This window comes from Pseudomonas sp. B21-035, from assembly GCF_024748945.1.
Lineage (GTDB): Bacteria > Pseudomonadota > Gammaproteobacteria > Pseudomonadales > Pseudomonadaceae > Aquipseudomonas.
Genome location: NZ_CP087179.1, coordinates 240,344 through 295,344 on the forward strand (window position 1 = coordinate 240,344; position 55,001 = coordinate 295,344).

52 protein-coding genes and 1 pseudogene (2 of these 53 running past the window's edge) are annotated in these 55,001 nt (G+C 63.8%); 26 read left to right on the top strand and 27 right to left on the bottom strand.

The features are described 5' to 3' along the window. The 7 genes from LOY22_RS01060 to LOY22_RS01090 all read left to right on the top strand — a co-directional run. Positions 1 to 1,283, top strand: the 3' portion of a protein-coding gene (locus tag LOY22_RS01060; protein WP_258595841.1) for a heavy metal translocating P-type ATPase. It extends 979 nt beyond the left edge of the window; only the last 1,283 of its 2,262 coding nucleotides appear in the window; its start codon lies beyond the left edge, outside the window; it ends in the stop codon at positions 1,281 to 1,283. A 7-nt stretch (positions 1,284 to 1,290) separates the two neighbouring features. Beyond that, entirely contained in the window at positions 1,291 to 2,160 is an 870-nt protein-coding gene (locus LOY22_RS01065) for a LysR family transcriptional regulator (protein WP_093377326.1), read from the top strand. A 122-nt stretch (positions 2,161 to 2,282) separates the two neighbouring features. After that, positions 2,283 to 3,347, top strand: coding sequence for a putative 2-aminoethylphosphonate ABC transporter ATP-binding protein (locus LOY22_RS01070; RefSeq protein ID WP_045201841.1), 1,065 nt, complete (start codon positions 2,283 to 2,285; stop codon positions 3,345 to 3,347). Position 3,348: 1 nt separating this feature from the next. Next, positions 3,349 to 5,073: a putative 2-aminoethylphosphonate ABC transporter permease subunit gene (locus LOY22_RS01075; protein ID WP_258595844.1), complete on the top strand. Its 1,725-nt coding sequence runs from the start codon at positions 3,349 to 3,351 to the stop codon at positions 5,071 to 5,073. 39 nt (positions 5,074 to 5,112) lie between these two features. Then, the gene (locus tag LOY22_RS01080; protein ID WP_045201846.1) at positions 5,113 to 6,138 is read left to right on the top strand and encodes a putative 2-aminoethylphosphonate ABC transporter substrate-binding protein; all 1,026 of its coding nucleotides are present in this window, start codon (positions 5,113 to 5,115) and stop codon (positions 6,136 to 6,138) included. A gap of 75 nt (positions 6,139 to 6,213) precedes the next feature. Further along, positions 6,214 to 7,341 (top strand): TIGR03364 family FAD-dependent oxidoreductase, encoded by a 1,128-nt coding sequence (locus LOY22_RS01085; RefSeq protein ID WP_093377313.1) that lies wholly within the window; start codon positions 6,214 to 6,216, stop codon positions 7,339 to 7,341. Between the two features lie 2 nt (positions 7,342 to 7,343). After that, positions 7,344 to 7,898: a phosphonate degradation HD-domain oxygenase gene (locus tag LOY22_RS01090; protein WP_258595847.1), complete on the top strand. Its 555-nt coding sequence runs from the start codon at positions 7,344 to 7,346 to the stop codon at positions 7,896 to 7,898. Here the strand turns inward: LOY22_RS01090 and LOY22_RS01095 are convergent. Together LOY22_RS01095 and LOY22_RS01100 are read right to left on the bottom strand one after the other, a co-directional pair. Next, positions 7,881 to 9,245, bottom strand: coding sequence for a DUF3482 domain-containing protein (locus tag LOY22_RS01095; protein WP_093377304.1), 1,365 nt, complete (start codon positions 9,243 to 9,245; stop codon positions 7,881 to 7,883). The two genes, LOY22_RS01090 and LOY22_RS01095, sit on opposite strands and share 18 nt — an antisense overlap. Further along, positions 9,238 to 10,629, bottom strand: a complete 1,392-nt coding sequence (locus tag LOY22_RS01100) for a DUF2868 domain-containing protein (protein WP_093377299.1) — start codon at positions 10,627 to 10,629, stop codon at positions 9,238 to 9,240. Before LOY22_RS01100 ends, LOY22_RS01095 begins: the two co-directional genes overlap by 8 nt. A gap of 63 nt (positions 10,630 to 10,692) precedes the next feature. On the opposite strand from LOY22_RS01100, the gene LOY22_RS01105 reads away from it, so the two are divergent. Further along, a complete protein-coding gene (locus tag LOY22_RS01105) occupies positions 10,693 to 11,211 on the top strand; it encodes a dihydrofolate reductase (RefSeq protein ID WP_258595851.1) in 519 nt (172 codons plus the stop codon). 40 nt (positions 11,212 to 11,251) lie between these two features. Here LOY22_RS01105 and LOY22_RS01110 read toward each other — a convergent pair whose 3' ends face one another. Then, positions 11,252 to 12,643: an L-cystine transporter gene (locus LOY22_RS01110; RefSeq protein ID WP_045201857.1), complete on the bottom strand. Its 1,392-nt coding sequence runs from the start codon at positions 12,641 to 12,643 to the stop codon at positions 11,252 to 11,254. Between the two features lie 240 nt (positions 12,644 to 12,883). Between LOY22_RS01110 and LOY22_RS01115 the strand changes: the two genes are divergently transcribed. From LOY22_RS01115 to LOY22_RS01130, 4 genes are all read left to right on the top strand, one after another. Next, positions 12,884 to 13,939, top strand: coding sequence for a haloacid dehalogenase-like hydrolase (locus tag LOY22_RS01115; RefSeq protein WP_258595853.1), 1,056 nt, complete (start codon positions 12,884 to 12,886; stop codon positions 13,937 to 13,939). Positions 13,940 to 14,019: 80 nt separating this feature from the next. Next, positions 14,020 to 14,553: an RNA polymerase sigma factor gene (locus LOY22_RS01120; RefSeq protein WP_258595855.1), complete on the top strand. Its 534-nt coding sequence runs from the start codon at positions 14,020 to 14,022 to the stop codon at positions 14,551 to 14,553. 29 nt (positions 14,554 to 14,582) lie between these two features. Then, entirely contained in the window at positions 14,583 to 15,527 is a 945-nt protein-coding gene (locus tag LOY22_RS01125) for a FecR family protein (RefSeq protein WP_258595857.1), read from the top strand. Positions 15,528 to 15,657: 130 nt separating this feature from the next. Next, complete coding sequence (locus LOY22_RS01130) at positions 15,658 to 18,063, top strand: TonB-dependent receptor (protein WP_258595859.1); 2,406 nt, start codon at positions 15,658 to 15,660, stop codon at positions 18,061 to 18,063. Positions 18,064 to 18,134: 71 nt separating this feature from the next. On the opposite strand, the gene ilvD is transcribed toward LOY22_RS01130, so the two are convergent. Further along, positions 18,135 to 19,976 carry a dihydroxy-acid dehydratase gene (ilvD, locus tag LOY22_RS01135; protein WP_045201867.1) on the bottom strand — a complete coding sequence of 614 codons (1,842 nt, stop codon included), beginning with the start codon at positions 19,974 to 19,976 and terminating at the stop codon, positions 18,135 to 18,137. A 315-nt stretch (positions 19,977 to 20,291) separates the two neighbouring features. On the opposite strand from ilvD, the gene LOY22_RS01140 reads away from it, so the two are divergent. Continuing rightward, complete coding sequence (locus tag LOY22_RS01140; protein WP_258595862.1) at positions 20,292 to 21,965, top strand: DUF4153 domain-containing protein; 1,674 nt, start codon at positions 20,292 to 20,294, stop codon at positions 21,963 to 21,965. A gap of 58 nt (positions 21,966 to 22,023) precedes the next feature. On the opposite strand, the gene LOY22_RS01145 is transcribed toward LOY22_RS01140, so the two are convergent. Then, positions 22,024 to 23,220 (bottom strand): class I SAM-dependent rRNA methyltransferase, encoded by a 1,197-nt coding sequence (locus LOY22_RS01145; protein ID WP_010222172.1) that lies wholly within the window; start codon positions 23,218 to 23,220, stop codon positions 22,024 to 22,026. Positions 23,221 to 23,374: 154 nt separating this feature from the next. On the opposite strand from LOY22_RS01145, the gene LOY22_RS01150 reads away from it, so the two are divergent. After that, entirely contained in the window at positions 23,375 to 24,241 is an 867-nt protein-coding gene (locus LOY22_RS01150; RefSeq protein ID WP_045201871.1) for an HDOD domain-containing protein, read from the top strand. 3 nt (positions 24,242 to 24,244) lie between these two features. Further along, positions 24,245 to 25,057, top strand: coding sequence for a bifunctional DNA-formamidopyrimidine glycosylase/DNA-(apurinic or apyrimidinic site) lyase (gene mutM / locus LOY22_RS01155; protein ID WP_045201873.1), 813 nt, complete (start codon positions 24,245 to 24,247; stop codon positions 25,055 to 25,057). Between the two features lie 6 nt (positions 25,058 to 25,063). On the opposite strand, the gene ggt is transcribed toward mutM, so the two are convergent. From ggt to LOY22_RS01185, 6 genes are all read right to left on the bottom strand, one after another. Beyond that, the gene (ggt, locus tag LOY22_RS01160) at positions 25,064 to 26,752 is read right to left on the bottom strand and encodes a gamma-glutamyltransferase (protein ID WP_213602741.1); all 1,689 of its coding nucleotides are present in this window, start codon (positions 26,750 to 26,752) and stop codon (positions 25,064 to 25,066) included. Continuing rightward, on the bottom strand, positions 26,752 to 27,003 hold the full coding sequence (locus LOY22_RS01165) for a YfhL family 4Fe-4S dicluster ferredoxin (protein ID WP_093377271.1): 252 nt from the start codon (positions 27,001 to 27,003) through the stop codon (positions 26,752 to 26,754). Before LOY22_RS01165 ends, ggt begins: the two co-directional genes overlap by 1 nt. Before the next feature lie 108 nt (positions 27,004 to 27,111). Further along, positions 27,112 to 27,591, bottom strand: a complete 480-nt coding sequence (coaD, locus tag LOY22_RS01170; protein ID WP_038997673.1) for a pantetheine-phosphate adenylyltransferase — start codon at positions 27,589 to 27,591, stop codon at positions 27,112 to 27,114. Positions 27,592 to 27,703: 112 nt separating this feature from the next. Next, positions 27,704 to 29,302: a GMC family oxidoreductase gene (locus tag LOY22_RS01175; protein WP_258595867.1), complete on the bottom strand. Its 1,599-nt coding sequence runs from the start codon at positions 29,300 to 29,302 to the stop codon at positions 27,704 to 27,706. A 27-nt stretch (positions 29,303 to 29,329) separates the two neighbouring features. Next, positions 29,330 to 29,863, bottom strand: coding sequence for a twin-arginine translocation pathway signal protein (locus tag LOY22_RS01180; protein ID WP_258595870.1), 534 nt, complete (start codon positions 29,861 to 29,863; stop codon positions 29,330 to 29,332). Positions 29,864 to 29,888: 25 nt separating this feature from the next. After that, positions 29,889 to 31,322 (bottom strand): coniferyl aldehyde dehydrogenase, encoded by a 1,434-nt coding sequence (locus tag LOY22_RS01185; RefSeq protein ID WP_213602737.1) that lies wholly within the window; start codon positions 31,320 to 31,322, stop codon positions 29,889 to 29,891. A 150-nt stretch (positions 31,323 to 31,472) separates the two neighbouring features. Between LOY22_RS01185 and LOY22_RS01190 the strand changes: the two genes are divergently transcribed. Both LOY22_RS01190 and LOY22_RS01195 read left to right on the top strand, forming a co-directional pair. Next, positions 31,473 to 32,138 (top strand): TetR/AcrR family transcriptional regulator, encoded by a 666-nt coding sequence (locus tag LOY22_RS01190; RefSeq protein ID WP_258595872.1) that lies wholly within the window; start codon positions 31,473 to 31,475, stop codon positions 32,136 to 32,138. A gap of 39 nt (positions 32,139 to 32,177) precedes the next feature. Continuing rightward, positions 32,178 to 33,032 carry a sulfurtransferase gene (locus LOY22_RS01195; protein ID WP_258595881.1) on the top strand — a complete coding sequence of 285 codons (855 nt, stop codon included), beginning with the start codon at positions 32,178 to 32,180 and terminating at the stop codon, positions 33,030 to 33,032. A gap of 13 nt (positions 33,033 to 33,045) precedes the next feature. On the opposite strand, the gene LOY22_RS01200 is transcribed toward LOY22_RS01195, so the two are convergent. The 6 genes from LOY22_RS01200 to LOY22_RS01225 form a co-directional block, all read right to left on the bottom strand. Beyond that, entirely contained in the window at positions 33,046 to 34,038 is a 993-nt protein-coding gene (locus LOY22_RS01200) for a hydrolase (RefSeq protein ID WP_093377251.1), read from the bottom strand. A gap of 66 nt (positions 34,039 to 34,104) precedes the next feature. Further along, positions 34,105 to 35,379 carry a pitrilysin family protein gene (locus tag LOY22_RS01205; RefSeq protein WP_258595883.1) on the bottom strand — a complete coding sequence of 425 codons (1,275 nt, stop codon included), beginning with the start codon at positions 35,377 to 35,379 and terminating at the stop codon, positions 34,105 to 34,107. A gap of 121 nt (positions 35,380 to 35,500) precedes the next feature. Further along, positions 35,501 to 36,850, bottom strand: a complete 1,350-nt coding sequence (locus LOY22_RS01210; protein ID WP_213602729.1) for a pitrilysin family protein — start codon at positions 36,848 to 36,850, stop codon at positions 35,501 to 35,503. Between the two features lie 112 nt (positions 36,851 to 36,962). Next, a complete protein-coding gene (gene rsmD / locus LOY22_RS01215; protein WP_045193976.1) occupies positions 36,963 to 37,556 on the bottom strand; it encodes a 16S rRNA (guanine(966)-N(2))-methyltransferase RsmD in 594 nt (197 codons plus the stop codon). Continuing rightward, positions 37,556 to 39,055, bottom strand: a complete 1,500-nt coding sequence (locus tag LOY22_RS01220) for a pitrilysin family protein (RefSeq protein WP_258595886.1) — start codon at positions 39,053 to 39,055, stop codon at positions 37,556 to 37,558. The genes rsmD and LOY22_RS01220 overlap by 1 nt, the downstream gene beginning before the upstream one ends. Continuing rightward, on the bottom strand, positions 39,048 to 40,403 hold the full coding sequence (locus tag LOY22_RS01225) for a pitrilysin family protein (protein ID WP_045193974.1): 1,356 nt from the start codon (positions 40,401 to 40,403) through the stop codon (positions 39,048 to 39,050). The genes LOY22_RS01220 and LOY22_RS01225 overlap by 8 nt, the downstream gene beginning before the upstream one ends. Positions 40,404 to 40,633: 230 nt before the next feature. Here LOY22_RS01225 and ftsY point away from each other — a divergent pair, with 230 nt between their 5' ends. The 5 genes from ftsY (at position 40,634) to LOY22_RS01250 (ending at position 45,401) form a co-directional block, all read left to right on the top strand. After that, a complete protein-coding gene (gene ftsY, locus LOY22_RS01230; RefSeq protein ID WP_093377233.1) occupies positions 40,634 to 42,148 on the top strand; it encodes a signal recognition particle-docking protein FtsY in 1,515 nt (504 codons plus the stop codon). Then, complete coding sequence (gene ftsE / locus LOY22_RS01235) at positions 42,145 to 42,816, top strand: cell division ATP-binding protein FtsE (protein ID WP_010222191.1); 672 nt, start codon at positions 42,145 to 42,147, stop codon at positions 42,814 to 42,816. The genes ftsY and ftsE overlap by 4 nt, the downstream gene beginning before the upstream one ends. Next, positions 42,813 to 43,844, top strand: coding sequence for a permease-like cell division protein FtsX (gene ftsX, locus LOY22_RS01240; RefSeq protein ID WP_093377228.1), 1,032 nt, complete (start codon positions 42,813 to 42,815; stop codon positions 43,842 to 43,844). The genes ftsE and ftsX overlap by 4 nt, the downstream gene beginning before the upstream one ends. 112 nt (positions 43,845 to 43,956) lie before the next feature. After that, positions 43,957 to 44,811 carry an RNA polymerase sigma factor RpoH gene (gene rpoH, locus LOY22_RS01245; protein WP_010222193.1) on the top strand — a complete coding sequence of 285 codons (855 nt, stop codon included), beginning with the start codon at positions 43,957 to 43,959 and terminating at the stop codon, positions 44,809 to 44,811. 80 nt (positions 44,812 to 44,891) lie between these two features. After that, positions 44,892 to 45,401 (top strand): DUF1993 family protein, encoded by a 510-nt coding sequence (locus LOY22_RS01250; RefSeq protein ID WP_045193971.1) that lies wholly within the window; start codon positions 44,892 to 44,894, stop codon positions 45,399 to 45,401. 63 nt (positions 45,402 to 45,464) lie between these two features. On the opposite strand, the gene mtgA is transcribed toward LOY22_RS01250, so the two are convergent. After that, entirely contained in the window at positions 45,465 to 46,223 is a 759-nt protein-coding gene (gene mtgA, locus LOY22_RS01255; RefSeq protein WP_176794197.1) for a monofunctional biosynthetic peptidoglycan transglycosylase, read from the bottom strand. A gap of 34 nt (positions 46,224 to 46,257) precedes the next feature. On the opposite strand from mtgA, the gene LOY22_RS01260 reads away from it, so the two are divergent. The 4 genes and pseudogenes from LOY22_RS01260 to trmB all read left to right on the top strand — a co-directional run bounded on the left by LOY22_RS01260 (position 46,258) and on the right by trmB (position 48,505). After that, positions 46,258 to 46,629: a DUF423 domain-containing protein gene (locus tag LOY22_RS01260; RefSeq protein ID WP_045193969.1), complete on the top strand. Its 372-nt coding sequence runs from the start codon at positions 46,258 to 46,260 to the stop codon at positions 46,627 to 46,629. Positions 46,630 to 46,730: 101 nt separating this feature from the next. After that, positions 46,731 to 46,931, top strand: a complete 201-nt coding sequence (thiS, locus tag LOY22_RS01265; protein ID WP_258595894.1) for a sulfur carrier protein ThiS — start codon at positions 46,731 to 46,733, stop codon at positions 46,929 to 46,931. 48 nt (positions 46,932 to 46,979) lie between these two features. Next, positions 46,980 to 47,774 (top strand): thiazole synthase, encoded by a 795-nt coding sequence (locus LOY22_RS01270; protein ID WP_045193968.1) that lies wholly within the window; start codon positions 46,980 to 46,982, stop codon positions 47,772 to 47,774. Between the two features lie 9 nt (positions 47,775 to 47,783). Next, positions 47,784 to 48,505: pseudogene (gene trmB / locus LOY22_RS01275) on the top strand (tRNA (guanosine(46)-N7)-methyltransferase TrmB). 44 nt (positions 48,506 to 48,549) lie between these two features. On the opposite strand, the gene LOY22_RS01280 reads toward trmB, so the two are convergent. The 9 genes from LOY22_RS01280 to LOY22_RS01320 form a co-directional block, all read right to left on the bottom strand. Further along, positions 48,550 to 48,873, bottom strand: a complete 324-nt coding sequence (locus LOY22_RS01280; protein WP_010222202.1) for a DUF3392 domain-containing protein — start codon at positions 48,871 to 48,873, stop codon at positions 48,550 to 48,552. A gap of 9 nt (positions 48,874 to 48,882) precedes the next feature. Beyond that, positions 48,883 to 50,097, bottom strand: a complete 1,215-nt coding sequence (hemW, locus tag LOY22_RS01285) for a radical SAM family heme chaperone HemW (RefSeq protein WP_258595896.1) — start codon at positions 50,095 to 50,097, stop codon at positions 48,883 to 48,885. Continuing rightward, positions 50,094 to 50,690 (bottom strand): RdgB/HAM1 family non-canonical purine NTP pyrophosphatase, encoded by a 597-nt coding sequence (gene rdgB / locus LOY22_RS01290; protein ID WP_045193965.1) that lies wholly within the window; start codon positions 50,688 to 50,690, stop codon positions 50,094 to 50,096. The genes hemW and rdgB overlap by 4 nt, the downstream gene beginning before the upstream one ends. Beyond that, a complete protein-coding gene (locus LOY22_RS01295) occupies positions 50,687 to 51,121 on the bottom strand; it encodes a DUF4426 domain-containing protein (RefSeq protein WP_045193964.1) in 435 nt (144 codons plus the stop codon). The genes rdgB and LOY22_RS01295 overlap by 4 nt, the downstream gene beginning before the upstream one ends. Before the next feature lie 24 nt (positions 51,122 to 51,145). After that, the gene (metW, locus tag LOY22_RS01300) at positions 51,146 to 51,766 is read right to left on the bottom strand and encodes a methionine biosynthesis protein MetW (RefSeq protein ID WP_038997652.1); all 621 of its coding nucleotides are present in this window, start codon (positions 51,764 to 51,766) and stop codon (positions 51,146 to 51,148) included. 7 nt (positions 51,767 to 51,773) lie between these two features. Continuing rightward, entirely contained in the window at positions 51,774 to 52,913 is a 1,140-nt protein-coding gene (locus tag LOY22_RS01305; protein WP_045193963.1) for a homoserine O-acetyltransferase, read from the bottom strand. 125 nt (positions 52,914 to 53,038) lie between these two features. Next, positions 53,039 to 53,629, bottom strand: coding sequence for a YggT family protein (locus LOY22_RS01310; RefSeq protein ID WP_258595899.1), 591 nt, complete (start codon positions 53,627 to 53,629; stop codon positions 53,039 to 53,041). Positions 53,630 to 53,639: 10 nt separating this feature from the next. Then, the gene (gene proC / locus LOY22_RS01315) at positions 53,640 to 54,458 is read right to left on the bottom strand and encodes a pyrroline-5-carboxylate reductase (protein ID WP_045193961.1); all 819 of its coding nucleotides are present in this window, start codon (positions 54,456 to 54,458) and stop codon (positions 53,640 to 53,642) included. A 38-nt stretch (positions 54,459 to 54,496) separates the two neighbouring features. Then, positions 54,497 to 55,001 carry the 3' portion of a YggS family pyridoxal phosphate-dependent enzyme gene (locus LOY22_RS01320; protein WP_258595901.1) on the bottom strand. The gene runs 182 nt beyond the window's last position, so 505 of the gene's 687 nt are visible here — the last part of the coding sequence; the start codon falls outside the window, past its right edge; its stop codon occupies positions 54,497 to 54,499.

The following is a 55,001-nucleotide window of genomic DNA, read 5'->3' on the forward strand; positions in this document are numbered from 1 at the left end:
TGGAGTACCGGGTGACGGCAGCGGCCGGGCAATCGACCCTGGCGCGGATCATCAAGGCCGTGGAAGAAGCCCAGGGCGCGCGGGCGCCGACCCAGCGCTTCGTCGACCAGTTCTCGCGCATCTACACCCCGGCGGTGTTTGCCTTCGCCCTGGCGGTGGCGGTGATTCCGCCGCTGTTCATGGCTGGCGCCTGGTTCGACTGGATCTATCGCGCGCTGGTGTTGCTGGTGGTGGCCTGCCCCTGTGCCTTGGTGATTTCCACCCCGGTGACCATCGTCAGCGGCCTGGCCGCGGCGGCGCGCAAAGGCATCCTGGTCAAGGGCGGGGTGTACCTGGAAGGCGGGCGCAAACTCGACTTCCTGGCCCTGGACAAGACCGGCACCATCACCCACGGCAAGCCGGTGCAAACCGACCATGAAGTGCTCGAACCGCTGTTCGAAGGTCGCGCCCAGGCGCTGGCGGCAAGCCTTGCCGATCGTTCCGACCACCCGGTATCCCGTGCCATTGCGGTGTTTGCCAATGAGCAGCGGTTGCCCCTGAGTGAAGTAACGGCCTTCGAAGCCCTGGCCGGTCGCGGTGTGCGTGGCGAGATCGACGGTGAGCTGTATCACCTCGGTAACCATCGCCTGGTCGAGGAGCTGGGCCTGTGCTCGGCACAGCTCGAAGCCCGGCTCGATACCCTGGAGCGGCAGGGCAAGACCGTTGTACTGCTGCTCGACAAGTCCGGCCCGCTGGCGCTGTTCGCCGTCGCCGACACGGTCAAGGACAGCAGCCGCGAGGCAATTGCCGAGCTGCATGAGCTGGGTATCAAGACTGTCATGCTGACCGGCGACAATCCGCACACGGCCCAGGCGATTGCCGCCCAGGTCGGGATCGACCAGGCCCATGGCAACCTGCTGCCGGCCGACAAGCTCAAGACCATCGAGGACCTGTACGCCCAGGGCCATCGGGTCGGCATGGTCGGCGACGGTATCAACGATGCGCCGGCACTGGCCCGCGCCGAGATCGGCTTTGCCATGGCCGCGGCCGGTACCGACACCGCCATCGAGACCGCCGACGTGGCATTGATGGATGATGACTTGCGCAAAATCCCGGCCTTCGTCAGGCTCTCGCGCCAGAGTGCGGCGATCCTGACTCAGAACATTGTTCTGGCGCTGGGGATCAAGGCGATCTTCCTGGCAGTCACCTTCGCCGGCATGGCAACCATGTGGATGGCGGTGTTTGCCGACATGGGCGTGAGTTTGCTGGTGGTCTTCAACGGCCTGCGCCTGCTGCGTAAATAGAGGATCTATGTTGAGTTCCGAGTTGAAAGCCTTCTACATGGTTGCCCGCCTGGGCAGCATTACCCTGGCGGCGAAGAAACTCGGGCTCAGCCAACCGACGGTAACCACGCAGATCCGCAACCTCGAAAGCCAGTACGCGGTGGAGCTGTTCTACCGTGGCGGTCGCCGCCTGACCCTCAGTGACGACGGCACGCGGCTGCTGCCGATGGTCAAGGCCCTGCTGCAGCAGGAGGCCGATATCGAGTTCTTCCTGCGCAACAGTGGCCAGGGCCAGGGCAGTTTGCGTATCGCTGCCACGGCGCCGTACTACATCCTCGACCTGGTGAAGATCTTCCGCGAGCGCTTGCCGCAGGTGGAGGTGTCGGTGGAGATCGGCAACTCCCAGCAGGTGCTGGAATTGCTCGAGGACTACCGGGTCGATCTGGCCGCCTCATCGCAACTGGTCGAGGATGCACGGCTGGTGCGGCGGGTGCTGGGTACCGATCCGCTGGTGGTGGCGGTGCATCGCAACCATGTGCTGGCCAGCCGCGAATCGCTGCCGCTGTCGGCGCTGGCTGGGCATTGCCTGCTGGTACGTGAGCAGGGCTCGACCACGCGCAAGCTGACCGAGCAGATGCTTGAAGCGGCGGGGGTGAAGGTCGGCTCGCTGCTGGAGATCGGCAGCCGCGAATCGATTCGCGAGGCGGTGCTGCGCAATATCGGCATCAGCATCATTGCCCGCCATGAAGTGCCGCATAACCCCGAGCTGCGGGTGCTGAGCCTGGAGGGCGCGCCGCTGATGCATGAGTATCTGTATTGCTTGAAGGAGCGGCGCCAGGCGCGGTTGCCGGCGGCGTTTCTGGGGTTGGCTCAGGAAGTGGCGGCGGTCGAGGTGTAGGAGCGGGATTTGCATCACACCAAAATCTGCCTATACCACTATCGGCAACTTTTGCCTCTGCGCCACAGAACCTTCGCATTGCCCGCCTAGCATGGCCCTCATTCGTTCGATGAGGTCCTGCCATGAACACTCCGGTCGCAAACCCTGGCGCACAGATGAAAGTGCGCGGTATCCACAAGCGCTTCGGCGCCTTTACCGCCCTGCACGATGTTTCCCTCGACGTCGCCGCTGGTGAGCTGGTGTGCCTGCTGGGCCCCTCCGGCTGTGGCAAGACTACCCTGCTGCGCTGCATCGCCGGCCTCGAGCGCCAGGATCGCGGCACCCTGTACATCGGCGACCGTGATATCTCCGAGCTACCGCCCCAGGCCCGCGACTACGGCATACTGTTCCAGTCCTATGCGCTGTTCCCCAACCTGACCGTCGAAGCCAATATCGCTTACGGCCTGGCCGGCAGCGGTCGTGACGAAGTGCGCCAGCGGGTGGCGCAGATGCTTGAGCTGGTGGGCCTGAGCGGTAGCGAGAAGAAGTACCCCGGCCAGCTTTCCGGCGGCCAGCAACAGCGCGTGGCCCTGGCTCGAGCCCTGGCCCCGGCACCGTCGTTGCTGCTGCTCGACGAGCCGATGTCGGCCCTCGACGCCCGGGTGCGCGAACACCTGTGCAGCGAATTGCGCCAACTGCAACGCCAGCTCGGCATCACCACCCTGATGGTCACCCACAACCAGGACGAAGCCATGTTGATGGCCGACCGTATCGCGGTGATGAACAACGGCCAGGTCGAGCAGTACGCCACCCCGCAGGAAATCTACGACAAGCCGGCCACGCCGTTCGTTGCCGAGTTCGTTGGCCAGGGTAACTGGCTGCCGTTCCAGCGCCACAGCGACAGCCATGCCCAGGTCGGTGCGCTGAACATGCGCCTGGCCGATGGCGCCAGCCAGGCCCGCAGCGGTCGGCTGTTCTGCCGCCCGGAAGCGATCAGCGTCAATCCGCCGGTGCATGAAGAGAACCTGTTCCCGGCGCGGGTGCGCGAGATCACCTTCCTCGGCAATCGCTGCCGCATGAGTTTCGAATTCAACGAACTGCCAGGCCATGCCCTGCTTGCCGAAGTCGCCCCCGAGTCGATGCCGCGCCTGGGCTCGCAGGACATCTGGGTCGCCTTGCCGCCGCGCAGCCTGCAGGTGTTTGCCTGAGATGGCCGCGCCAATCGCCATGCCGATCGCGCACGCGAAGGCAACCCGGCGCGCCGGTGTTTCGCTGGGTGATCGACTGTTCGTGGTCGGCGGCAAATGGTTGCTGCTGCTTTTGCTCACCGTCGCGGTATTGATGCCGCTGCTGGCGATCTTCTGGCGCGGTTTCAGCAGCGATGCCGGCCAGGGCGGTGGCCTGGTCGCTGCTCGCGAACTGTTTGCCAGCGCCAACTTTCACTGGCTGCTGGGCAATAGCCTGAAGGTCTCGCTCAGCGTTGCGGCCATTGTGGTGCCGCTGGCCTACCTGTTCGCCTACGCTCTGCAGCGTACACTGATTCCGGCCAAGGGCCTGTGGCGCGGCATTTCGCTGCTGCCATTGCTGGCGCCGTCGATGCTCCCGGCCATTGCCCTGGTCTATCTGTTCGGCAACCAGGGGCTGCTGCGCGAGCTGCTCAGCGACAATATCTACGGCTTCTGGGGCATTGTCCTCGGCGAGGCGATCTACACCTTCCCGCATGCGCTGATGATCCTGCTGTCGGCGCTGTCGCTGGCCGATGCGCGCTTGTTCGACGCCGCCTCGAGCATGGGCGCCGGGCCTTGGCGGGCGTTTCACAGCATCACCTGGCCAGCCACCCGGCAGGCGGTGTTCGCCGCCTTCTGCCTGGTGTTCACCCTGACCATCACCGACTTCGGTGTGCCGGTGGTAGTCGGTGGCGACTACCAGGTGCTGGCGCTGGAAGCCTACAAGGCCGTGGTCGGCCAGCAGCAGTTCGGCCGTGGCGCCTTGATCGGCATGGTCCTGCTGGTGCCGGCGCTGCTCAGCTTTGCCGTCGATGCCTGGCTGCGCCGCCGTCAGGGCGATTCGATGAGTGGCCGGGCGCAGGTGTTCCAGCCACAGCCGTCGCGGCGTCGCGATGCCTGCTTCATGGCCGTGGTCATCCTGATTTGCGCGGTGCTGTTGCTGGTGGTGGGCATGGCGGTGTACTCATCGCTGGTCAAGTTCTGGCCTTACAACCTGTCGCTGTCGCTCAAGCACTACCAGTTCGACGAAACCGCCGGTGGCGGCTGGCTGGCCTACCGCAACAGCCTGACCATGGCCCTGGGCACGGCGCTGATCGGTAGCGCGGTGATTTTCACCGGCGCCTACCTGATGGAAAAAACCAAGGGCCAGCGCAGCTTGAACCTGCTGCTGCGCCTGCTCAGCTTCGTGCCGATGGCGGTGCCGGGCCTGGTGCTGGGCCTTGGCTACGTGTTCTTCTTCAACCTCAGCAGCAACCCGCTGCATGTGTTCTACGGCAGCATGGCGCTGCTGATGGTGTGCACCATTGCTCACTACCTGACCACCGCCAACATGACCGCGACCACTGCCCTGCGCCAGCTCGATGGCGAGTTCGAGGCTGCCGCGCTGTCGCTCAAGGCACCGCTGTACCGGCACTTCATGCGGGTCACCGTGCCGATCTGCCTGCCGGCATTGCTCGACATCGTTCGCTACCTGTTCGTCTCGGCGATGACCACGGTGTCGGCGGCGATCTTCCTCTACAGCCCCGACACCATCCTTGCCGCGGTCGCCGTGCTGAACATGGATGATGCCGGCAACGTCGGCGGCGCCGCAGCGATGTCGACCCTGATCCTGATTACCAGCGCCACCGTTTCGCTGCTCCTGGCCTGGGCCTCGCGCGGCCTGTTGCAACGCTCCCAAGCCTGGCGCCAGCGCGCGCCGGGTCACTGATTGCCTCTCCCAACCTGTACTGTTCAAAGGAACCGCATCATGTTCAAGCCACTTGCTCTTGCCGCTGCCGTCCTCACTGCATTCAGCGTGCAGGCCTTTGCCGCCGATACCCAACTGACGGTGTACACCGCGCTCGAAGCCGAACAGCTCAAGAGTTACAAGCAGGCCTTCGAAAAGGCCAACCCGGACATCGAAATCAAGTGGGTGCGTGATTCCACCGGCATCATCACTGCCAAGCTGCTGGCCGAAAAAGACCGCCCGCAAGCCGATGCCGTGTGGGGCCTGGCGGCATCGAGCCTGGCAATCCTCGACCAGCAGGGCATGCTGCAAAGCTATGCACCGAAAGACCTCGGCAAGATCGGCGCCAACTACCGCGATGCCGCCAATCCGCCGGCCTGGGTGGGCATGGACGTCTGGGCCGCGACCATCTGCTTCAACACCGTCGAGGCCGAGAAGCAGGGCCTGAGCAAGCCGCTGAGCTGGCAGGACCTGACCAAGCCTGAGTACAAGGGCAAGATCGTCATGCCTAACCCGGCGTCTTCCGGCACCGGTTTCCTCGATGTCAGCGCCTGGTTGCAGACCTTCGGCGAGAAGCAGGGCTGGGCGTACATGGACGGGCTGCACCAGAACATCGGCCAGTATGTTCACTCTGGCTCCAAGCCGTGCAAGCTGGCTGCTGCTGGCGAATTCCCGATCGGCATCTCGTTCGAATACCCGGCCGTGCAGCTCAAGCGCCAGGGTGCGCCGCTGGACATCGTCCTGCCGAAGGAGGGCCTGGGCTGGGAGATCGAAGCCACCGCGGTGATCAAGGGCAGCCAGCATGAAGACGCGGCCAAGCGCCTGGCCGACTTCTCGGCGAGCCCGGCGGCCATGGAGCTGTACAAGGAAAACTTCGCCGTCCTGGCCCAGCCGGGCATCGCCAAGCCGCAGACCGAACTGCCGGCCGACTACGAACAGCGCCTGATCAAGAACGACTTCGCCTGGGCTTCGAAGAACCGCGACAACATCCTCGCCGAATGGCGCAAGCGCTATGACGGCAAGTCGGAGAAGGTCGCGCAGCAGTAACCGCATCGCGGGGCAAGCCCGCTCCTACTGTAGGAGCGGGCTTGCCCCGCGATAGCATTTTTGAAGGAACCTCAGATGACCGATCTACTCATCGTCGGCGCCGGCATCCTCGGCCTGTCCCATGCCTACGCCGCTGCCCGGCGCGGGCTCAAAGTGCGGGTCTTCGAGCGCAGCGCGACGCCCCTGGGCGCTTCGGTGCGCAACTTCGGCCAGGCCCTGGTAACCGGCCAGCCACCCGGCCAGATGCTCGAACTGGCCAAGGCCAGCAGTGGTATATGGAAGCACTGGGCGCAGCAGGCCGGCTTCGAGCTCAAGGCCAATGGCTCGCTGCTGTTTGCTCGCACTGCGCTGGAGCTGGAACTGCTCGAAGCCTTCTGTGCCGAGCGCGCGCCACAACATGATTACCAGGTGGAACTGCTCAGCGGCGCCGCCTTGAACGACCTGTACGGCGGCCAGTTTCGCCACCACCGCGCCGCCTTGCGTGGCTTGCAAGACCAGCAGTTGTATTCCCGCGAAGCGCTGCCGAGCCTGATCCGCTTCCTGCAGCAGGAACTGGATGTAGCGTTTCACTTTTCAACCTTGGTACGTGCTATCGAACCTGGTCGCGTATCGACCACGGCGGGGGACTTCAGCGCCAGACAGATCGTGGTCTGCTCCGGCCACGACTACCAGACCCTGCTCGCCGAACCCATCTCCGCCCTGCAACCGCAGGTTTGCCGTCTGCAGATGCTGCGCGCCCGGCCGCGCTTCAAGCTCGACCTGCAGCACGCCTTGCTGACTGGCCTGAGCTGTGTGCACTACGGCGCCTTCGCCGACCTGCCGCAGGCCCAGGCGCTGAAAGCGCAACTGCAGGCCAACAGCCCGCACCTGCTGGAGCATGGCATCCACCTGCTGATCAGCCCGACGCCCCATGGCGAGCTGATCATCGGCGACTCCCATGCCTATGGCAGCGATGCTTCACCGTTCAACGCCGAGCAGGTCGACAACTGGATGATCGAGCTGGCCGAGCAGACCCTGGGCGGGCGCATCGAGGTGGTCGAACGCTGGCAGGGCGTCTATGGTTCAGGCGGGCCGGGGCCGTTTTCCTTGCTGCAGGTGGCGCCGGGTATCAGCGCTGCGCTGATGCACAGCGGCGTCGGCATGAGCGTCGGCCCGGCCCTGGCCGAGCAACATATCGCCCGTTTGCTGGAGGAGAGTGACTGATCATGGTTAGTGCCGAACAGATTGTCAGCGAGGTCTTCGCCTTGTATCAGCAGCATGGCAATGAGGACTACATCGGCGAGCCGGTTTCGCAGCTCGAGCATATGTCCCAGGCGGCGCAACTGGCGTTGGCCGAGGGCTATGACGACGAGGTGGTACTGGCGGCGTTCTTCCATGACATCGGCCATATCTGTGGCAGCGCCGAAGGCGACATGGGCGGCTATGGCGTGGTCAGCCATGAGCGTGTTGGCGCCAACTACCTGCGCCGCTGCGGCTTCAGCGAGCGTTTGGCCAGGCTGGTGGAGTACCACGTCGAGGCCAAGCGCTACCTGACCTTGCGCCAGCCGGGTTATTACCAGCGCCTGAGTGAGGCCAGCCGGCGCACCCTGGAGTACCAGGGCGGGGTGATGAGCGAGGCCGAGGCCGATGCCTTCGAGCAAGACCCGCTGTGCACGTTGAGCCTGCGCATGCGCCAGTGGGATGAGCTGGCCAAGGAGATGAATGTGCCGGTGATTGACCTGCAACTGCTCAAGGGCAAGGCGCTAAAGCTCCTGCACTAGCGCATCTATCTGCTCCTGGCGCTCGGCCTGATTCACTTTCGCCCCGGGATTGAGCGACGACCACTGCGGATGCGCCCGGGCCTTGCCCAGCGCTTGCGGCAGCTTGCCTTCGCGCCAGGTCTGTTCTTGTGGCGCCGTCAGCTTGATCCGCTCCAGCGCCGCATGGCCACGGGCATCCAGGGCGTGAATCAGCTGATGCTGACGCAACGCCAGCAGGCGCAACACACTGTCGTCCACCGTCAACTCGCGCTGGCCCTTGAGTTTGCCGAGCAGGCGCGAGCCGTAGCTGCGGGCAGTCTGTAGCGCGCCGCCGGCTATCGCCCCGGCCAGCGCCGCGGCACCGAGGGTCAGGCCGCCGACCAGCAAATCGACCCCGGCCCCGGCCGCCGCACCGGCTGCCACGCCACTGCCCAGGCGTACACCGAGCAGCTTGAGGGTTTCCGGGTTGAACAGGTCATCGCCCCAGCGCCCGTCGAGCAAAGGCAGGTCGCTGCTGGCGGCGTCTTCCTTGCGAAACGCATAGAGCTTGAGCAGCGCTTCGACGCAGCGTTGCTCGCGCTGGCGCACATCGCGGCGCAGGGCTTCGATGGCCACGGCTTCGGCGCCAGGCTCGGCGACCACACTGCGCCGGCAAGCGGCGCAGTCGAGCAGCAGGTCGGCGACCAGGCGCTTGGCGCTTTCACGCCGGGCCTGGCGCTGGGCCTGCTGATCGTCGATCAGGCGTTGCAGCGCTGGTCGTGAGTGCTCCAGCATCAACGCCAGGCTTTCGTACAGGCGGCGCTCGCCGTCTTCTGGCGGGGCGACGCTGTCGAAGCGCACCAGCGCATGCAGCCCCAGGCGCGCCAGGGCTTCGCGCCAGTCAGCTTCGCGATGGTCGCTACTGGCGACGAAGTTGAGCACCGGTAGCAACGGCCTGCCGCAGCCGGCCAGCACTTGCAGTTCGTCGCGGTACTTGGCCAACACCGGCTCGCGGGCATCGATCACATACAGGCCGGCATCGCTGGCCAGCAGTTGGCGCAGCACCTTGGCCTCCTGCTCGAAACGCTGGCGCGCCTCGCTACCCCGCAGAAAGCGCTCCAGCCGTGCCGGGCCATCGAGGCGTTCGCCCGGCCGTTCCAGGCGCTCAAGGTAGTCGAGCAGGGCGATGGCGTCTTCCAGCCCCGGGGTGTCGTAGAGTTCGAGCAACGGCTCGCCGTCCACCGACAGGCGTGCGCCCTCGACATGACGGGTGGTGCTCGGCCGATGCGAGACCTCGCCGAAGCCGACATCGCGGGTCAGGGTGCGCAGCAGCGAGGTCTTGCCAACGTTGGTGTGGCCGACCACGGCCAGTTTCAGCGGCTTAGTCATGGCCATGCTCCAGCCAGTTCAGCGGGGCGCTGTCGGCGTAGCTCAAACCCAGCTGTTCCAGGGCCTGATGCCAGTCGCCCAGGCGTTCAGCGTCCAGCGCCTGACCGGGCATTGCCTGCAGCAGCCAGATGCGCGTGGCCCCGGCATTGCGCGCAAGCTCGGCGAGTAGCGCCAGGCTGCCGCGGTCGGGCGAGCGGCGCGGGTCGCAGGCAATCGCCAGGCGCGCTGGCGGAAAACGGCTGAGCTGTTCCAGCAGTTTGTTGCGCGACTCGCGGCTATCGAGGATACCGGCGTTGCTCACCGTTGCCGGCAGGGTAGGTGGCCACGGGCGTTTGTCGTCCAGCTCCAGGCCGACCAGCAGGGCGCCTTCGCTGTGTTCTTCACCAACGCCACGCACGATCTGCGGCAAGGCATCAGGCGCGGCGTCGTTGACGCCCAGGCGTTCGCTGCTGGGCATCAGCACATCGCGCAGCTGGCTGTAGCCGGGCAGCTTGAGGTCAAGTTGCAGGCGTGCCCGGCCACTGCGCCAGCGCCACAGGCACAGGGCGGCAAGCAGCAGGCGCGGAACGATACCGTATACCAGCAGCACGCCGAGCAGCCAGCCGGCCCAGGCCTGGCGGGCCAGCTCAAGTGCCGGTTGCGTGTCGCCGCTGGCGCGGATCATGGCCACGTCCGGCACGCTGAAGCCGAGTAATGCGGGCAGGGCGCCAAGGGCCTGGGTCAGGGCGACGAAGGTGTCGGCGCCGAGAATGGTGGTTTCCCAGACGAAGCCGTAACGTCGGGTGGCCAGCAGCATCAGCAGCATCAACAGCGCAGCGCTCAAGGCCAGCAGCCACAGGCTGTGCACCAACAGGCCGAGCAGCCAGCGATTGAGTTTTTGTCGCTGCAGCATCACCAGCAGGGCGGGGGCCAGGTGTGCGGCCTGGGCATCGCGGGCGAATTTTTCGCTCAGCCACAGCCACAGGCGACCAAGGCTGGCGCCCTGTTCACCGGCCAGAAAAAAGCCCAGCAGCCAGCCCAGCAACAGCAGCAGGTTCAACCCGAGCAGGCTGCCCAGGGCCCAGAACACGTTGACCGGGCGCAGGCTGTCGCCGAGGGCGGCCAGGGCCAGGCCGGCGCCGCTGAGCACGGCCAGTACCACCAGGGCTGCCAGCGCCAGGCGAGCGCCTTGTTTCCAGTGTTGCAGGGCGCTGCGCATGCCGTCGCGTTCGGCCAGCCACAGGGCGCGGCTTTCGATGCGCGCCGGCAGGTCGCCGCCTGCCTGGCGGGCGCGGCGGTTGGCTTCCTGGTCTTCCAAGGGGCCTGCATGTTCTTCGCGCAGGCGCACGGCTTCGGTGAGCCAGCGTTTGTCCAGGTCAGTCAGTGCAGTCACACGGTCTTCCATTGATCAAGTCAGCCCAAAGCATAACCCAGGCATCGAAGATCGGGCTTTGCTATCCTCGCCGGCATGAAAACATCACTCCCCCTCAGCCTGATCGCGGCCCTCGCCGAGAACCGCGTGATCGGCATCGACAACAGCATGCCCTGGCACTTGCCGGGGGATTTCAAGTATTTCAAGGCCACCACCCTGGGCAAGCCGATCATCATGGGGCGCAAGACCTGGGATTCGCTGGGTCGCCCACTGCCGGGGCGCTTGAACCTGGTGGTCAGCCGCCAGCCGGGCTTGCAGCTCGAAGGTGCCGAAGTGTTCGCCTCGCTGGAGGCTGCCATTGAGCGTGCCGAGCAGTGGGCACTGGCGCAGGGCGTCGACGAGCTGATGCTGATCGGCGGCGCGCAGCTGTATACCCAGGCCATCGAGCGCGGCCTGGCGGATCGCCTGTACCTGACCCGGGTTGAACTCAGCCCGCAAGGGGATGCGTGGTTTCCTGAGTTTGATCCGGCGCAGTGGAGGCTGGCGTCGACTCAGGCCAATCCGGCTGAGGGTGACAAGCCGGCGTATCACTTCGAGGTCTGGGAAAAGGCCTGAAATGCATCGCGGGGCAAGTCGAGGCCCCGCGATGAGGTCGTCAGGAGTGCGTCAGCTGCGCATGTTCCTGCGCATCCAGCACCGACTTGTCGGTCTGTTTGAGCATCTGGCTGGTAATCGCCCCGGCCGTCATTGAGCCGTTGACGTTCAGCGCCGTGCGGCCCATGTCGATCAGCGGCTCGACCGAGATCAGCAAGGCCACCAGCTCCACCGGCAAGCCCATGGCCGGCAATACGATCAGCGCCGCGAAAGTCGCACCGCCGCCGACACCGGCAACACCTGCCGAGCTCAGGGTGACGATCGCCACCAGGGTGGCAATCCACAGCGGGTCAAACGGATCGATGCCCACCGCTGGCGCCACCATCACCGCCAACATTGCCGGGTACAGGCCGGCACAGCCGTTCTGGCCAATGGTTGCGCCAAATGACGCGGCAAAGCTTGCGATCGACTGCGGAATACCCAGGCGCAGGGTTTGCGCCTCGATGCTCAGCGGGATGCTGGCGGCGCTGGAGCGGCTGGTGAAGGCGAAGGTCAGTACCGGCCAGACCTTGCGGAAGAAGCGCAGCGGGTTGACGCCGCTCATCGCCAGCAGCACGCCGTGTACCACGAACATCAGGCCCAGGCCGATGTACGAGACCACCACGAAGCTGCCGAGCTTGAGGATGTCGTCGAGGTTCGAGCTGGCCACTACCTTGGTCATCAACGCCAGCACGCCGTAGGGGGTGAGCTTCATCACCAGGCGCACTAGGCGCATCACCCAGGCTTGCAGGGTGTCGATGGCGGCCAGGGCGCGGTTGCCCTTCTCGGCGTCATCCTTGAGCAACTGCAGGGCGGCCATGCCGAGGAACACGGCAAAGATCACCACGCTGATGATCGAGGTCGGCTTGGCCCGGGCCAGGTCGCCTACCGGGTTGCTGGGGATGAACGACAGCAGCAATTGCGGGATGTTCAGGTCGGTGACCTTGCCCACGTAGTCGCTCTGGATCGCCGCCATGCGCGCGGTTTCGGCGGTACCGGCCACCAGGCCTTCGGCGGTCAGGCCAAACAGGTTGGTCAGCACGATACCGATCAACGCGGCGATGGCCGTGGTGAACAGCAGCGTGCCGATGGTCAGGAAGCTGATCTTGCCCAGCGACGAAGCATTGTGCAGGCGCGCCACGGCACTGAGGATCGAGGCGAAGATCAGCGGCATGACGATCATCTGCAGCAACTGCACGTAGCCGTTGCCGACCAGGTCGAGCCAACTGATGGTGGCCTTGAGGACCGGGTTGCCGGCGCCGTAAATGGCATGCAGGGCAGCGCCAAACAGCACGCCGAGGACCAGGCCGACCAGCACTTTCTTGGCCAGGCTCCAGTTGCCATGACGGGTTTGCGCCAGGCCTAGCAGCAAGGCCAGGAACGCCAGCAGATTGAGAGACAACGGCAGATTCATTGAAGCTCCAGGAAAAAAGGCGGGGCATCGCCTCTGTGTGCGATTGCGAACAGAAATGCTAACAGCATGAAAACCAACGAATTTATATCGAAATGGAATTTCGATAGTCGTTTTTGGAATAACGCCAGGTCGCAAACAGAATGCTCTTGGCCGCTCAGGGGCGTGTCGGTGTCGCTGTCGGGTCGGTGCGCATTGCAGGCTTTGCTAGCGTGGGCGGGCCACTTTTCTGGAGAAAAGCACATGACGTCTGCTCCGAAAGTCCTCGCCGCCGGCCTCGCCCTGCTGCTCGCCGGGCACAGCTGGGCCACCGAGCTCAAGCACTGGCCGGCCGAGGCTGCCAAGCAACTGGACAGCATGATCGCGGCCAATGCCAATAAGGGCAACTATGCGGTCTTCGACATGGACAACACCAGCTACCGCTTCGACCTCGAAGAATCGCTGCTGCCGTTCATGGAGAACAAGGGCCTGCTCAGCCGCGACAAACTCGACCCGTCGCTCAAGCTCATCCCCTTCAAAGACACCGCCGAGCACAAGGAGAGCCTGTTCAGCTACTACTATCGGCTCTGCGAAATCGACGACATGGTCTGCTACCCCTGGGTCGCCCAGGTGTTTTCCGGTTTCACCCTCAAGGAGCTCAAGGGCTATGTCGACGAGCTGATGGCCTCGGGCAAGCCGGTGCCGAGCACCTATTACGAGGGTGATCAGGTCAAGCCCATCGAGGTGCAACCGCCGAAAGTGTTCGCCGGCCAGGCCGAGCTGTTCAACAAGCTGATGGAGAACGGCATTGAGGTCTACGTGATCAGCGCCGCCTCCGAAGAGCTGGTGCGCATGGTCGCTGCCGACCCCAAGTACGGCTACAACGTCAAACCGCAGAACGTGATCGGCGTCAGTCTGCTGCTCAAGGACCGCAACAGCGGCGCCCTGACCACCGCGCGCAAGCAGATCAGCGCCGGCAGCTATGACCCGCAGGCCAACATGGGCCTTGAGCTGACCCCGTATCTGTGGACCCCGGCCACCTGGATGGCCGGCAAGCAGGCGGCCATCCTCACCTATATCGACGAATGGAAGAAGCCGGTGCTGGTCGGTGGCGATACTCCGACCAGTGACGGCTACATGCAGTTTCATAGCGTCGACGTGGCCAAGGGCGGCATCCACCTGTGGATAAACCGTAAGGCCAAGTACATGGACCAGCTCAACGGCATGATCGCCAAGCATGCCGCGGCGCAGGCCAAGGAGGGCTTGCCGGTGACGGCGGACAAGAACTGGGTGATCGTTACACCGGAGCAGATTCAGTAAGCAAAATAGATATCAATTGCGAATTTATCTCATCTTCTGCTAGCGTGCGCGCACCTTGAGGTCCACCGCCAGGAAGTACCGTGTCTTCGTGGAATACGCAGATTGCCCGCCTGTTTGCCGAGCACAAGAAAGCGCTGGAAGCCTTTGTTGCGCGCCGCACGGGCAATTCGCAGGTGGCAGCCGACCTGACCCAGGAATCTTTCCTGCGCCTGGCGCGGCTGCCTGCCGACAAGAAGATCGACAACCTGCCGGCCTTTCTTTTCACCATTGCCAGCAACCTGATCCGTGACCACCAGCGCCAGGCCATCCGCCGCGAGCGCCTGGACGGCGGTGAGCCCAGCGACGAGCTGGCCTGCGAAGCGCCCGGGGCCGACGAGCAACTCTCGGCGCTGCAGGAACAAGCGCTGATGCACGAGGCCATTCAGGCCCTGCCCGAGGCGACCCGGCATATCTTCCTGCTTTATCATGTCGACGAATGTTCCTACCGGGAAATTGGCGAGCGGCTGCAGATTTCCCCGCGTAGTGTCGAATACCAATTGCGCCGTGCGCTGATCGACTGCCGGGCCTTTATCAAGGCGCGCTTGCTCAGTGGCACGCCGGGGCCGCGTCCATGAACCGGCCATTTGCAGTGACGGATACCCCGATGACCGACCCTCACGCCACGGATGCCGACGACCTGTTCGCCGAAGCCAGTGGCTGGTACTACCGCCTGCAGGCCGACGACGTCACGCCCGCAGAACGTGAGGCCTTCAGCGCCTGGCTGGGCCAGGGCCCGGAACAGGCCCAGGCCTGGGACGAGGTGCTTGGCCTGCTCGGGGCCCTGCGTGAGCCGGCACGGCAACTGCGTCAGGCCCAGCGCGCGCGTTGGCGCCGACCGCGGCTGCAGCTCTGGGCGAGTGCCGCGTCGGTATTGCTGATGGTCGCTTTACTGGTGAATAGCCCCTGGCCGGACCGCTGGCGTGCCGACTACGCCACCGCCACTGGCGAGTCGCGCAGCATTGCCTTGGCGGACGGTTCGCAACTGCAGCTCAACACCGACACGGCCGTGCAGGTCGAGCTGGCAGGTGGCGAGCGGCGGGTGCGGCTGCTGCGTGGCGAGGCGTGGTTCGAGGTCAGCCATGATCCGGCGCGGCCATTCGTGATTCGCTCCGGCGATGGCTGGGTGAAGGTGGTGGGCACGCGTTTCAGCGTCGCCCGGGAAGGTGACCAGACCCGAGTGCGGGTTGCCCAGGGCAAGGTCCAGGTCGGTGCCGACAGCCATCAGTCGGTGCTGCTGGAGCCTGGTCGCGCCGTCGAGTATCGCGGCACACAACTGGGTTCGGCACATGCTTTCGATGTGGCCGCCGAGTTCGCCTGGCGCCAACGCCAGCTGGTATTCCGCGAGCAGCCGCTGGTCGAAGTGGTCGATGCCCTCAACCGCTACTGGCCGGGGCAGACCCTGGTGCTGGGCGAGGGCCTGCGCCAGCGCAAGGTCTCGGGGGTGTTCGAGATCGACAAGCCCGAGGCGGTGCTCAAGGCCCTGACCCACACCCTGGGCCTGCGCGCCGAGCATTACACCCCGTATCTGCGGGTGTTGCGTGAGGGCTGAAAAATTTCTTACGAAAGTTTCAGGGTTTCCCCAGTAGCTGACGTCCTTGATCTCGTAGGCGCAAATAATAAGCACTCTCAGACAGTGCGGCGCTATTCAACGACTTCGACGATTCTGGGGAGCTTCACTGATGGAACATACCACCGCCACCCGGCGCCTGCCCGGCGTGCCCACCCTGCTGAGCCTGGCCATTGCCCTGGGCTGCGGCACACTGGCAACGCCGATACTGGCCGCGCCTGCCGCGCAAGCGCAGGAGTATCGCTTCGAGATTCCGGCGCAGTCGCTGGATGCAGCGCTGGCGGCTTTCAGTGCGGTTACCCGGGTGCAGGTGCTGGTCGGCGCCGAGGTCACTCAGGGCTTGCGCTCCCCGGGCATCAGCGGCAGTTATCCACAGGACCAGGCACTGGCCCGCCTGCTGGCTGGCACTGGCCTGAGCGCCAGCTACATCGATCGCGACAGCGTGACCCTGGAAAAACGCCAGGGTGAAGAGGCGGCGCTGCAGTTGGGCGCGACCATGGTCGGCGGCAAGGTGCTTGGGGCTACTACCGAAGGCAGCCAGTCCTACACCACCGGTGCGTTGACCATCGGCAAGGGCGAACAGAAGCTCAAGGACATTCCGCAGTCGGTGTCGGTGGTCACCCGCCAGCGCCTGGACGACCAGAACATGAACAGCCTGCAGGACGCCATGCGTCAGGTGACCGGGGCGACGATCAAAAGCTACAACTCCGGCTCCAGCCTCAACGACGTGTACATGCGCGGCTTCCTGGTCGATCAGGTGCAGGTCGATGGTGTTTCGCAAATGACTGGCCAGGGCGACCTGATGACCAGCTTCGACCTGGCGATGTTCGACCACGTCGAAGTGCTGCGCGGGCCTTCCGGCCTGTACCAGGGCGCGGGTGAACCTGGTGGCACCATCAACCTGGTGCGCAAGCGCGCCCTAGGCCAGTTCGCCCTGAGCGGCGAGCTGTCGGCAGGCTCCTACGATCATTACCACTCGACCGTCGACATCACCGGCCCGCTCAACAGCGACGGCAGCCTGCGCGGGCGCTTCGTCACCGCCTACGAAGACAACAAGTCCTTCGTCGACTACGCCCAGAACGAGCGGCCAATGGTTTACGGCCGGCTGGAATACGACGTGACCCCGGACACCACCCTATCGCTGGGCGGCGCCTATCAGAAAAACCATTCGACCCCGGCGTTCGGCCTGCCGGCGTACGCCAATGGCAAGCTGCTGGACGTCAAGCGCTCGACCTTTGTCGATGCCAAATGGAACGAACTGGACGAGCACGTCTGGGAAAGCTTCTTCGAAGTCGATCATGCCCTGGACAACGGCGGCCAGTTCAAGACCTCGCTGACTTACCGCGACGCCGAGACCCCGACCCGCAACTTCACCTGGAGCGACGGTGCGGTCGACCCGGCCACCGGCGCCAGCTCGGCCGTGGCCTATTCCTACTACACGCACATCAAGACCCTGGGCCTGGACAGCTTCGTGACCTTGCCAGTGGAAGCCTTTGGCCGTACCCACGAGCTGACGGTGGGCGCCGAATACCAGCACCTGGACAAGGACTTCACCTACGGCGGCGGAGAATACTTCGACACCAACGTGTTCGACCCGGGCAGCATCAATATCCCTAAGCAGAAGTACCAAATGGACAACGGCAACTGGTCGAAATCGCACCAGTACGGCCTCTACGCCCGCACCAAGATCAGCGCCACCGACTGGCTGGACGTGATCCTCGGCAGCCGGGTGACCTGGTTCGAAAGCGAAGCGCACAACGCCAACGCCTTCTTCAACAACTTCAACAGCACCGAGTCGAGCATCAACCGCAAGGTCATCCCCTATGGCGCGCTGGTGGCCAAACTGACCCCGGAACTGTCGGCCTATGCCAGCTACACCAGCGTGTTCAAGCCGCAGACCGATGTGAATGCCGGCGGCGAGACCATCGCCCCGCGCAAAGGCAAGCAGTACGAAATCGGCCTCAAGCGCGAGTTTTATGAGGGGCGCTTGAATGGCAGCGTGGCGCTGTTTCGCATCTACGACGAAAACCGCGCCGAGCTGGTCGCCAACAACCAGTACTACGAGCCGCAAGGCAAGATCCGTAGCCAGGGTTGGGAAACCGAGCTGAGCGGCAACCTCACCGACAACTGGAGCATCAGCACCGGCTACGCCTTCACCATGCTCAAGTCGCTGAGCGGCGAAGACACCAACCAGGGCACCACCATCACCCCCAAGCACAACTTCAACCTGTGGACGCGCTACGAGTTCGCCGATGGCCCGTTGAAGGACTTCAGTGTCGGTGGCGGGCTACGGGCGGTGAGCGCCACCTACTACAAGCGTGACGTCGACTTCGTCCAGGGCGGCTACAGCATTGCCACGGCCCAGGTAGGGTACAAAATCAACCAGAACCTGTCGGCAACGCTGACGGCCAACAACCTGTTCGATCGTACCTACTATGAGCGGGTGGACAGTTCGTGGGGGTCGAACTTCTATGGCGAACCGCGCAACCTGACCTTTACTGTACGGGCCAAGTACTGAGTTGAGGCCATCGCGGGGCAAGCCCGCTCCCACACCTGTGGGAGCGGGCTTGCCCCGCGATGCTTTTCTGCTTACAGCCCGTCGAGCAGTGCCTTGTTACGTACCGCGCCCTTGTCGGCGCTGGTCGCCAGCAGGGCGTAGGCCTTGAGCGCCGTGGTCACTTTGCGTGGCCGCGCTTCGACCGGCTTCCAGCCTTTCTTGTCTTGCTCGATACGGCGCGCCGCCAGCTCTTCATCGCTGACCAGCAGGTTGATCGAGCGGTTGGGGATGTCGATCAGCACCTTGTCGCCGTCCTGCACCAGGCCGATAGCGCCGCCGGCTGCGGCTTCTGGCGAAGCGTGGCCGATCGACAGGCCCGAGGTGCCGCCAGAGAAACGGCCGTCGGTGAGCAGGGCGCAGGCTTTGCCCAGGCCCTTGGACTTGAGGTACGAGGTCGGGTAGAGCATCTCTTGCATGCCCGGGCCGCCTTTCGGGCCTTCGTAGCGGATGATGACGATGTCACCGGCCTTCACTTCGTCAGCAAGGATGCCGCGCACGGCGCTGTCCTGGCTTTCGAAGATCTTGGCGTTGCCTTCGAAGACGTGGATCGACTCGTCGACGCCGGCGGTTTTCACCACGCAGCCGTCCAGGGCGATGTTGCCGTACAGCACCGCCAGGCCGCCTTCTTGCGAGTAGGCGTGCTCGACGCTGCGGATGCAGCCGTTTTCACGGTCGTCGTCCAGGCTCGGCCAGCGGGTCGACTGGCTGAACGCGGTCTGGGTCGGAATACCGGCCGGGCCCGCCTTGAAGAAGTGGTGCACCGCTTCGTCGCTGGTCTGGGTGATGTCCCACTTGGCGATGGCTTCTTCCATGCTCGGGCTGTGCACGGTCGGCAGGTCGGTGTGCAGCAGGCCGCCACGGGCCAGCGAGCCGAGGATGCTGAAGATGCCGCCGGCGCGGTGGACGTCTTCCATGTGGTACTTCTGGATGTTCGGCGCCACTTTGCACAGCTGCGGCACTTTGCGCGACAGGCGATCGATGTCGCGCAGGTCGAAAGCGATCTCGGCTTCCTGGGCGGCGGCCAGCAGGTGCAGGATGGTGTTGGTCGAACCGCCCATGGCGATGTCGAGCATCATGGCGTTCTCGAACGCCTTGAAGTTGGCGATGTTGCGCGGCAGTACGCTCTGGTCGTTGTCGCCGTAGTAGCGCTTGCACAGCTCGACGATGGTGCGCCCGGCCTGCAGGAACAGCTGCTCGCGGTCGCTGTGGGTGGCCAGGGTCGAACCGTTGCCCGGCAGAGCCAAGCCCAGGGCTTCGGTCAGGCAGTTCATCGAGTTGGCGGTGAACATGCCGGAGCACGAACCGCAGGTCGGGCAGGCGCTGCGCTCGTACTCGGCGACTTTTTCATCGCTGGCAGTGGAGTCGGCGGCAATGACCATGGCATCGACCAGGTCCAGGCCGTGGCTGGCCAGTTTGGTCTTGCCGGCTTCCATCGGCCCGCCGGAAACAAAGATCACCGGGATGTTCAGGCGCAGGGCGGCCATCAGCATGCCGGGGGTGATCTTGTCGCAGTTGGAGATGCAGACGATGGCGTCGGCGCAGTGGGCGTTGACCATGTACTCGACCGAGTCGGCGATGATCTCGCGGCTTGGCAGCGAATAGAGCATGCCGTCATGGCCCATGGCGATGCCGTCGTCGACCGCGATGGTGTTGAATTCCTTGGCCACGCCACCGGCGCGTTCGATCTCGCGAGCCACCAGCTGGCCGAGGTCCTTCAGGTGCACGTGGCCCGGGACGAACTGGGTGAACGAGTTGGCGATGGCGATGATCGGTTTCTTGAAGTCTTCGTCCTTCATCCCGGTGGCACGCCAGAGGGCGCGGGCGCCGGCCATATTGCGGCCGTGGGTGGACGTTTTCGAGCGGTAATCAGGCATGAAGCACTCCTGGCGGCTAATCAGGTAACAAAAAGGGGAGTGAGCTTCTCTTGTCCTTTGCACCGAAGGCAGGTGGCCGCTGGTACGGATGAAGCCGAGATCGCCGCGGGATCGCCGTGCGCTCGGCCAGAGCTCATAAACCCGCCGGGGATGACTGGCGATGAATAGCCCGATTCTACACCGCTGCGGCCTTGAGGGAATGGCGTTGTGATAATTGGCCGTTGGTGCAGCCCGCAAGGTAAAGGCCTTGGCGTCGGCTGCCAGGCTTTGGGTAGACTTGCGCGTTTCGCACCCCACTGGCCAAAAGGATTTGCAATGCCTGCGATAAGTCGATCTTTACTGTTCTACCTGGCCATTGGCCTGCTGCAAGGCCTGGTGTTCCTCTTCGCCAGGCACATCCAGATTGATATCGCCGGGCTGCCATTTGGCCTGTGCGCCGCCGTGCTGGTGGCCGGGGTCAACCTGCAACTGCTCGGCAGTGCGGTGTTGCAACGCGGTACCGCCTGGCTGGTCCTGGGCCTGACGCTGCTGATCGGCTTTATCAGCAGCTGGACCTTCAGCCAGGACACCCTGGGCTGGGTCTGGCAGAGCTCATGGCTGGCCGCGGTTGTGGTGACCTACATCGGCACCGCCTTCATCCTCAGCTGGCCGACCCGCGAAGGGCTGCGGCCGCGTTATGAAGACCTGTTCCGGCATGCCTGGAACAACATCTTCATCGTCCTCCTGGCGCTGCTGTTCACTCTGTTGTTCTGGCTGCTGCTGTGGCTGTGCGGGCGCCTGTTCCTGATGCTCGGCATCCCCCAGGTCGAAGATGTGCTGACCTCGGCGCCAGTGGTGCGTATCGGTCTGGCTGTGGTGTTCTCCCTGGGGATGCGCATGGGCCTGGAGAACGAAAAGGTCATCGGCCTGTTGCGCGGTGTGCTGCTGACCCTGTGCCGTGTGTTGCTGCCACTGAGCGCACTGATCGCCTTGCTGTTCAGCCTGATGCTGCCGTTTACCGGGTTGCAGCCGATCTGGAACACCGGCTACTCGACCACCATCCTGCTGTTGCTGGTGGCCATCAACCTGTTTTTGGTCAACGGCGTGTTCCAGGATGGCCATCAGGCCAATCCCTATCCGGGTGTGCTCAAGCGCCTGGTCGAGGCCTGCTTGCTGTGCTTGCCGGTGCTGGTGGCGTTGGCGGGCTATTCAAGCTGGTTGCGGGTGAATCAGTACGGCCTGACGCCTGAGCGTATTCTCGCCCTGTTGCTGATTGGTGTGATGCAGGTGCACAGCCTTGCTGCGCTGTGGGCGGTGTTCGCCTCGGGCAAGGGCTGGCTCAATAGCCTGCGGGTCAGTAACCCGTGGATTGCCCTGCTCAGCGCGGTGCTGGTGGTGCTGTTCTATACCCCGCTGCTGAACCCTTTGCAGCTCAGTGCCAACAACCAGGTCGAGCGCTTGCTTAGCGGGCGCACCGCGATCCAGGAATTCGATGCCAGAACCTTGTATCACGGCCTGGGCAAGCCGGGACGTGAGGCGTTCACGGCGCTGCAAGAGCGGCTCAAGACTGACGAGCTGTTCGACGCTGAAGGGCGCAAGAGGCTGCAGTGGATCATGGAAGAATCCCACGCGCGGTATGGCGAAGACACTCGTGGGCCGAAACTGGAATGGTTGGGCCCCGAGCAGCCTGGCAGCGAGGCGTTCGCCAAGATGGTCATGGCCGAGACTCAATGCACCGGCAGGGGCTGCTTTTTGTGGGGCGTGGACATGGATGGCGACGGGCGCAACGAAGTGTTGATGATCCCGCGGCACACCTACGCATCCAGCGTTTTTCTGTTTGCCCGCGAGGGCAAGGGTGAGTGGCGCGAAGTCGGTAGCCTGCACAGTATTCGCGATAACACCGAGCGCCTGGTTCAGCTGATCCGCCATGGCCAGATGAAACCGGTGACGCCGCGCTACAAGACGCTGACCATTGATGGTGTCGACCTGACCTGGCAGCCCAACCGCTAGCGTCTTGCAGGCGAAAAAAATCCCGGCACCAGGCCGGGATTTTTTATAGCACCACGCCTTAGCTGTTAGGCAGCAGGCGGCAGGTGATGCTCTTGATGTAGCGGGTTTCCGGGATCGCCGGGTGCACCGGGTGATCCGGGCCCTGGCCGCCGCGCTCGAGCAGCTGGATGTTGCGGTCCAGGTGACGGGCGCTGGTCAGCAGGATGTTCTGCAGGTCGTCTTCAGGCAGGTGCATCGAGCACGATGCGCTGACCAGAATGCCGTCCTTGGTCAGCAGGCGCATGGCTTGCTCGTTCAGGCGGCGGTAGGCGCCTTCGCCATTTTTCAGGTCTTTCTTGCGCTTGATGAAGGCGGGCGGGTCGGCCACGATCACGTCGAAACGCTCTTCGGAGGCCTTGAGCTCTTTCAGCGCTTCGAACACATCGCCTTCGATGCAGGTCAGCTTCTCGGCAATGCCGTTGAGCCCGGCGTTACGCTCGACGCCGTCCAGAGCAAAGCCCGAGGCATCGACGCAGAACACTTCGCTGGCACCAAAGGCACCGGCCTGCACGCCCCAGCCGCCGATGTAGCTGAACAGGTCGAGCACGCGCTTGCCCTTGACGTACGGCGCCAGGCGCGCGCGGTTCATGCGGTGGTCGTAGAACCAGCCGGTCTTCTGGCCTTCCATGACCGGCGCCTCGAACTTCACGCCGTTCTCTTCCAGGGCTACCCATTCCGGCACCAGGCCGAACACGGTTTCAACGTAACGGCCCAGGCCTTCGGCGTCGCGCGCGGCCGAGTCGTTCTTGAACAGGATGCCGGTGGGCTTGAGCACCTGGACCAGCGCGGCAACCACGTCATCCTTGTGCTGTTCCATGGTCGCCGAAGCGAGCTGGACCACCAGGATATCGCCGAAACGATCGACCACCAGGCCCGGCAGCAAGTCGGAATCGCCGTACACCAGGCGGTAGAACGGCTTGTCGAACAGACGCTCGCGCAGCGACAGGGCTACGTTGATGCGGTGCACCAGCAGCGATTTGTCCAGGGCCAGCTTGGCGTCACGCGACAGCAGGCGGGCGCAGATCAGGTTGTTCGGGCTCATGGCGACGACGCCCAGGGCCTTGCCGCCGGCGGTCTCGAGGATCGCCTGGTCACCGGCCTTGAAGCCATGCAGCGGGGTCGCGGCGACGTCGATTTCGTTGCTGTAGACCCACAGGTGGCCGGCGCGCAGGCGGCGGTCGGCATTGGCTTTGAGACGAAGGCTGGGCAGGGACATGACGTCGCTCCGGGAAAAAAGAGCGGGATTATAACCCGATGCCTGACGCCTCGATGGGGAATAGCGACAAATTGCAACAGAGCGATGGCCTTTAGCTTCACCGCTGGCCAGTACGATCAGGTTAGAATCGCCGCTCAGCCCCGAGTGTGTACTTATGTCCCAGGAACTCTCCGCCGAACAGATCCAGCATGCCCTGCAAGGCATCAGCGTACCGCCGCAGCCGCAGATCATGGTTGACCTGCAGTTCGAGCAATACATGCCCGACCCTGACCTGGAGGTGATCGCCAAGCTGATCTCCCAGGACCCGGGCCTGTCCGGCGCGCTGCTCAAGCTGGTCAACTCGCCGTACTACGGCCTGACCAACAAGATCGCCTCGATCCAGCGCGCGGTGAACCTGCTCGGCAGCCGCTCGATCATCAACCTGATCAACGCCCAGTCGATCAAGGGCGAGATGAGCGACGACACCATCGTCACCCTCAACCGTTTCTGGGACACCGCCCAGGACGTAGCCATGACCTGCCTGACCCTGGCCAAGCGCATCGGCTCGCAGGCGGTGGACGAAGCCTATGCCCTGGGCCTGTTCCACGATTGCGGCGTGCCGTTGATGCTCAAACGCTTCCCCGAGTACATGAGCGTGCTCGAGGATGCCTACGCCAGCGCCGGTGCCGAGCAGCGGGTGGTCGACACCGAGAACCAGGTGTTCAACACCAACCACGCGGTGGTCGGTTACTACACCGCCAAGTCGTGGCGCCTGCCCGAGCACCTGAGCAACGCCATCGCCAACCATCACAACGCCCTGGCGGTATTCAGCGATGACTCGGCGCGCAACAGCCAGCTGAAAAACCTGCTGGCGATCCTGAAAATGGCCGAGCACATCTGCGCTTCGTACCGGGTGCTGGGCAACCAGAGCATCGACCACGAATGGAATACCGTCGGGCACCTGGTGCTCGATTATGTCGGCCTGTCCGAGTATGACTTCGAGAACCTCAAGCAGACCATTCGCGAACTGGGCGGTCACTGATCCATGCCGGAATTGCCAGAAGTCGAAACCACCCGGCGCGGTATTGCGCCTTACCTGGAGGGCCAGCGGGTCAGCCGGGTAATCGTGCGCGACCGGCGCCTGCGCTGGCCGATCCCCGAGGACCTCGACATTCGCCTTTCCGGGCAGCGCTTCGTCAAGGTCGAGCGGCGCGCCAAGTACCTGCTGCTCAATGCCGAAGTGGGCACCCTGATCAGCCACCTGGGCATGTCCGGTAATTTGCGCCTGGTCGAGATTGGATTGCCGGCGGCCAAGCACGAGCATGTGGATATCGAACTGGAGTCGGGCCTGGCCTTGCGCTACACCGACCCGCGGCGCTTCGGCGCGATGCTCTGGAGCCTCGATCCGCTCAACCATGAGCTGCTGATCAAGCTCGGCCCGGAGCCATTGACCGATCTGTTCGACGGCGAGCGGTTGTTCCAGCTGTCGCGGGGCAAGTCGATGGCGGTCAAGCCGTTCATCATGGACAACGCGGTGGTGGTCGGGGTTGGCAATATCTATGCAACCGAGGCGCTGTTCGCTGCCGGTATCGACCCGCGCCGCGAAGCCGGGGGCATTTCCCGGGCGCGCTACCTGAAGCTTGCGATCGAGATCAAGCGCATCCTCGCCTGCGCCATCGAGCGCGGCGGCACCACCTTGCGCGACTTTATCGGCGGCGACGGCCAGCCGGGCTACTTCCAGCAGGAACTGTTCGTCTACGGGCGCGGGGAAGAGCCTTGCAAGGTCTGCGGCAGCATCCTGCGTGAGGTCAAGCTTGGCCAGCGCGCCAGCGTCTACTGCCCACGCTGCCAGAAGTGAAGGTGCTCAGCGCGGGCTGAGCACTTGTGCGGCACCCACGCCGCGGGGGTCGCTGGCGGCTTCGAGGGTTTGCCCAGCCTTGTCCCAGTACAGCACTTGCTGATTGCCATAGCTGCGGCCCAGGTCCTTGAGCGGGTAGCCGCGTGCTTGCAGCTCGCGCTGCTGCCCGGTGCTGAAAGCCCCCGGTTCGTGCTCGACCACATCGGGCAGGTACTGGTGGTGATAGCGCGGCACCGCCGGCCATTCGGCCACCGGCCGGCCCTCAAGAAAGCCCATCATCGACAGCAGCACCATGCTCGGAATACGGCTGCCGCCCGGCGTGCCGAAGGCGGCGAACTGGGTCGGGCTCTCGATAAAGCTCGGGCTCATGCTCGACAGCGGCCGTTTGCCGGCGGCCACGGCATTGGCCTGGCTGCCGGCCAGGCCGTAACTGTTGCTGCCACGCGGGTCGGCGGCAAAGTCGTCCATTTCGTTGTTCAACACCACGCCGGTGCCCGGGGCAGTAAACGCGGCGCCGAACGGCAGGTTGACCGACAACGTCGCGGCCACGGCATTGCCGTCAGCGTCGATCACTGCAAAGTGGGTGGTGTGATCGCCCTCGCGCCAGGCCGGGGCGGGCGGCAGGCTGCTGCTGGGCGTGGCCTGGCGGACGTCGATGCTGTCGGCCAGCGACGTCAGGTAATTACGCGCGAGCAGCTGTGGTATCGGATTGCTGACGTAGTCCGGATCGCCGAGCAGGCCGCGGTCACGGTAGGCCCGGCGCAATACTTCCAGTACGTAATGGCTGCGCTGTACAGGCTCGGCGCTCTGCCAGGGCAGGCGCTGCAGCATCGCCAGGCTCTGGGCCAGGGCCACGCCACCGGCCGAGGGCGGTGGGGCGCTGATCAGTTCGCGTTGATTGGCCAGTTGGTAGCGCAGCGGCTCGCGTTTGGCGGTGCGGTAGTTGGCCAGGTCATCCAGGCTCCAGATCCCGCCCGCGGCCTGTACCCCCTGCACCATGGCCTGGGCGGTCGGGCCGGCATAGAAACCGTCGCGGCCCTGGCTGGCGATACGTTCAAGGGTTATGGCCAGTTGCGGTTGGCGGATTTTAGCGCCCAGGGCCGGCACTTCACCGTTGATCAGGAACAGACGGGCGCTTTCTGGATCGTCGCGCAGTGCGCTCAAGCGCATCTGCGCGCGGTCGCGATAGATGCGGTCGACGGCAAAGCCCTGGTTGGCCAGGCGAATAGCCGGGGCCAGGGTACTTTTCAGTGGCAGCTTGCCGTAATGGGCAGCAAGGTCGGCGAGGGCTGCCGGCAAGCCGGGAATCGCCGCCGCCAGCGGGCCATTGATCGACAAGCCCGGCTGGACCTTGCCGTCCTTGAGGTACATGGCTTCGCTGGCCTTGCCAGGTGCGCGCTCGCGGGCATCGATAAAGGCATAGCGGGCGGGTGTGTCGCCCTCGCGCAGCAGGAAGAAGCCGCCGCCGCCCAGGCCTGAACCATAAGGCTCGACCACCGCCAGCGCGGCGCTGACGGCAATGGCGGCGTCAAAGGCGTTACCGCCCTGCTCGAGAATTTCACGTGCGGCGGCAGTCGCGTCGCTATGCGGCGTGGCAATCGCCGCGCGGCCCGGGCCTTGTGCCTGGGCACTGACCATCCCCAGCGCCAGTACGGCGCCAAGGACCAGCGGGGCAAGCCGGGCGACGAACGGCATCAGGCCTTGCCGGTAATTCGGCGGTATTTTTCCATCAGCTGCTCTTCGCTCTCCGGATGCGCTTCATCCAGCGGGATGCAGTCAACCGGGCAGACTTGCTGGCATTGCGGCTCGTCGTAGTGGCCGACGCACTGGGTGCACAGGTTGGGGTCGATCACGTAGATCTCTTCGCCTTGAGAGATCGCAGCGTTCGGGCACTCGGGTTCGCAGACGTCGCAGTTGATGCAATCGTCGGTGATGATCAGGGACATGGGGACTCCGGCCAGGGCTCAGAACCCGGGCATTTGAAAACCAATGGGCACAATTGTGCCGCATTAGCGCCCGCAGTGCACGCGGGCGCCATGGTCAAATCACCGATGTCACTTCTTGAAGCGTTCGGTCAGGGCCTCGGCCACCACCGGGTGGACGAATTTAGTGATGTCACCGCCCAGCGCCGCGATTTCCCGGACCAGGGTCGAGGAAATGAACGAATAGCGCTCTGAAGGGGTGAGGAACAGGCTCTCGACGTCGGGCGCCAGTTGGCGGTTCATGTTCGCCAGCTGGAACTCGTACTCGAAGTCTGAAACAGCCCGCAGGCCGCGCAGGAACACATTGGCCTGCTGTTCCTTGGCGAAATGCGCCAGCAAAGTGGAGAAGCCGATGACTTCGACATTGGGCAGGTGCTTGGTGACCTCGCGAGCCAGTTCCACCCGTTGCTCCAGCGGGAACAGTGGGTTTTTCTTCGGGCTGGCGGCGACCGCAATGATCACCTGGTCGAACAGCCGCGAGGCACGCTCGACCAGATCGCCATGGCCCTTGGTAATAGGGTCGAAAGTACCTGGGTACAACACTCGGTTCATCGCGTCGTCCTGGCAGGAGTGCGTTGGGGAGTCGGATGGTATCGCAGCAGTGGCGGTCGGCCAAGTCGCCCGACCACGCTGAAGGCACTATAGACAGTGCGGCCATTTGTTGTCATCTGCCAGCAATCAGGCGTTCGGCCAGGGCGTCGCTGAGCCGGGCACTGAGGCCATACACCGACAATTGCGGGTTGGCGCCGATGCTGGTGGGGAAGAGCGAGCCGTCGTGAATCGACAGGTTTTCCAGCTGATGGTGCCGGCCCAGGCTGTCGCACACCGCCTGGCGCGGGTCTTCGCCCATGGCGCAGCCGCCCATGACATGGGCGCTGCCCAGGCGGGTACGAAACAGTTCAAGGTTCAGGCCGTCGATCATCTGCCGCGCCTCGGCCAGGTTTTTTGCATGGCGGGCATCGCTGTGCACCGGCATCACGCTGTCGGCGCCAGCGGCGAACTGGATCTCGGCCATGCTCTGGAAAGCCCGGCGCACGCCGTCCCAGGCATAGGCCGACAGCGGGTAGTCGAGCACCGGCGAGCCATCGCCGCGCAACTGCACCTCGCCGCCGACGCTGTCGGGGTGAAAACCGTCACGCAGTAGGGCGAGCATCACGTGGGTGTGCGGCAGTTGCTCCATGCGCAGGGCGTTGTCCTTGCCGAAGCTGCCCAGCAAGGTGCTGGCCAGCGCCGGGTGCAGGGGCGGCACCTCGAGCTTGTAGCCCATCGGCCCGCTGACGCCGTCGCGCCACTGGAAATGGTCGGAGTAGATCGACTGCGGCGCGCCGTAGAACGGATTGACCTTGTCCTTGAACAGCCCGGCGCTGAAGTTGACCAGGTGCAGGAAGGTGCGCTTGCCCAGGCGCTCATGGGGGTCCGGAGCGTCCGAGCGCAGCAGCAGGCCGGGGCTGTTGATGCCGCCACCGGCAAGGATGTAATGCCGGGCCTTGACCCGGATCTGCCGGCCAGTGGGCTCGACGCAGCGCGCGTCCATGGCCACGCATTGCAGGCCGCTGATCTGTTCGCCGTTGTGTTCCAGGCGCTCGGCGCGGGCCAGGTACAGCAGCTCGCCGCCGTGCTCAAGGGTTGCCGGAATGCTGGTGACCAGCATCGACTGCTTGGCGTTGACCGGGCAACCCATGCCGCAATAGCCCAGGTTCCAGCAGCCGCGCACGTTGCGCGGGATCACTTTCCAGCTGTAGCCCAGCGCTTCGCAGCCGCGGCGCAGTGCTTCGTTGTTGGCGTTGGGCGGCATGATCCATGGCTCGATACCCAGGCGCTGTTCCATGCGTGCGAACCAGGGCGCCAATTCGGCGCTGCTCAGGCCTTTTACCCCGTGTTCGCGGGCCCAGTGCTCCAGGGTTGGCGCGGGGGTGCGAAAGCTCGAGGTCCAGTTGATCAGGGTGGTGCCGCCGACTGCGCGGCCTTGCAGGATGGTGATGGCGCCGTCCTTGCTCATGCGCCCGATGCCTTCCTGGTAGAGGCTGGCGTAGGCCTGGTCTTCGAGCATGTGAAAGTCGCTGCTGGTTTTCAGCGGGCCTTCTTCGATCAGCAGTACCTTGAAGCCTGCAGCACTGAGCAGCTCGGCACTGGTGGCGCCGCCGGCGCCGCTGCCGATAATGGCGATGTCGGTTTCAAGGCTCAGGTCCTGGTCCAGGCGCGAGGCATCACGGGTTTTCCAGCCACGGCCAAGGCCGTCGCGAAACAGGTCGGGTACGGGCATGTTCAGCCTCTTGTGGTTATCGGTGGATCAGACCTTGGGTGGCCCTGGGTAGCCGCAATGGGCCCAGGATTGCGGCAGTTCGTACCAGGCCATGTGCAGCAGTTGCAGCAGCGAGGCATGGCCCATGCGCAGCAGGTTCAGCGAGCTGTCCTGCCAGCGCTGCAAAAAGGCTTCGATCTGCACACTGCTGGCGTTGTCCCAACTGCCCCAGATGCCGGTCAACGGCCCGCGGGTGAGCGTCATGGCGAGCACGTCGAACAGTTGCCGGGTCAACTTGAGCATGGCCGGCGACAGCGCGGCGAGCTTGTTGTCCAGCCCGCGCAGCAAGGCTTCGCGGTTGTCCGCCGCCTGGGTGCCAGCCAGGACTACCGGAATCAGCGCGTGGAGGATCGGCAAGTCGTTTTCGCGCAGGGTAATGAAGCCGCTGGCCGGTGTTTGCGCCGAGCAGCCGCTAAGGCTGGCGCCCAACCCGGCGGTGGCGAGGAAGGCGCTGGCGCCGAGGCTGAACTTGAGCAGCCCACGCCGGCTCAGCGCGGGGTTTACAGGCAGGCTTGTGGTCATTGTTATCAGGCCCGAGGGTGGTTTTTCAGCGAATGAACAGTGTGTACACCAGCTTGAGCAGCCCCTTGCCGTAAGGCGGGTAGATCAGCCGCGCGGCGTTGAAACGCTGCTTGGCGAACACCGCCTTGGCCTTGCTGAAGGTCAGGAAACCTTCATGGCCGTGGTAATGGCCCATGCCCGAGGGGCCAATGCCGCCGAACGGCAGGTCGTCCTGGGCGACGTGCAACAGGGTGTCGTTGAGGCACACGCCGCCAGAGTGGGTCTGTTCCAGTACCCGTTGCTGCTCGCTGCGCTCGTAGCCGAAGTAATACAGCGCCAGTGGGCGCGGGCGTTGATTGATGTAGGCCAGCGCCTGGTCGAGGCTGTCGTAGGGCACCAACGGCAGCAGCGGGCCGAAGATTTCGTCCTGCATCACGCGCATGTCGTCGCTGACCCCGAGCAGCAGGTGCGGCGGCAGGCGCCGGCCATGGCGTGGCTCTTGTGGGTACAGGTCGATGATCTCGGCGCCCTTGCTGCGGGCATCCTCGAGATAACTCTCCAGGCGGGCCAGGTGGCGCGGGTTGATGATCGCGCTGTAGTCCGGGTTGTCGGCCAGGGTCGGGTAAAAGCGCCGCACGACGTCGCGGTAGGCCGTGGCGAAGTCCCCCAGGCGATCACGTGGCACCAGCACGTAGTCGGGAGCCACGCAGGTCTGGCCGGCGTTGAGGGTCTTGCCGAAGGCGATGCGTTCGGCGGCGTCGGCCAGCGGCACGCTGGCCGAGACAATGGCCGGCGATTTGCCGCCCAGTTCCAGGGTCACTGGCGTTAGGTTGTGCGCGGCGGCGAGCATCACCTGGCGGCCGACGCTGGTGGCCCCGGTAAACAGCAGGTGATCGAACGGCAGGCGTGAGAAGGCCTGGGCAACGTCGGCCTCACCCAGCACCACGCTGACCAGGTCTTCGGGGAAGATCTTGTCGAGCAGTTGCTGGAGCAACAGGCCGGTCGCCGGGGTTGCTTCGCTGAGCTTGAGCATTACCCGGTTGCCGGCGGCCAGGGCGCAGGTCAGCGGGCCGATGGCAAGAAACAGCGGGTAGTTCCACGGCACGATGATGCCGACCACTCCCAGCGGTTGGTACTGGACCTCGGCGCTGGCCGGCTGGAAGGCCAGGCCGACCTTGCGCCTGGAGGCTTTCATCCACTGCTTGAGGTGCTTTTCGCCATGGCGCAGGCCCTGAATGCTCGGCATCAATTCGGCCAGCAGGGTTTCGTTGGCGCTACGGCCAGAGAAATCCTCGTTGATCGCTGCGATCAACGCGTCCTGTTGCTCCAGCAGGGCTTCGCGCAGGCTTTTCAGCCATTGCCGGCGCTGTGGCGCAGAGGGCAGGGGGTTGCCGGCAAAGGCCTGGCGCTGGGTGGCGAACACCGCGTCAAGGGCGGCGAATTCGGTGGGCGGCAGGGAGCGGGTAGCGTCGGCGAGCATGCGAAACTCCACGGCAAGGCAGGTTTTCTAGAGCATATACTCTAATATGTGCCCGGTGCGACTGTTTTTCACAGCGCCTGCGGGTACATACCGGTGTGGATACACCGTAAGATGGACCTATTCATTCAAGCTCAACGCCTGGAATTGATCATGGCCCCGCGTATCAAGACCCGCGAGCGCATCGTGCAGAACAGCCTGGAGCTGTTCAACCAGCAGGGCGAGCGCAGTGTCAGCACTAACCACATTGCCGCGCACATGGAGATTTCGCCCGGCAACCTGTACTACCACTTCGCCAACAAGCAGGAAATCATCGCCGTGCTCTTCACCCAGTATGAAGAGCTGGTGGAAAGCTTTTTGCGCCCGCCCCAGGGGCGTGTTGCAACAGTCGAAGACAAGCGCTTCTACCTCAAGGCGTTGCTGGCGGCGATGTGGAACTACCGCTTTCTGCACCGCGACCTGGAACACCTGCTCGACAGCGACAAGGAACTGGCCGCCCGTTACCGGCGCTTCTCCCAGCGCTGCCTGCTGCAGGGCCAGGCGATCTACCGCGGCTTTGTCGAGGCCGGCATCGTCGAGATGGACAGCGTGCAGATCGAGTCGCTGACCCTCAATGCCTGGATCGTGCTTACGTCCTGGGTGCGTTTTCTCTGTACCACTCGCGAAAATTCCGCGCAATTGAGTGAAGAAGCCTTCAAGCGCGGTGTCTATCAGGTATTGGTGCTGGAGCTTGGCTTCGTCACCGCCAAGGCGCGCCCCGCCGTCGACGCCTTGTGCCAGGAATTCTACGTTTCGCTTAACCAGGCGCTGGAGCAATAACGCCCGGGCCTTATCCGTTCAATCGTTCAGGAGACTGTCATGCCCCTCGCGCAACTGATCACCGCCCAGCAATTGGCCGAACGCCTGGAGGCGCCGGCGCTGGTGATTCTCGATTGCCGTTTTGCCCTGGAAGACATCGATTATGGTCAGCGCAGTTATGCCGAGGGGCATATTGCCGGGGCGCACTTTGCCGACCTTGAGCGCGACCTCAGCGGGCCGATCATCAAGGGCGTGACCGGCCGCCACCCGTTGCCGGACCCGGAGCGTCTGGTCGAGCGCCTGCGGGACTGGGGCATCGACAACGACAGCGAAATCGTCCTCTACGACGACGGCCCAGGTGCCTTCGCGGCCCGGGCCTGGTGGCTGCTGGCCTGGCTGGGCAAGCGCAGTGGTGTATTCATCCTCGATGGCGGCCTCAAGGCCTGGCACGCGGCCGGGCTGCCGCTGAGCCTTGATCCGCCGGTCAAGCGCGAAGGCAACTTCAGTGGTGAGCCGGACGCCAGCCTGGTGCTGGATGCTGCGCAGTTGGGCGAACGCCTGGGCAAGCCGGAGCTTACGTTGATCGATGCCCGTGGCCTGCCGCGCTTTCGCGGCGAGGTCGAGCCGATCGATCCGGTGGCCGGGCATATTCCCGGTGCACAATGCGCAGCCTTTACCGACAACCTCGGCGCCGACGGGCGGTTTCTGCCGGCCGAGCAGCTCAAGCAGCGCTTTGCCCAGAAGCTGGACAAGCGTTCGCCAGAGCAACTGGTCGCTTACTGCGGGTCGGGGGTGACGGCTTGCCACAACCTGTTTGCCCTGGTGCTGGCGGGGTATCCGCTGGGCAAGCTGTATGCGGGCTCGTGGAGTGAGTGGATTACCGACTCCAAGCGGGCGGTGGCGACTGGCGACTGAAAAGCATCGCGGGTCAGTTTCCAGCCAGCCACTGCGGAATCCGCCGCTCCAGGTAATACCCCGGATTCCGCACGCTGCCATCGACAAACCCTACATGTCCGCCCCGCGCATGCAGCTCAAAGGTGGTCTGTGCCGCCAGTTCATTGGCTGCTGGCAAGCTATGGGCGAACACGAACGGATCATCGCTGGAATGGATGATCAGCGTCGGCGTGCGGTTCTCGCCCAGAAAATACCGGCTGGAAGCACGTCGGTAGTAATCCTTGGCATCGCTAAAGCCATTGAGCGGCGCGGTCACCCGGCCGTCGAAATCCCAGAAGGTGCGCAGGTTTTCCAGCGGCCCCAGGCGCTCCAGCGCGGCCAGCCCTTCGTGGTGGCCGTGATGCTGGAAGTGGCGCTGCTTGTCCTTCACATAAGCGAGCATGGCGCGCATGAAATGCGCCTGGTACACCCGAGAAAAACCCAGGCCGATGCGGTCGGCGCACTGGTCCAGGCGAAACGGCACCGACACCGCCACCGCCGCCTGCAACTGGCTGGCCGAGCCGGCTTCGCCCAGGTGCTTGAGCAGCACATTGCCGCCCAGCGAGTAACCCACGGCGTATAGCGGTGCCTGCGGACGCTGCGCACGCAGGTGGTCAATGGCTTCGGCCAGGTCTTCGCTGGCGCCGGAATGGTAGCTGCGTGGCAGCAGGTTGGGTTCGCCCGAGCAGCCGCGCCAGTTCAGCGCCACGCTGGCCCAGCCACGGTCGGCCAGGGCCTGCTGCATGCCGATGACGTACGGCGAGCTGGACGAGCCGGTGAGCCCGTGCAGCACCAGCACCACCGGGGTTGTCGCTTCATGGGGGCCGTGCCAGTCGAGGTCGAGGAAATCGCCATCAGCCAGCCACAGACGTTCGCGCTGGCGGCTCAGGGCCGCTGACTTGCGCCACAGCGGCCCCCAGAGCGTCTGCATGTGCGGATTGCCCAGCCCCAGGGCGGGTTTGAAGGGGCTGGGGGTTGAGGCAAACATCGTGGCGTACTCGCAGATCTGTTTCAGACAAGTGTATGTCCGGTTACTGGCAGTTGCCCGCACCGATCAGCCGGTTGCAGGCTCGATGTTCGGCAAGGCGTCTTGTTCGACCGTCGGGCCGACACTGATTTGCACCAGCTTGTCGAGCTTCAGGTGTTTTTTCAACGCGACTTTCAGCTGATCCAGGGTCAGCGCCTGGAGCTTGTCGAGAAACGCCTGGCGGTTGTCCAGCGGCAACTGGTTGACCCCGGTGTGGGTCAGGATATCGCTGATCTGCTGGTTGCTCACTGAACCCAACAGGTAGCTGCCGCGCAGCTTGTGCTTCGCGCCTTCAACCTCCTGCGCGGTCGGCCCCTGTGCGGCGTAGTCTGCAAGTAATTGCTCGAGCAACGCCATGCTGGCATCGCGGTACCTGGCCTCGACCGCAGTGGTAAAGGTCCAGAGGCCGCTGGCAGGGTGCTGGATCAGCTTTGATCTGGCGCCATAGGTCAAACCACGTTGGCTGCGCAGTTCATCGAACAGGCGCGAAGTCGCACCGGGGCCGCCCAGAATCAGATTGGCCAGGGTCAGCGCCGGTGCATCGGCATGGTGCACGCTGATGCCGGGTATGGCAAACAACAACAGCGCCTGGCTGCCCGAATGCTCAAGGTGATAGATCTCCGGCTCGAAAGCAGCGGGCACGGGTAAAGGTGAGAGTGCCGGCCCGTCGGGCAGTGCTGACGATACTTCAAGCGCAATGGCTTGAGCCTGCTCAAGCGAAAGGTCACCGACCAGGGTGATCAGTGCATTGCCCGCAGCGAACGCTTGCTGGTGGAACGCGCGGATATCGGCAATGGTCAGCGATTCAATTGCCTGCCTGGTGCCGGTGCTGTTCGTCGCATAGGGGTGATTGGCGTAAGCATGTTGGTAAAGCAGGTCGGTGGCCCTGTAGTTCTGGAACTCCTGGCGTTGTATGAGCTGGCTGGTGAGCTGATCCTTGATCGCCTGCAGCTTGTCATCGGCAAGTTGCGGTTTGCCGAGCACACCTGTCAGCAAGCCGACGGCTTTGCTGCTGTGCTCCTGGCTGCTGAGGCTGCGCAGGGTTACGGCCAGGCTGTCTCGCCCGGCCTGCTTGTGAAACTGTGCGCCGACCGCATCGAAGCCTTCGGCAATCTGCAGGGCATCGTACTGGCCTGCGCCCTCATCGAGCATGCCCAGGGTGAGTTGTGCCAGGCCTGCTGCGCCATCATCGCGGGCGCTGCCGGCAGCGAATACAACCTGCAGGTCAAACATCGGCAAATGGTTGTTCTGCACAAACAACACCTGGCTGCCCTGAGGCGTGTGCCACGATTCGATCGGCAATTGAGGGATGCTTGTCAGGGGGGCGGTGGATTTCAGGGATTGCAGCTCAGCCGCAGCGCTCTGGGCGTATGCAGTGACAGATGCTATCAACAGGACGATCGGTAAAAGGATTCTCCTGAACTTATTCATCATCGGCCTCCTTGGCCTGCAGGTAGGCGACCGTAAGCCGTTCGCGGGTGAAGTAGGTGTTGGCAGCCTGCTGTAGTTGTTCAGGCGTTATTCGCGCCAGGTCGTCGGCATCATTGTCCAGTTGAGCGGCTGGCAAGCCGCTGCCGAGCAGGGCAGCCAAGTCGCCGGCCTGATAGTCGAGGGTGTCGCGGGCGAAGGTGTTTTCTGCCAGCAGCAGTGTTCGCGCCCGGGCAAGTTCGTCAGGTTCGGGAGGGTTTTTTTTCAGTGCCTGCAGTTGTGCCCAGATCGCCGCTTGCAGTTCGTCCAGTGGCCTGGGCTGAACGGTATTGATTGAAGCCTGGATCTCGAACAGGTTATCGCCCCTGGCCACCGGGTCGTAGCTGACTTCAGGGCGTGTCAGCAGAGTTTGCTGGCGCTCCAGCCGGGTGCTGAGGCGGGCGCTCAAGCCTTTGCCCAGCAGGGCCGAAAGCAGGCGCAAGGCATGTACGTCGGTTGCCGACGCTGCGCTGGCATAGGTCGGCACGTTGAAGGCCATGACCAGGGTTGGCGTACTGACATCTTCGTAGACCGTAACCTGACGGGGGCCGGGGGCAGCGGTCTGAAGGGGCTTCTTAATGAACGGCAGGTCTTGGCGGGGGAAACCGGCAAAATACTTTTCAACCTCGCGTTTCACCGCATCACGCTGTACATCGCCAACGATGATCAGCGTGGCATTGTTGGGCGCGTACCAGGTGCGATACCAGGCGCGCAGTTCTTCGTTGTGCATGCGCTGCAGATCGCTCATCCAGCCGATCACCGGGGTGTGATAGCTGCTTTGCGGGTAGGCAATGGCCTGCAGTTGCTCAAAGAGCCTTAGCAATGGATCGCTATCGACATTCTCTCGCCGCTCAGCCTTGACCGCTTCGATCTCGCGAACGAACTCGTGTTCGCTGAGCACTGCGCCTTTGAGCAGATCGGCATTGAGCTCCAGCGCTACAGCCAGCCGATCACTGGGGAGCGTCTGATGATGCACGGTGAAGTCACGGAGGGTGTAGGCGTTGTCCTCGCCGCCCAGGCGTTCGATGATCTGTGAGAGCTGACCCGGGGCGGTCTTGGCACTGCCTCGGTAGAGCAGGTGTTCGAGGGCGTGGGACAAACCGGACTGCCCGGGGTACTCATGGCTCGAACCGACCTTGACCAGCATATGTGTGGTGACCACGGGCGCCCGGCGGTCTTCGCTGATGACTACGTGCAGGCCGTTGTCGAGGGTGAACTCATGGCGAATGGAGGGTTCGGCCAGGGCCTGGCCGGATAGCAGAAACAGGCCGAGCAGGCTGCTCCTGAGGGAGGTGCGTCGATCCATGACAGTGGTCCTTGTGGTTGAAAACAAGGCGCACGATCAAGCAAGCGTAAAGGTGAAAGGCGTTAGATATTTAGCGGGCACGACCCGGCGGCGGCCGGGTCGTGCTGATTGCTCAGCCGCGCTGCCAGAGTGCGTAGTAGACCTGGCCGGCCTTTTTCTCGCGGTGCAGGCGCCAGTTGCCGGGCAACTGCAAGGTCGATGGCGGGGTTTCGCTCTCGGTGTAGATCCAGGCGTTTTCGGCCAGCCACTGACGCTCTTCAAGCAGGGCGCAGGTGGTCGGCAGCAAGCCCTGGTTGAACGGCGGATCGAGGAACACCAGGTCGAAGGCCAGCTTCGGCTCACCCTGCAGGTAGCGCTGGGCGTCGGTCTGGATCACCTGGCCGCGAGGGCAGCGCAGGGTCTCGAGGTTCTGCCGCAGGCTGGCGATGGCCGCCGGGTTGCTGTCCAGGGCCACGGAATCGCCCGCGCCACGGGACAGCGCTTCGAGGTACAGGGCGCCGCTGCCGGTGTAGGCGTCGAGCACCTTGGCTCCTTCGATGTGCGGGGCAAGCCAGTTGAACAGGGTCTCGCGGACCCGGTCCGGGGTTGGGCGCAGGCCCGGCGCGTCAGGGAAGCCCAGGCGCCGGCTGCGCCATTCGCCGGCAATGATGCGCAGCTGGCCCTGGCCGTGGTGCGGCTTGGCCGGTTTTGCGGATGGACTGGCCATTAATGCTCCGGTACGCCAAGCGGTTGCTCGGCGGGTTTGTCAGTGGGCGGCGGCAAGGGTTTTTGCGGCACGCTTGGCCCGGCGGTGACGATAACCATCTTGTCAGCGGCCAGGTGTTTGTTCAGCGCTGCCTTGACCTGTTCAGTGGTCAGTTGCTGGGACTGCTGCATGTAGTCTTCCAGCCAGGTCAGTGGCAGGTTGTAGAAGCCGATGGCACCCAGTTGGCCAACGATGCTGGCGTTGCTGGCATTGGACAGCGGGAAGCTGCCGGCCAGTTCCCGCTTGGCGTCGTCCAGCTCAGCCTGGCTCGGGCCGCTCTTGAGGTAGTCGGCGAGGATGTCCTGGACCAGCTTGAGGGTGCCTTCGCTGAGCTCGGCACGGGTCTGCAGGTTGATCATGAACGGGCCACGCACCTGCATCGGGCTGAACACCGAGTATACGCCGTAGGTCAGGCCGCGTTTCTCGCGCACTTCGCTCATCAGGCGGGTGCCGAAGGTGCCACCCCCGAGGATCTGGTTGCCCAGCGACAACGCCGGGTAGTCCGGATCGTTACGATCAATGCCCAGTTGCGCGAGCATCAGGTGGGTCTGCTTGGACGGGAAGTCAATGTGGGTTGCGCCGGCCTTGGGTTCGCTTGGCTGGGCCACTTTGGCCAGGGCCGGGCCTTTTGGCAGGGCCGAGGACACCTGTGCGGCAATGGCTTCGGCTTCGCTGCGGCTCAGGTCGCCGACCAGGGCGATCACCGTATTGCCAGCGGCATAGGCCTTGGCGTGGAAGGCACGCAGTTGCTCCAGGGTGATCGGCGCAATGCTCTTGGCGGTGCCGTCACTCGGGTGGGCATAGGGGTGGGTGCCGTACAGGCGCTCGAACAGCTCGATGCTGGCCAGCTTGCCGGGGTTCTGCTTCTGGTATTCGAAGCCGGCCTGCATCTGGTTCTTGATGCGCGCCAGGGCGTCCTGCGGGAAGGTCGGCTTGCCGACCACTTCGGCGAACAGCTTGAGCGCAGGTTCGCGCTTGTCGGCCGCGCTCAGGCTGCGCAGCGAGGCCACGGCCATGTCGCGGTAGGCGCCGTTGCCAAAGTCGGCGCCCAGGCCTTCGAAGCCTTCGGCAATGGCGGTGACGTCCTTGCCGGCCACGCCTTCGTTGAGCATGGCGTTGGTCAGGGTCGCCAGCCCCGGGGCATCGCCGTCCTGGCTACTGCCGGCGGCGAAAGTCAGGCGCAGGTCGAACATCGGCAGCTCGCGGGCTTCGACGAACAGCACGCGGGCGCCTTCGGCGGTGTTCCAGGTCTGGATGTTCAGCTGCCGGCGGCTTGGCTCCTTGCCATCCAGCTCGGCCAGCGATTGCAAGGTGTTGGCCGCCTTGGCTTCGGTGACCGCAGCCGGTTGCGCGGCGTTATCCGATTGCGCAGGTTTGGCCAGGAAGAACGCCAGCAGGCCAATCAGCAACAACAGGCCCAGGCCGATCAGGGTATAGCGGAGTGCGCTGCGTTCACTCATGAGCGTTCTCCTCGGGCAGTACATGGGCAACGCTCAGGCGTTCACGGGTGAAATAAGTACGGGCGGCGTTCTGGATGTCGGCCGGGGTCACGCTTTTGAGCTCGTCCAGCTCGCTGTCGATCAGTTTCCACGACAGGCCGACGGTTTCCAGTTGGCCGATGGCGGTGGCCTGGCTGCTGATCGAGTCACGGTCGTAGACCAGCCCGGCGATGACCTGGGCACGTACGCGCTCAAGCTCTTCAGCCGACGGCGGGGTGGTTTTCAGCTCGTCGAGCAGCTTCCAGATACCGGCTTCGACGTCGGCCAGGGTCTTGTGCTTTTGCAGGTTCGGCATGGCCGAGATCACGAACAGGCTGTCGCCGCGGGTGAACGGGTTGTAGCTCGACGACGCCCCGGTGACCAGCTCCTGGCCGCGCTCCAGGCGGCTTGGCAGGCGCGCGCTGTAGCCGCCGTCGAGCAATGCCGAGATCAGCCGCAGGGCGTGCACGCTGCGCGGGTCCTTGGCGGTGGCCAGGCCCGGGGTGTTGAAACCGTAGATCAGGCTCGGCAGCTGGGTTTGCACATGCAGGGTGGTTTCCCGCAGGCCCGGCTCGGCCAGTTCGAGTGGCAGCTTGGCCGGTGGCACCGCGCGTTTCGGGATGGCGCCGAAGAAGCGCTGGGCCAGGCCCTTGACCTCGTCGACGGTGACATCGCCAACCACCACCAGGGTGGCGTTGTTCGGCACGTACCAGGACTCGTACCAGTGGCGCAGTTCCTCGACCTTCATGCGGTCAAGGTCTGCCATCCAGCCGATGGTCGGGGTGCGGTAGCTGCTGGCCGGAAAAGCCATGGCGCTGAACAGCTCGAAGGCCTTGGCGTTGGGCTGGTCGTCGGTGCGCAGGCGGCGCTCTTCCTTGATGACCTCGATCTCGCGGCTGAACTCGTCGGCCGGCAGGCGCAGGCTGGCCATGCGGTCGGCTTCAAGCTCCAGGGCCACCGGCAGGCGGTCGCGGGCCAGTACCTGGTAATAAGCGGTGTAGTCGTCGCTGGTGAAAGCGTTCTCTTCGGCGCCCAGGTCGCGCAGGATGCGCGAGGCTTCGCCAGGGCCGAGCTTCTCGCTGCCTTTGAACATCATGTGTTCCAGGGCATGGGAAAGGCCGGTCTGGCCCGGTGATTCGTAGGTCGAACCGACCTTGTACCAGATCTGCGAGACCACCACCGGCGCCCGGTGGTCCTCGCGCACGACCACTTTCAGGCCGTTGTCGAGAATGAATTCGTGGGTGGGTTGCGTATCGGCGGCGAAGGCCGCGAACGGCAGACAAACTGTGCTGAGCAACAGGCCAGCGGCGCGGCGGGCTAGAGCATTCATACGTTGTTTAACCTGTAGGACTGCCCGCGTGGTCTTAGCGTCGGCGGGCTTGGAGGTGCTAGGATACTGATCCGGTTGCCTGAGGACCATGCCTGTCATGGAACCAGCCCGAAGGCTTGATGACAAAATGCTGCGCAAGAACGAGCCGGATTAAAAGTAGACTGTTCTGCGTTAAAAGAATTTAAGAAGCGCCGCAGTGGCGCATCGCTACCCTGAGATAGCCGTCTTCCATGTTTGGTTCCAACGACGACAAAAAGACGCCGGCCGCGGCTGGTGAAAAGAAAGGCCTGTTCGGCTGGTTGCGCAAAAAACCGCAGCAACCCGTAGCCGAACAGCCGCAAAACCCCATTCCGGCTGAAGCGGAGCAACCGGCTGCGTTGCCGGTCGAAACGCCGGCTGCCGTTGCCCCGGTCGAGGTGGCTGCAGCACCTGTTGCTGCGCCTGCACCGGTTGCTGTTCCAGAGCCCGCTGCCGTTGCGCCCGTTGCGGCGCCGGTCGAGGTCCAGCCCGCAGCGCCCGTCGGCCTGGTGCTGCCCGTGCCGGAAGAGCCGGTTGCCCTGGTCGCCGACCTTGAGCCACACACACCGCCGCCGATTCCGCCGCGCCAGGAGCCTGCTCCCGCGCCAGTGGTTGAGCCAGTGTTCATCGCGCCTGAGCCGGTGGTGGTTGCACCTGAGCCGGTTGTAGCGCCGGAACCAGTGGTAGTGCCCGAACCCGAGCCTGTACCTGTAGTTGCTGCTGTTGCAGCGCCAGTTCCGGTTGCCGAGCCAGCCCCGGCCGAGCCAGCCGCACCTGTGCGCAGCGAAGAGAGCAAGGGCGGCTTCTTCGCCCGCCTCAAGCAGGGCCTGTCGAAGACCAGCGCCAGCATTGGCGAAGGCATGGCCAGCCTGTTCCTCGGCAAGAAGGCCATCGATGACGACCTGCTTGATGAAATCGAAACCCGCCTGCTGACCGCCGATGTTGGCGTCGAAGCCACCTCGGTTATCGTCCAGAGCCTGACCCAGAAGGTCGCGCGCAAGCAGCTGGCCGACAGCGACGCGCTGTACAAGTCGCTGCAAGACGAGCTGGCCGACCTGCTCAAGCCGGTCGAGCAACCGCTGCACATTCAAGCCCAGAGCAAGCCGTTCGTGATCCTCGTGGTCGGCGTCAATGGCGCCGGCAAGACCACCACCATCGGCAAGCTGGCGAAGAAGCTGCAGCTTGAAGGCAAGAAGGTCATGCTCGCCGCAGGTGACACCTTCCGCGCCGCAGCGGTCGAGCAACTGCAGGTCTGGGGCGAGCGTAACCAGATCCCGGTCATCGCCCAGCACACCGGTGCCGATTCGGCTTCGGTTATCTTCGATGCCGTGCAAGCCGCCAAGGCCCGTAACATCGATGTGCTGATCGCCGACACCGCCGGCCGCCTGCACACCAAAGACAACCTGATGGAAGAGCTGAAGAAGGTTCGCCGGGTCATTGGCAAGCTCGATGCCGACGCGCCGCACGAGGTGCTGCTGGTGCTCGACGCCGGTACTGGCCAGAACGCCATCAACCAGGCCAAGCACTTCAACCAGAGCGTTGAACTGACCGGCCTGGCCCTGACCAAGCTCGACGGTACCGCCAAGGGTGGGGTGATCTTTGCCCTGGCCAAGCAGTTCGGCCTGCCGATCCGCTATATTGGCGTGGGCGAAGGGATTGACGATCTGCGCACCTTCGAAGCCGAACCCTTCGTGAAAGCACTGTTTGCCGAGCGGGAGCATCCATGATTCGATTCGAACAGGTCGCCAAGCGCTACCCCAATGGTCACGTTGGCCTGCATGAGTTGAGTTTTCGGGTGCGTCGGGGCGAATTCCTGTTCGTGACCGGCCATTCCGGCGCCGGCAAAAGTACTCTGCTGCGCCTGCTGCTGGCCATGGAACGCCCTACCAGCGGCAAGCTGCTGCTGGCCGGGCAGGACCTGGGGCAGATCAGCAACGCGCAAATCCCGTTCCTGCGCCGGCAGATCGGCGTGGTGTTCCAGAACCACCAGTTGCTGTTCGACCGTACCGTATTCAACAACGTCGCCCTGCCGCTGCAGATCCTCGGCCTGTCCAAGGCCGAAGTCGCCAAGCGGGTCGACTCGGCGCTTGAGCGCGTGGCCCTGTCGGACAAGGCCGAGCTGTACCCGGGTGACCTGTCTACCGGCCAGCAGCAGCGCGTCGGCATTGCCCGCGCCATCGTTCACCGCCCGGCCTTGCTGCTGGCGGACGAACCCACCGGTAACCTCGACCCGCGCCTGGCCGCGGAGATCATGGGCGTTTTCGAAGATATCAACCGCCTGGGCACCAGCGTACTGATCGCCAGTCACGACCTGGCGCTGATCGCGCGCATGCGCCATCGCATGCTGACCCTGCAGCGCGGCCGCTTGATCGGCGATGGGGAGGCCGGGCAATGAGTGCGACACGCAGTCCCAAGGTTTCCGAGCGGGTAGCGCCAAAAGCCGCTGACCCTGCGCCGGAAAAGAAAAAAACCGGCGGCGGCCACGACGATGACGGCCCGGATTTCCGTACCCTGCTGCACGCCTGGCTGGAAAGCCACCGCTCAAGCCTGCTCGACAGCCTGCGGCGCCTGGGCAAGCAGCCGATCGGCAGCTTCTTTACCTGCCTGGTGATGGCCGTGGCCCTGAGCCTGCCCATGGGCCTGTCGTTGCTGCTGAGCAACGTCGAGCGCCTGGGTGGCTCGTGGCAGCGCGCGGCGCAGATTTCCCTGTACTTGAAGCTCGATGCCAGCAGCCACGACGGCGAAGCCTTGCGCGAGCAGATCAAAGGTTTGCCAGGGGTTGCCGAGGCCGAATACGTCAGCCGCGAACAAGCCCTCAACGAGTTCCAGCAGCAGTCCGGCCTGGGCGAAGCCCTGCGCGAACTACCGGAGAACCCGTTGCCTGGGGTCGTGGTGGTGACTCCCGCAGAGGTCGACAAGCCGGCGCTGGAAGCCCTGCGTCAGCGCCTGGCCGAGCTGCCCAAGGTCGAAGCCGCGCAACTGGACCTGGTGTGGGTCGAGCGCTTGGCGGCGATTCTCAAACTGGGCGACCGCTTTGTCTTCGGCCTGACCGTATTGCTGGTCTCGGCGCTGCTTTTGGTAATTGGTAACACAATTCGCCTGCACATCGAGAACCGCCGCACCGAGATCGAGGTGATCAAGCTGGTCGGCGGCACCGACAGCTATGTGCGCCGGCCTTTCCTGTACATGGGCGCCTTGTATGGCCTGGGTGCCGGGGTATTGGCCTGGGGCGTGCTGGCGTTTGGTCTGAACTGGCTGAACGACGCGGTTATCGGGCTCTCCGGGCTGTACGGCAGTGATTTTGCCTTGGCCGGGGTTCCGTCAGCCGATGGTCTGTCCCTCTTGCTTGGGGCGGTGTTGTTAGGGTATATCGGTGCTTGGATTGCGGTCGCCCGCCACTTGAGCGAGCTTGCACCGCGATAGTGTCTTTTTGCTGGTATTGACTCTTTTCATTTTTAGGGAACTTGTTTCGCGGTTCCCGGTCAATGTTGGCAGTGCCTTTGGCACGAGTTTAGTGAGTCGGAGGTTTTTTCGTATGACCACTTCGTTGCAACCTGCCTATGCCCTGGTTCCCGGCGCAAACCTGGAAGCCTATGTGCACACGGTCAACAGCATTCCATTGCTGACGCCCGAGCAGGAGCGTGAACTGGCCGAGAGTCTCTACTATGAGCAGGATCTTGGGGCGGCTCGGCAGATGGTGCTCGCCCACCTGCGTTTTGTTGTACACATCGCTCGCAGCTATTCGGGCTACGGGCTGGCCCAGGCCGACCTGATTCAGGAAGGCAACGTTGGCCTGATGAAAGCGGTCAAGCGCTTCAACCCGGAAATGGGCGTGCGCCTGGTGTCCTTTGCAGTGCACTGGATCAAGGCCGAGATTCACGAGTTCATCCTGCGTAACTGGCGCATCGTCAAGGTGGCGACCACCAAGGCCCAGCGCAAGCTGTTCTTCAACCTGCGCAGCCAGAAAAAACGCCTGGCCTGGCTGAACAACGATGAAGTTCATCGTGTCGCCGAAAGCCTGGGTGTTGAACCGCGTGAAGTGCGTGAAATGGAGAGCCGCCTGACCGGTCAGGACATGGCCTTCGACCCGGCCAGTGAAGCCGACGACGACAGTGCATTCCAGTCGCCGGCCAACTACCTGGAAGACCACCGTTACGACCCTGCGCGTCAACTGGAGGATGCCGACTGGAGTGACAACTCCACCAGCAACCTGCACGAAGCCCTGCAAGGCCTGGATGACCGCAGCCGCGATATTCTCTATCAGCGCTGGCTGGCCGAGGAAAAGGCCACCCTGCATGACCTGGCCGAGAAATACAGCGTATCCGCCGAGCGGATCCGCCAGCTGGAAAAGAACGCGATGAACAAGGTCAAAGCCTTGATCGCGGTCTGATTCGCAAAACGGCAATAACCAAAAAGCCCCGACGTGTCGGGGCTTTTTCATGATTCTCCGCCACCCCTGTCGAGGCTGTTATGACCATTTCCTTGTATGCCGCTTCTGTTCCTGTCTTCAAGCAGATGCTCAACGCCCTGAGCGATGTGCTGAACAAGGCCGAAGCTCACGCCACGGCGAAAAACATTGATCCAAGCGTTTTCCTCCAGGCTCGCCTGTATCCGGATATGTTTCCGCTGGTTCGCCAGGTGCAGATCGCTGTTGATTTCGCCAAGGGCGTTTCGGCGCGCCTGGCTGAGGTCGAGTTGCCGAAATACGATGACAGCGAAACCACCTTTGCCGAGCTGCAAGCGCTGATCAGCAAGGTCCTGGCTTTCCTGGACGGCATTGCGCCGGCGCAGATCGACGGCAAGGAAGGCATTGAAATCGTGACCCGTCCGGGCACGCCGAAAGAGAAGCGCTTCAGTGGCCAGGCCTATTTGCTGACCTACGGCCTGCCGCAATTCTTCTTCCACGTCACCACCACCTACGCAATCCTGCGTCACAACGGTGTAGAAGTGGGCAAGCGTGACTACATGGGCGCGTTCTAAAACGTTTACCCAGTAATGGGCATGCAGTAAAAACCCGGCAAAGCGTGCGCTTTGCCGGGTTTTTTATTGCTTCCAAGGTGCCCGACGTGGGCTGTCCAGCTGGGCCAGGTAGCTGTTACCGCCGAGCTGGCGCATCTGCTGGCGAATCCAGCCTGCGCGTCGCGCCACATAAGTGCTGGGCCGGCTGGCGCTCCAGTTCAGCGGGCTGGGCAGCACCGCAGCCAGCAGGCTGGCCTGCTGGCGCGAAAGCTGGCTGGCATCGACGCCGAAGTGGTGCCGGGCGGCCGCCTGTGCACCAAACACGCCTTCGCCCCACTCGGCGCTATTGAGATATACCTCAAGAATCCGCTCTTTCGACCACAGCAGCTCGATCAAAGCGGTGAACCAGGCTTCGAGCCCCTTGCGCAACCAGCTACGGCCGGCCCAGAGGAACTGGTTCTTGGCCACTTGCTGGCTCAAGGTACTGGCGCCGCGGATGCTGCCGCCGCGCTCGTTATGGGCCAGCGCCGCCTGGATGGCGTTGAAGTCAAAGCCCCAGTGGTTGGCGAACTTCTGGTCTTCGCCGGCTATCACAGCCACTTTCAGCTCATCGGAGATTCGCTCCCACGGCTCCCAGTCCCGTTGCAAGTCGATCGGCTGGCCATCGACCCAGGACTCGACCTTGCGCTCGACCATCAGGGCGGTGCCGGGCGGCGGCACCCAGCGAAACACCAGCACCAGCAGGGCGCTGCCTGCGGCAAACCACAGCAGGGCACGGGTGAGGCGACGGAAAATGGAAGACAGCATAGGCGATGGCTTGGCCGAAGCGATGGAGCGGGCCATTATACAGACCCTGTGCTGACTAGGAGTCTTCCCAATGCTGCGTAGTTTTCTGCTGCTTTCGGCGTTTTTCGGCTTTACCGGCGTGGCCCTGGGCGCCTTTGCTGCCCATGGCCTCAAGGGCCGGCTGAGCAGCGAATACCTGGCGATCTTTCATACCGGCGTCACCTACCAGCTGGTACACGCCCTGGCCCTGCTCGCGGTAGCAGTGCTGTCGGTGCACCTGCCCGGGCGTCTGGTCGGGTGGGCCGGTGGTCTGTTCACCCTGGGGATCCTGCTGTTTTCCGGTAGCCTGTATGTGCTGACCCTGAGCGGCATCGGCAAGCTCGGTATCATCACTCCCTTTGGCGGCCTGGCGTTTCTCGGCGGATGGCTGTGCCTGGGCCTTGCAGCCTGGCGCCTGAGCTGACCCGCGAGTCCGGATCGAGACGAATGGCGCGGCCCGGCCTTGGGTTTGCGCCCTGATCAGGGCTAGAATGCGGGCCCCTAAAAATAATGGCGGCCGTGCGCATGCGCATTCAACTGAACGGTGAACCTTTCGAATTGCCCGATGGCGAAAGCGTCGCGGCCCTGCTCAACCGGCTTGACCTGGCGGGTCGCCGGGTGGCGGTCGAACTCAACCTGGACATCGTGCCGCGCAGCCAGCACGACGTCACCGCGCTGAACGACGGCGATCAGGTTGAAGTGGTGCACGCCATTGGCGGCGGCTAGGCCTTCGCGCTTCACCTGCAAGTCCCTCAACCTTCAAGAGGATTACCGATGAGCAACGTTCGTAGCGACAAGCCCTTCACCCTGGCCGGTCGTACCTTCCAGTCGCGCCTGCTGGTCGGCACCGGCAAATACCGTGACCTGGAAGAAACCCGCCTGGCCATCGAGGCCTCCGGCGCCGAGATCGTCACGGTTGCCGTGCGCCGCACCAACATCGGCCAGAACCCGGGCGAACCGAACCTGCTCGACGTGCTGCCGCCCGATCGCTATACCATCCTGCCGAACACCGCTGGCTGCTATGACGCGGTCGAAGCCGTGCGCACCTGCCGCCTGGCCCGTGAACTGCTCGATGGCCACAACCTGGTCAAGCTCGAAGTACTGGCCGACCAGAAGACCCTGTTCCCCAACGTGATCGAGACCCTCAAGGCCGCCGAAGTGCTGGTCAAGGACGGTTTCGACGTGATGGTCTACACCAGTGACGACCCGATCATTGCCCGCCAGCTGGCCGAAGCCGGTTGCATCGCGGTAATGCCACTGGCCGGGCTGATCGGTACGGGCCTGGGGATCTGCAACCCGTACAACCTGCAGATCATCCTCGAAGAATCGAAAGTCCCGGTGCTGGTCGATGCCGGTGTCGGTACCGCGTCCGACGCCACCATCGCCATGGAAATGGGCTGTGAGGCGGTGCTGATGAACTCGGCGATCGCGCACGCACAGCAGCCGATCATGATGGCCGAAGCCATGAAACACGCCATTGTCGCTGGCCGCCTGGCTTACCTTGCCGGGCGTATGCCGAAAAAACTCTATGCCAGCGCCTCGTCGCCGCTGGATGGTCTGATCAAGTAAGAGCCCCTGATGACTGAATCGCAAGAAACGCCGATCACCACCGAAGGCGAAGAGCGCCAACACCGCCGCATCAAGAGTTTCGTGATGCGCGCCGGGCGCATGACCGAAGGCCAGCAGCGCGGCCTGGACCAGGGTGGGCCGCTGTTCATCCTGCCCCTGGCCGAGAGCCCGGTGGACTACGACCAGGTCTTCGGCCGCTCGGCGCCGCGTACCCTGGAGATCGGTTTCGGCATGGGCCATTCCCTGCTGGAAATGGCTGCTGCCGCGCCGGAGCAGGACTTCATCGGTGTCGAAGTGCACCGTCCGGGTGTCGGTGCGCTGCTCAACGGCGTGCTGACCCAGGGCCTGAAGAACCTGCGGGTGTATGACTGCGATGCCATCGAAGTGCTGAACAAGTGCGTGGCTGACAACAGCCTCGACCGGCTGATGCTGTTCTTCCCCGACCCTTGGCACAAAAGCCGTCACCACAAGCGTCGCATCGTCCAGCCGGAGTTCGCGCAGCTGGTGCGCAGCAAGCTCAAGGTGGGGGCGTGTTCCATATGGCCACCGACTGGGAGCCCTATGCCGAATACATGCTGGAAGTGATGAACGTCGCCCCGGGTTATCGCAACCTGGCCGCCGACGGCAAGTGCGTAGAGCGTCCGGCCGAGCGCCCGATCACCAAGTTCGAACGCCGCGGCGAGCGGCTTGGGCATGGGGTGTGGGATCTGAAGTTCGAAAAACTGGCGTAGGTGATGTCAATCGCGGGGCAAGTCGGGTCGCCCCGCGATGCTTTTCAGCGCCGATCAGCAACCACGCCAATCAACACCAGCACAATCAGCAACACCGGCGCCAACGCATAGTTGTTGAACTGCGCCAGCCCCTTCACCACCCACGGGGTGGCATAGATCAGCGCGGCACCGCTGCCGATCATCACCAGCAAGGCCATGAACGGTACGCGCAAGGCGCCTGCAAGGCCGCCCAGGCGTTGTTCGACCCAGCCTTTGATATCGGTGCCAAACAGCACCAGCAAACAGCCCACCAAGGCCAGGGAAATCTCCGACAGGTTGCTGCGACTCCAGCGGGAAACGGTCGAGAGCAGGTCGAGTACCAGGTCCATTCGCAATCCTTAGGTCAAGAAATACTGCAGCAGGTCGTTGAGGAACAACTGGCCACGCGCGGTAGCGACCAGTCGCGTCGGTTCGACCTGCAAAAGCCCTTTTTGTTCGGCTTCCCGCCGCGCCGCCGCCAGTTGCTCCAGGGGCAGGCCGGTACGCTGGCTGAACAGCTCGATGTCTACGCCCTGGGTCAGGCGCAGGGCGTTCATCAGGAACTCGAAGGGCAGCTCGTCCACTGGCAGCAGCTTTTCGCCGGCCTTGAAGGGCTTGGCCGGGTTCAGGTAGTCCTTGGGCAGCCGCGTCTTCCAGGTGCGCAGGATCCGTCCGTCGGGGTGGCTGAGTTTGCCGTGGGCGCCGGCGCCGATGCCGATGAAGTCGCCAAAGCTCCAGTAGTTGAGGTTGTGCCGCGCGGCGCGGCCCGGCTGGGCGTAGGCCGAGACTTCGTACTGGGCGTAGCCGTGGCTGGCCAGCAGGGCCTGGCCGGCTTCCTGGATGTCCCAGAGGATGTCGTCTTCGGGCAGCAGTGGCGGCTGGTTCCAGAACACCGTGTTCGGCTCCAGGGTCAACTGGTACCAGGACAGGTGCGTGGGGTTCAGCGCAATCGCCTGGCGCAGGTCGCCCAGGGCGTCGTCCAGCGACTGGTCGGGCAGGCCATGCATCAGGTCGAGGTTGAAGTTGTCGAAGCCGGCATTGCGCGCCATGTCGGCGGCGCGAATCGCTTCGTCACCGTTGTGGATGCGGCCCAGGGCTTCGAGCTTGGCCTGCTGGAAGCTCTGGATGCCGATCGACAGGCGATTGATGCCCAGTTGCCGGTAGGCCTTGAACTTCTCTTGCTCGAAGGTCCCAGGGTTGGCTTCGAGGGTGATCTCGATGTCGCTGGCAAACGGGATGCGTTGCTCCACACCGACCAGCAAGCGCCCCAGCGCGCGGGCGCTGAACAGGCTCGGGGTGCCGCCGCCAAAGAAGATCGAGTTGATCGGGCGGCCATGGACGTTGCCCAGCTCCTGGTCGAGGTCGGCGAGCAGGGCGTCGACGTAGGCTTCTTCCGGCAGTTCGGGGGTGGCGGCGTGGGAGTTGAAGTCGCAGTACGGGCATTTACGCACGCACCAGGGGATATGGATGTACAGCGCCAGGGGCGGCAGCTGTGGCAGGGCCGCCCGCGGTGCTTGGGAAGTAAAGCCAGCCTCGCCCAGGTGCAGTGGCTGTGCCGGCGAATGCTCGGTCATGCCAGGCCCAGACGTTGACGCAACAGGCTCATGGCGCGGGCACGGTGGCTGATCTGGTTCTTGTCGGCAGGGCTCAGCTCGGCGCTCGAGCAATCGCGCTCCGGCACCCAGAACAGTGGGTCATAGCCAAAGCCGTGCTCGCCGCTGGCCTGGGTCAGGATGCGCCCGTGCCACAGGCCTTCGCAGAGGATCGGCAGCGGGTCGTCGGCATGCCGGACCAGGGCCAGGACGCAGACGAACTGGGCGCCGCGCTGCTCCTGCGGGACGTCCTTGAGCACGTCGAGCAACTTGGCGTTGTTGGCCGCATCGCCTTTGCCATCGGCATAACGAGCGGAGTAGATGCCCGGCGCGCCGCCGAGAAAGTCCACCGCCAGGCCCGAATCATCGGCCAGCGCCGGCATGCCGGAAATGCGCGCGGCATTGCGCGCCTTGAGGATGGCGTTTTCGACGAACGACAGGCCGGTTTCTTCCGGCTCGACGCTGCTGAATTCGCCAATGGAACGCAGTTGCACGGTGTCACCGAGCATGGCCTGCAGTTCCTTGAGTTTGCCGGCGTTATGGCTGGCCAATACGATTTGCTGAAAAGTCATCATTCGCCTGGAAAAAGCTCTTGGTTGAAGCTGATGGTTTCGGTCTTGCCACCAATGCCAACGTCGATGGTGAAGGTCCGGGTTTCCTGTTGTTCAACAGGGAACTGGGCGATGTAGTAGATGGCGCCCTGTTCGGTGATCTGCTTGAACTTCAACGGCACCGAGTTGCTGGTCAGGTCCTTGACGGTGCCGCTGACCTGGGTGACCAGTGGCTTGCCAGCCTTGATCACCGAGACGTTGATCACGCCCTGGTTCTTGCTGCGCACCAGTTCCGCAGCCTTGGCAATATCTGGTTGCAGGAAGGTCGAAATGAAAGTGCTGTAGTGCACCGTGGTGTCACCGAACACTTCCTGGCGCTCGCCCTTGATGGCATCGGCGGCGACCGCCGTCACACTCAGGCAGGCAGTCAGTAAAAAACTCAACAAGCGGCCCATGATCGTTCTCCTCCGGTGTGCGGGTTAAACCGCGACCTTGTGTTCGGTAAGGCCGGGGCTGCTGACACGGTAAATGCCGATCTCACCTAGAAGATTAGGCCATAGCTTGCTCGCCCACCCGTGGCGGTGCAAATGGTCGACCGCCAGGCGGTCGAGGACCTGGGCGCGGCGTTCGCTGCACAGGGCCTCGAAGTCTTCGAAGGTACAGAAGTGGATGTTCGGCGTGTTGTACCAGGTATACGGCATGAAGTCGGAAACCGGCATGCGACCTTTGGTCGCCAGGTACCAGCGGCAGCGCCAGTGGCCGAAGTTGGGAAAGGTGATGATGCACTGGCGGCCGACGCGCAGCATTTCGTCGAGAATGCGGTCGGGGTATTCCACGGCCTGCAGGGCCTGGGTCATGACCACCACGTCGAAACTGTTGCTGGCAAAGTTGCCCAGGCCCTTGTCGAGGTCCTGCTCGATGACGTTGACGCCCTTGGCCACGCACTGGGCGATGTTGTCGGGGTCGATTTCCAGGCCGTAGCCGGCCACCTGCTTGTGGTCGCGCAGCGACGCCAGCAGTTCACCGGTACCGCAACCGAGGTCGAGTACCCGGCTGCCGGCGGGGATCCAGTCTTGGATGATTTCCAGGTCGGCTCTCATAGGCTCCTCAGCAGACGATGCGGTTCATGTAGTTCGTGAATCCCGTGATGTAGCGCGGGGTCGGGATCAGGAAGGCATCGTGGCCATAGGGCGAGTCGATATCCAGGTAGCAGACGTTCTTGCGCGCGGCGATCAGCGCATCGACGATCTCCCGCGAGCGTGCTGGCGAGAAGCGCCAGTCGGTGGTGAACGACATCACGCAGTAATCCGCGGTGACATGCGCAAGAGTCGCTGCCAGGTCGCCGCCGTGGCTGGCGGCCGGGTCGAAGTAATCCAGTGCCTTGGTCATCAGCAGGTAGGTGTTGGCGTCGAAACGCCCGGAGAACTCCTCGCCCTGATAGCGCAGGTAGCTTTCAACCTGGAACTCGACGCTGTGGAAGTCGTAGTTGAGCTTGTCGCTTTTCAGCTCGCGGCCGAATTTCTCGCCCATGGAGTCATCGGACAGGTAGGTGATGTGCCCGACCATGCGCGCCAGCATCAGGCCGCGCTTGGGGATCACGCCCTGATCCTGGAACGAGCCGCCGTGGAATTCCGGGTCGGTGAGGATGGCCTGGCGTGCCACCTCGTTGAAGGCGATGTTCTGTGCCGAGAGCTTGGGTGCCGAGGCGATGTCCAGGCAATGACGCACGCGATCGGGGTAGGTGATGGTCCACTGCAGCGCCTGCATGCCGCCCAGGCTGCCACCGACGACGGCGGCCCATTGCTGGATACCCAGGCGATCGGCCAGGCGCGCCTGGCTGTGCACCCAGTCTTCCACGGTCAGTACCGGGAAATCGGCGCCGTAGGGCTTGCCGGTGAGCGGGTTGATGCTGCTGGGGCCGGTGCTGCCGTTGCAACCGCCAAGGTTGTTGAGGCTGACCACGAAGAAACGATTGGTATCGATCGGCTTGCCGGGGCCGATGCAACTGTCCCACCAGCCCGGCTTGCGATCGTCGGGGCTGTGGTAGCCGGCGGCATGGTGATGGCCGGACAACGCATGACAGATCAGCACGGCGTTGCTGGCGCTGCTGTTGAGCGTGCCGTAGGTTTCGTAGATCAGTTCATAGGCGGCCAGCGAGCGACCGCAGGCCAGCGCCAGCGGCTCGCTGAACTGTGCCAGTTGCGGTGTTACCAGACCGACCGAATCTTCGGGAAAGACAGTGGACATCGACCCTGCTCACGCTTGAATGAGGCGTAAGTCTAAAGACCACTGCGAAGTGCGGCAAGGAAAGCATCGCGGGTCAAGCCCGCTCCTACAGAAGTGCTGTGGGAGCGGGCTTGCCCCGCGAGTGATCAGACCAGCAGTCGCAGAATCTCCGGCATCCCGCTCATCGCCACCAGGTTGTTGATCACCAGCATGTCGATCAGCTTCAGCGCCATGAACGCCAGGATCGGAGAGATATCCAGGCCGCCGAGGTTCGGCAGGATGCGGCGGAACGGCGCCAGAAACGGGTCGCAGATCTGGTTGATCAGCTCGGCGCCCGGGTTGTGGCTGCCCGGCGCGACCCACGAGAGGATCACGCTGATGATCAGGGCGAAGAAGAAAATCTTCAGAAACAGCGCGGTCACGCCAATGATCGACCAGACCAGCAATTGCAGCGGGTTGCCGGTGGTGCCGTAGGCCAGCAGCAGGGTCAGGCCCATCACCAGCAGCTGGATGATGATCGCCAGCAGCAGCGACGACATGTCCAGGCCGAACAGGCTCGGAATCACCCGGCGCATCGGCTTGAGCAGCGGTTGGGTGGCGCGTACGGCGAACTGGCTGAGCGGGTTGTAGAAGTCCGCGCGCACCAGTTGCAGGACAAAGCGCAGCACCACGATCAGCAGGTACAGGCTGCCGAGGGTCTGCAGCACATAGATTGCAGCGGTGTTCAATCCGATCATCTTCGGCTCCTTAGTTGCCCAGTTGTTCAGCCATTTCGGCCGAGCGGTGCGCAGCGGCACCCAGCGCCTGTTCCACCAGCGCTTCGAATCCATTGGCCTGGAACGACTTGATCGCCGCTTCCGTGGTGCCGGCCGGTGAGGTGACCCGACGGCGCAGTTCGGCGGCGTCAACATCGCTGCTGACCGCCATGTGCGCAGCGCCCAGGGCGGTTTGCAGGGTCAGCTTGGCGGCGGTTTCTCGTGGCAGGCCGAGTTTCTCGCCGGCGGCGGTCATGGCCTCGATCAGCAGGAAAAAATACGCCGGGCCACTGCCGGACACCGCAGTCACGGCATCCAGCTGTTGTTCGTTGTCCAGCCACAGGGCGATGCCCACGGCCGACAGCAGTTGCTCGGCCTGCTGGCGCTGGGCCGGCGAAACCTCGGCGGTGGCGAACAGGCCGCTGACGCCCTGGCGCAGCAGCGCCGGGGTGTTGGGCATGCAGCGCACGATCGGCTGGGCGCCGAGCCAGCTGTTCATGCTCGCGCAGGTGATCCCGGCGGCGATCGAGACGACCAGTTGCTCGGGCTTGAGCTTGGGCTTGAGCGCTTCGCACACGGCTTTCATCGCCTGTGGCTTGACCGCCAATACCACCACATCGGCGCCTTCGATGGCCTGGGCGTTGTCGGCGAACATCTCGATGCCGTGCTCGGCATGGATTTTCGCCCGCTGCTCGGCGCCCGGATCGCTGGCGCGGATCTGCGAAGCTTCCAGGCCCTGGGCGCGCAGGCCGCCGATCAGGCTGGCAGCCATGTTGCCGGCGCCGATAAAGGCAATACGAGTCTTGCTCATGTCAGGTCCTTGATAGGGAAAGAGGGAAAAAGCATGGGTCAGGGCTGGCCGTAGTCGCGGGCACCGAACAGCGCGGTGCCGATGCGCACCCAGGTCGCGCCCTGGGCAATCGCGGCTTCCAAGTCATGACTCATGCCCATGGACAGGGTGTCGAGGGGTAACTGAAGGTTCGCCTGCAACTCGCGAACCCGGGCGAAGGCCGCTTGTTGGGCGGCCTCGTCGTCGGTCGGCTCGGGAATCGCCATCAACCCGCGCAGGCGCAGGCGTGGCAGCGCGGCGATGGCGCTGGCCAGGGCCGGCAGCTCTTCGGGCGTGCAGCCAGACTTGCTGGCTTCGCCACTGACGTTGACCTGCAGGCAGATGTTCAGCGCTGCAAGGTTGTCAGGGCGTTGCTCGGACAGGCGTTGGGCGATTTTCAGACGGTCCACGGAATGTACCCAGTCAAAGTGCTCGGCAATCGCACGAGTCTTGTTCGACTGAATGGGGCCGATGAAGTGCCAGGTCAAGGGCAGGTCGGTCAATTCGCCCTGTTTGTTCAGGGCT

Excerpts from the sequence above, each read along its gene's own strand:
- LOY22_RS01260 (WP_045193969.1), top strand. The coding sequence starts at position 46,258 with ATGCTGCGTAGTTTTCTGCTGCTTTCGGCGTTTTTCGGCTTTACCGGC.
- LOY22_RS01100 (WP_093377299.1), bottom strand. The coding sequence starts at position 10,629 with ATGGAAGACCGTGTGACTGCACTGACTGACCTGGACAAACGCTGGCTC.
- ftsX (WP_093377228.1), top strand. The coding sequence starts at position 42,813 with ATGAGTGCGACACGCAGTCCCAAGGTTTCCGAGCGGGTAGCGCCAAAA.
- LOY22_RS01140 (WP_258595862.1), top strand. The coding sequence starts at position 20,292 with ATGCCTGCGATAAGTCGATCTTTACTGTTCTACCTGGCCATTGGCCTG.
- mutM (WP_045201873.1), top strand. The coding sequence starts at position 24,245 with ATGCCGGAATTGCCAGAAGTCGAAACCACCCGGCGCGGTATTGCGCCT.
- LOY22_RS01210 (WP_213602729.1), bottom strand. The coding sequence starts at position 36,850 with ATGGATCGACGCACCTCCCTCAGGAGCAGCCTGCTCGGCCTGTTTCTG.
- rsmD (WP_045193976.1), bottom strand. The coding sequence starts at position 37,556 with ATGGCCAGTCCATCCGCAAAACCGGCCAAGCCGCACCACGGCCAGGGC.
- LOY22_RS01295 (WP_045193964.1), bottom strand. The coding sequence starts at position 51,121 with ATGGGCCGCTTGTTGAGTTTTTTACTGACTGCCTGCCTGAGTGTGACG.
- LOY22_RS01165 (WP_093377271.1), bottom strand. The coding sequence starts at position 27,003 with ATGTCCCTGATCATCACCGACGATTGCATCAACTGCGACGTCTGCGAA.
- LOY22_RS01075 (WP_258595844.1), top strand. The coding sequence starts at position 3,349 with ATGGCCGCGCCAATCGCCATGCCGATCGCGCACGCGAAGGCAACCCGG.
- LOY22_RS01090 (WP_258595847.1), top strand. The coding sequence starts at position 7,344 with ATGGTTAGTGCCGAACAGATTGTCAGCGAGGTCTTCGCCTTGTATCAG.
- ilvD (WP_045201867.1), bottom strand. The coding sequence starts at position 19,976 with ATGCCTGATTACCGCTCGAAAACGTCCACCCACGGCCGCAATATGGCC.
- LOY22_RS01065 (WP_093377326.1), top strand. The coding sequence starts at position 1,291 with ATGTTGAGTTCCGAGTTGAAAGCCTTCTACATGGTTGCCCGCCTGGGC.
- LOY22_RS01305 (WP_045193963.1), bottom strand. The coding sequence starts at position 52,913 with ATGTCCACTGTCTTTCCCGAAGATTCGGTCGGTCTGGTAACACCGCAA.
- LOY22_RS01125 (WP_258595857.1), top strand. The coding sequence starts at position 14,583 with ATGACCGACCCTCACGCCACGGATGCCGACGACCTGTTCGCCGAAGCC.
- LOY22_RS01070 (WP_045201841.1), top strand. The coding sequence starts at position 2,283 with ATGAACACTCCGGTCGCAAACCCTGGCGCACAGATGAAAGTGCGCGGT.
- LOY22_RS01080 (WP_045201846.1), top strand. The coding sequence starts at position 5,113 with ATGTTCAAGCCACTTGCTCTTGCCGCTGCCGTCCTCACTGCATTCAGC.
- ftsY (WP_093377233.1), top strand. The coding sequence starts at position 40,634 with ATGTTTGGTTCCAACGACGACAAAAAGACGCCGGCCGCGGCTGGTGAA.
- LOY22_RS01250 (WP_045193971.1), top strand. The coding sequence starts at position 44,892 with ATGACCATTTCCTTGTATGCCGCTTCTGTTCCTGTCTTCAAGCAGATG.
- proC (WP_045193961.1), bottom strand. The coding sequence starts at position 54,458 with ATGAGCAAGACTCGTATTGCCTTTATCGGCGCCGGCAACATGGCTGCC.
- LOY22_RS01095 (WP_093377304.1), bottom strand. The coding sequence starts at position 9,245 with ATGACTAAGCCGCTGAAACTGGCCGTGGTCGGCCACACCAACGTTGGC.
- LOY22_RS01225 (WP_045193974.1), bottom strand. The coding sequence starts at position 40,403 with ATGAATGCTCTAGCCCGCCGCGCCGCTGGCCTGTTGCTCAGCACAGTT.
- rdgB (WP_045193965.1), bottom strand. The coding sequence starts at position 50,690 with ATGATGACTTTTCAGCAAATCGTATTGGCCAGCCATAACGCCGGCAAA.
- LOY22_RS01175 (WP_258595867.1), bottom strand. The coding sequence starts at position 29,302 with ATGCCCGTACCCGACCTGTTTCGCGACGGCCTTGGCCGTGGCTGGAAA.
- mtgA (WP_176794197.1), bottom strand. The coding sequence starts at position 46,223 with ATGGCCCGCTCCATCGCTTCGGCCAAGCCATCGCCTATGCTGTCTTCC.
- LOY22_RS01200 (WP_093377251.1), bottom strand. The coding sequence starts at position 34,038 with ATGTTTGCCTCAACCCCCAGCCCCTTCAAACCCGCCCTGGGGCTGGGC.
- LOY22_RS01185 (WP_213602737.1), bottom strand. The coding sequence starts at position 31,322 with ATGCTCGCCGACGCTACCCGCTCCCTGCCGCCCACCGAATTCGCCGCC.
- hemW (WP_258595896.1), bottom strand. The coding sequence starts at position 50,097 with ATGACCGAGCATTCGCCGGCACAGCCACTGCACCTGGGCGAGGCTGGC.
- LOY22_RS01130 (WP_258595859.1), top strand. The coding sequence starts at position 15,658 with ATGGAACATACCACCGCCACCCGGCGCCTGCCCGGCGTGCCCACCCTG.
- LOY22_RS01220 (WP_258595886.1), bottom strand. The coding sequence starts at position 39,055 with ATGAGTGAACGCAGCGCACTCCGCTATACCCTGATCGGCCTGGGCCTG.
- metW (WP_038997652.1), bottom strand. The coding sequence starts at position 51,766 with ATGAGAGCCGACCTGGAAATCATCCAAGACTGGATCCCCGCCGGCAGC.
- rpoH (WP_010222193.1), top strand. The coding sequence starts at position 43,957 with ATGACCACTTCGTTGCAACCTGCCTATGCCCTGGTTCCCGGCGCAAAC.
- LOY22_RS01270 (WP_045193968.1), top strand. The coding sequence starts at position 46,980 with ATGAGCAACGTTCGTAGCGACAAGCCCTTCACCCTGGCCGGTCGTACC.
- LOY22_RS01085 (WP_093377313.1), top strand. The coding sequence starts at position 6,214 with ATGACCGATCTACTCATCGTCGGCGCCGGCATCCTCGGCCTGTCCCAT.
- coaD (WP_038997673.1), bottom strand. The coding sequence starts at position 27,591 with ATGAACCGAGTGTTGTACCCAGGTACTTTCGACCCTATTACCAAGGGC.
- LOY22_RS01145 (WP_010222172.1), bottom strand. The coding sequence starts at position 23,220 with ATGTCCCTGCCCAGCCTTCGTCTCAAAGCCAATGCCGACCGCCGCCTG.
- LOY22_RS01150 (WP_045201871.1), top strand. The coding sequence starts at position 23,375 with ATGTCCCAGGAACTCTCCGCCGAACAGATCCAGCATGCCCTGCAAGGC.
- LOY22_RS01110 (WP_045201857.1), bottom strand. The coding sequence starts at position 12,643 with ATGAATCTGCCGTTGTCTCTCAATCTGCTGGCGTTCCTGGCCTTGCTG.
- LOY22_RS01180 (WP_258595870.1), bottom strand. The coding sequence starts at position 29,863 with ATGACCACAAGCCTGCCTGTAAACCCCGCGCTGAGCCGGCGTGGGCTG.
- thiS (WP_258595894.1), top strand. The coding sequence starts at position 46,731 with ATGCGCATTCAACTGAACGGTGAACCTTTCGAATTGCCCGATGGCGAA.
- LOY22_RS01310 (WP_258595899.1), bottom strand. The coding sequence starts at position 53,629 with ATGATCGGATTGAACACCGCTGCAATCTATGTGCTGCAGACCCTCGGC.
- LOY22_RS01115 (WP_258595853.1), top strand. The coding sequence starts at position 12,884 with ATGACGTCTGCTCCGAAAGTCCTCGCCGCCGGCCTCGCCCTGCTGCTC.
- ftsE (WP_010222191.1), top strand. The coding sequence starts at position 42,145 with ATGATTCGATTCGAACAGGTCGCCAAGCGCTACCCCAATGGTCACGTT.
- LOY22_RS01105 (WP_258595851.1), top strand. The coding sequence starts at position 10,693 with ATGAAAACATCACTCCCCCTCAGCCTGATCGCGGCCCTCGCCGAGAAC.
- LOY22_RS01190 (WP_258595872.1), top strand. The coding sequence starts at position 31,473 with ATGGCCCCGCGTATCAAGACCCGCGAGCGCATCGTGCAGAACAGCCTG.
- LOY22_RS01195 (WP_258595881.1), top strand. The coding sequence starts at position 32,178 with ATGCCCCTCGCGCAACTGATCACCGCCCAGCAATTGGCCGAACGCCTG.
- ggt (WP_213602741.1), bottom strand. The coding sequence starts at position 26,752 with ATGCCGTTCGTCGCCCGGCTTGCCCCGCTGGTCCTTGGCGCCGTACTG.
- LOY22_RS01280 (WP_010222202.1), bottom strand. The coding sequence starts at position 48,873 with ATGGACCTGGTACTCGACCTGCTCTCGACCGTTTCCCGCTGGAGTCGC.